The 57671-nt window shown below is 57.3% G+C and carries 46 protein-coding genes and 2 tRNA genes (2 of these 48 cut by a window edge); 28 read left to right on the top strand and 20 right to left on the bottom strand.

The annotated features are described in order from the left end of the window. Window positions 1–141: the start of a sodium/proton antiporter NhaB gene (gene nhaB, locus QKW35_RS07690; RefSeq protein ID WP_282352046.1), read on the bottom strand. Its footprint begins 1368 nt before the window's first position; 141 of the gene's 1509 nt are visible here — the first part of the coding sequence; it begins with the start codon at window positions 139–141; its stop codon lies beyond the left edge, outside the window. 258 nt (window positions 142–399) lie between these two features. Between nhaB and nadE the strand changes: the two genes are divergently transcribed. Then, a complete protein-coding gene (gene nadE, locus QKW35_RS07685) occupies window positions 400–1185 on the top strand; it encodes an NAD(+) synthase (RefSeq protein WP_282352044.1) in 786 nt (261 codons plus the stop codon). Between the two features lie 34 nt (window positions 1186–1219). On the opposite strand, the gene QKW35_RS07680 is transcribed toward nadE, so the two are convergent. Both QKW35_RS07680 and QKW35_RS07675 read right to left on the bottom strand, forming a co-directional pair. Next, window positions 1220–2164, bottom strand: a complete 945-nt coding sequence (locus QKW35_RS07680) for a DMT family transporter (RefSeq protein ID WP_282352042.1) — start codon at window positions 2162–2164, stop codon at window positions 1220–1222. 92 nt (window positions 2165–2256) lie between these two features. Beyond that, the gene (locus tag QKW35_RS07675) at window positions 2257–3186 is read right to left on the bottom strand and encodes a LysR substrate-binding domain-containing protein (RefSeq protein ID WP_282352040.1); all 930 of its coding nucleotides are present in this window, start codon (window positions 3184–3186) and stop codon (window positions 2257–2259) included. A gap of 162 nt (window positions 3187–3348) precedes the next feature. On the opposite strand from QKW35_RS07675, the gene QKW35_RS07670 reads away from it, so the two are divergent. From QKW35_RS07670 to QKW35_RS07645, 6 genes are all read left to right on the top strand, one after another. Next, on the top strand, window positions 3349–3696 hold the full coding sequence (locus QKW35_RS07670; RefSeq protein ID WP_282352038.1) for a RidA family protein: 348 nt from the start codon (window positions 3349–3351) through the stop codon (window positions 3694–3696). A gap of 104 nt (window positions 3697–3800) precedes the next feature. After that, complete coding sequence (locus QKW35_RS07665; RefSeq protein ID WP_282352035.1) at window positions 3801–4784, top strand: TRAP transporter substrate-binding protein; 984 nt, start codon at window positions 3801–3803, stop codon at window positions 4782–4784. 145 nt (window positions 4785–4929) lie between these two features. Beyond that, entirely contained in the window at window positions 4930–5499 is a 570-nt protein-coding gene (locus tag QKW35_RS07660) for a TRAP transporter small permease (protein WP_282352032.1), read from the top strand. Beyond that, entirely contained in the window at window positions 5499–6809 is a 1311-nt protein-coding gene (locus tag QKW35_RS07655; RefSeq protein ID WP_282352031.1) for a TRAP transporter large permease, read from the top strand. The genes QKW35_RS07660 and QKW35_RS07655 overlap by 1 nt, the downstream gene beginning before the upstream one ends. A 149-nt stretch (window positions 6810–6958) precedes the next feature. Continuing rightward, window positions 6959–8242 (top strand): NAD(P)/FAD-dependent oxidoreductase, encoded by a 1284-nt coding sequence (locus QKW35_RS07650; protein WP_282352030.1) that lies wholly within the window; start codon window positions 6959–6961, stop codon window positions 8240–8242. 177 nt (window positions 8243–8419) lie between these two features. Further along, complete coding sequence (locus QKW35_RS07645; RefSeq protein ID WP_282352028.1) at window positions 8420–10093, top strand: sensor domain-containing diguanylate cyclase; 1674 nt, start codon at window positions 8420–8422, stop codon at window positions 10091–10093. A gap of 76 nt (window positions 10094–10169) precedes the next feature. Here QKW35_RS07645 and QKW35_RS07640 read toward each other — a convergent pair whose 3' ends face one another. The 5 genes from QKW35_RS07640 to QKW35_RS07620 all read right to left on the bottom strand — a co-directional run bounded on the left by QKW35_RS07640 (window position 10170) and on the right by QKW35_RS07620 (window position 15459). Next, window positions 10170–10796, bottom strand: a complete 627-nt coding sequence (locus QKW35_RS07640) for a response regulator transcription factor (protein ID WP_282352027.1) — start codon at window positions 10794–10796, stop codon at window positions 10170–10172. Window positions 10797–10858: 62 nt separating this feature from the next. Continuing rightward, the gene (locus tag QKW35_RS07635) at window positions 10859–12418 is read right to left on the bottom strand and encodes a PAS domain S-box protein (RefSeq protein ID WP_282352026.1); all 1560 of its coding nucleotides are present in this window, start codon (window positions 12416–12418) and stop codon (window positions 10859–10861) included. A 123-nt stretch (window positions 12419–12541) separates the two neighbouring features. Further along, a complete protein-coding gene (locus tag QKW35_RS07630; RefSeq protein ID WP_282352025.1) occupies window positions 12542–14203 on the bottom strand; it encodes an acyl-CoA synthetase in 1662 nt (553 codons plus the stop codon). 258 nt (window positions 14204–14461) lie between these two features. After that, complete coding sequence (locus QKW35_RS07625; RefSeq protein WP_282352023.1) at window positions 14462–15007, bottom strand: hydrolase; 546 nt, start codon at window positions 15005–15007, stop codon at window positions 14462–14464. Window positions 15008–15024: 17 nt separating this feature from the next. Then, window positions 15025–15459: a MaoC family dehydratase gene (locus QKW35_RS07620; protein WP_282352021.1), complete on the bottom strand. Its 435-nt coding sequence runs from the start codon at window positions 15457–15459 to the stop codon at window positions 15025–15027. A gap of 254 nt (window positions 15460–15713) precedes the next feature. Here QKW35_RS07620 and QKW35_RS07615 point away from each other — a divergent pair, with 254 nt between their 5' ends. The 4 genes from QKW35_RS07615 to QKW35_RS07600 all read left to right on the top strand — a co-directional run bounded on the left by QKW35_RS07615 (window position 15714) and on the right by QKW35_RS07600 (window position 20767). Then, the gene (locus tag QKW35_RS07615; RefSeq protein WP_282352019.1) at window positions 15714–17093 is read left to right on the top strand and encodes a malonyl-CoA decarboxylase; all 1380 of its coding nucleotides are present in this window, start codon (window positions 15714–15716) and stop codon (window positions 17091–17093) included. 40 nt (window positions 17094–17133) lie between these two features. After that, window positions 17134–17877, top strand: a complete 744-nt coding sequence (gene phbB, locus QKW35_RS07610; RefSeq protein ID WP_282352017.1) for an acetoacetyl-CoA reductase — start codon at window positions 17134–17136, stop codon at window positions 17875–17877. A gap of 232 nt (window positions 17878–18109) precedes the next feature. Next, window positions 18110–19354 carry a sodium:proton antiporter NhaD gene (gene nhaD / locus QKW35_RS07605; RefSeq protein WP_282352015.1) on the top strand — a complete coding sequence of 415 codons (1245 nt, stop codon included), beginning with the start codon at window positions 18110–18112 and terminating at the stop codon, window positions 19352–19354. Window positions 19355–19381: 27 nt separating this feature from the next. Beyond that, window positions 19382–20767, top strand: a complete 1386-nt coding sequence (locus tag QKW35_RS07600; protein ID WP_282352011.1) for an HD-GYP domain-containing protein — start codon at window positions 19382–19384, stop codon at window positions 20765–20767. On the opposite strand, the gene cuyB is transcribed toward QKW35_RS07600, so the two are convergent. Continuing rightward, complete coding sequence (cuyB, locus tag QKW35_RS07595) at window positions 20708–21499, bottom strand: cysteate racemase (RefSeq protein ID WP_282352009.1); 792 nt, start codon at window positions 21497–21499, stop codon at window positions 20708–20710. The two genes, QKW35_RS07600 and cuyB, sit on opposite strands and share 60 nt — an antisense overlap. A 290-nt stretch (window positions 21500–21789) precedes the next feature. On the opposite strand from cuyB, the gene QKW35_RS07590 reads away from it, so the two are divergent. The 8 genes from QKW35_RS07590 to QKW35_RS07555 all read left to right on the top strand — a co-directional run bounded on the left by QKW35_RS07590 (window position 21790) and on the right by QKW35_RS07555 (window position 33477). Continuing rightward, window positions 21790–22701 carry a LysR substrate-binding domain-containing protein gene (locus QKW35_RS07590; protein ID WP_282352007.1) on the top strand — a complete coding sequence of 304 codons (912 nt, stop codon included), beginning with the start codon at window positions 21790–21792 and terminating at the stop codon, window positions 22699–22701. After that, a complete protein-coding gene (locus QKW35_RS07585) occupies window positions 22701–24383 on the top strand; it encodes a transporter substrate-binding domain-containing protein (RefSeq protein ID WP_282352003.1) in 1683 nt (560 codons plus the stop codon). Before QKW35_RS07590 ends, QKW35_RS07585 begins: the two co-directional genes overlap by 1 nt. Further along, window positions 24380–25789, top strand: coding sequence for a sigma-54-dependent transcriptional regulator (locus QKW35_RS07580; RefSeq protein WP_282352002.1), 1410 nt, complete (start codon window positions 24380–24382; stop codon window positions 25787–25789). The genes QKW35_RS07585 and QKW35_RS07580 overlap by 4 nt, the downstream gene beginning before the upstream one ends. A 374-nt stretch (window positions 25790–26163) precedes the next feature. Further along, window positions 26164–27561, top strand: coding sequence for an aspartate ammonia-lyase (locus QKW35_RS07575; protein WP_282352000.1), 1398 nt, complete (start codon window positions 26164–26166; stop codon window positions 27559–27561). A 60-nt stretch (window positions 27562–27621) separates the two neighbouring features. Then, on the top strand, window positions 27622–28902 hold the full coding sequence (locus QKW35_RS07570) for a dicarboxylate/amino acid:cation symporter (RefSeq protein WP_282351998.1): 1281 nt from the start codon (window positions 27622–27624) through the stop codon (window positions 28900–28902). 138 nt (window positions 28903–29040) lie between these two features. Next, entirely contained in the window at window positions 29041–30387 is a 1347-nt protein-coding gene (locus QKW35_RS07565; RefSeq protein ID WP_282351996.1) for a DEAD/DEAH box helicase, read from the top strand. 400 nt (window positions 30388–30787) lie between these two features. Next, entirely contained in the window at window positions 30788–33079 is a 2292-nt protein-coding gene (locus QKW35_RS07560; protein ID WP_282351994.1) for an ABC transporter substrate-binding protein, read from the top strand. Between the two features lie 50 nt (window positions 33080–33129). Then, a complete protein-coding gene (locus QKW35_RS07555) occupies window positions 33130–33477 on the top strand; it encodes a VanZ family protein (RefSeq protein ID WP_282351992.1) in 348 nt (115 codons plus the stop codon). 433 nt (window positions 33478–33910) lie between these two features. On the opposite strand, the gene QKW35_RS07550 is transcribed toward QKW35_RS07555, so the two are convergent. From QKW35_RS07550 to znuA, 4 genes are all read right to left on the bottom strand, one after another. Continuing rightward, window positions 33911–34822 (bottom strand): DUF3179 domain-containing protein, encoded by a 912-nt coding sequence (locus QKW35_RS07550; protein WP_282351991.1) that lies wholly within the window; start codon window positions 34820–34822, stop codon window positions 33911–33913. A 121-nt stretch (window positions 34823–34943) separates the two neighbouring features. Further along, a tRNA-Leu gene (locus QKW35_RS07545) sits at window positions 34944–35030 on the bottom strand. Between the two features lie 90 nt (window positions 35031–35120). Next, window positions 35121–35207: transfer RNA gene (locus QKW35_RS07540), tRNA-Leu, on the bottom strand. 133 nt (window positions 35208–35340) lie between these two features. Continuing rightward, on the bottom strand, window positions 35341–36363 hold the full coding sequence (gene znuA, locus QKW35_RS07535; protein ID WP_282351989.1) for a zinc ABC transporter substrate-binding protein ZnuA: 1023 nt from the start codon (window positions 36361–36363) through the stop codon (window positions 35341–35343). Between the two features lie 64 nt (window positions 36364–36427). On the opposite strand from znuA, the gene QKW35_RS07530 reads away from it, so the two are divergent. Genes QKW35_RS07530 through znuB form a run of 3 tightly spaced genes read left to right on the top strand, consistent with a single transcriptional unit; the run spans window position 36428 to window position 38467 of the window. Beyond that, window positions 36428–36919, top strand: a complete 492-nt coding sequence (locus QKW35_RS07530) for a Fur family transcriptional regulator (RefSeq protein ID WP_282351986.1) — start codon at window positions 36428–36430, stop codon at window positions 36917–36919. Beyond that, entirely contained in the window at window positions 36916–37683 is a 768-nt protein-coding gene (gene znuC / locus QKW35_RS07525) for a zinc ABC transporter ATP-binding protein ZnuC (protein ID WP_282351984.1), read from the top strand. Before QKW35_RS07530 ends, znuC begins: the two co-directional genes overlap by 4 nt. Continuing rightward, entirely contained in the window at window positions 37676–38467 is a 792-nt protein-coding gene (gene znuB / locus QKW35_RS07520; RefSeq protein WP_282351983.1) for a zinc ABC transporter permease subunit ZnuB, read from the top strand. The genes znuC and znuB overlap by 8 nt, the downstream gene beginning before the upstream one ends. A 57-nt stretch (window positions 38468–38524) precedes the next feature. On the opposite strand, the gene QKW35_RS07515 is transcribed toward znuB, so the two are convergent. After that, window positions 38525–39400, bottom strand: a complete 876-nt coding sequence (locus QKW35_RS07515) for a DMT family transporter (RefSeq protein ID WP_282351981.1) — start codon at window positions 39398–39400, stop codon at window positions 38525–38527. 120 nt (window positions 39401–39520) lie between these two features. On the opposite strand from QKW35_RS07515, the gene QKW35_RS07510 reads away from it, so the two are divergent. Further along, window positions 39521–40639, top strand: a complete 1119-nt coding sequence (locus QKW35_RS07510) for a PQQ-dependent sugar dehydrogenase (RefSeq protein WP_282351980.1) — start codon at window positions 39521–39523, stop codon at window positions 40637–40639. A gap of 14 nt (window positions 40640–40653) precedes the next feature. On the opposite strand, the gene QKW35_RS07505 is transcribed toward QKW35_RS07510, so the two are convergent. The 3 genes from QKW35_RS07505 to prlC form a co-directional block, all read right to left on the bottom strand. Beyond that, entirely contained in the window at window positions 40654–43398 is a 2745-nt protein-coding gene (locus QKW35_RS07505) for a cation-transporting P-type ATPase (RefSeq protein ID WP_282351978.1), read from the bottom strand. A gap of 422 nt (window positions 43399–43820) precedes the next feature. Further along, window positions 43821–44084, bottom strand: a complete 264-nt coding sequence (locus QKW35_RS07500) for a YheV family putative zinc ribbon protein (RefSeq protein ID WP_282351976.1) — start codon at window positions 44082–44084, stop codon at window positions 43821–43823. 2 nt (window positions 44085–44086) lie between these two features. Continuing rightward, complete coding sequence (prlC, locus tag QKW35_RS07495) at window positions 44087–46132, bottom strand: oligopeptidase A (RefSeq protein ID WP_282351974.1); 2046 nt, start codon at window positions 46130–46132, stop codon at window positions 44087–44089. Window positions 46133–46496: 364 nt separating this feature from the next. On the opposite strand from prlC, the gene QKW35_RS07490 reads away from it, so the two are divergent. The 5 genes from QKW35_RS07490 to QKW35_RS07470 all read left to right on the top strand — a co-directional run bounded on the left by QKW35_RS07490 (window position 46497) and on the right by QKW35_RS07470 (window position 52266). Beyond that, entirely contained in the window at window positions 46497–47048 is a 552-nt protein-coding gene (locus QKW35_RS07490; RefSeq protein WP_282351973.1) for a gamma carbonic anhydrase family protein, read from the top strand. 198 nt (window positions 47049–47246) lie between these two features. Beyond that, entirely contained in the window at window positions 47247–48542 is a 1296-nt protein-coding gene (locus QKW35_RS07485) for an imelysin family protein (RefSeq protein WP_282351972.1), read from the top strand. Between the two features lie 100 nt (window positions 48543–48642). Further along, window positions 48643–50088 (top strand): di-heme oxidoreductase family protein, encoded by a 1446-nt coding sequence (locus QKW35_RS07480; protein WP_282351970.1) that lies wholly within the window; start codon window positions 48643–48645, stop codon window positions 50086–50088. Then, window positions 50088–51164, top strand: coding sequence for an imelysin family protein (locus QKW35_RS07475; RefSeq protein WP_282351968.1), 1077 nt, complete (start codon window positions 50088–50090; stop codon window positions 51162–51164). Before QKW35_RS07480 ends, QKW35_RS07475 begins: the two co-directional genes overlap by 1 nt. Further along, the gene (locus QKW35_RS07470; protein WP_282351966.1) at window positions 51151–52266 is read left to right on the top strand and encodes a DUF1513 domain-containing protein; all 1116 of its coding nucleotides are present in this window, start codon (window positions 51151–51153) and stop codon (window positions 52264–52266) included. The genes QKW35_RS07475 and QKW35_RS07470 overlap by 14 nt, the downstream gene beginning before the upstream one ends. A 66-nt stretch (window positions 52267–52332) precedes the next feature. Here QKW35_RS07470 and QKW35_RS07465 read toward each other — a convergent pair whose 3' ends face one another. The 3 genes from QKW35_RS07465 to aroE form a co-directional block, all read right to left on the bottom strand. Beyond that, the gene (locus QKW35_RS07465; RefSeq protein ID WP_282351965.1) at window positions 52333–54537 is read right to left on the bottom strand and encodes a putative bifunctional diguanylate cyclase/phosphodiesterase; all 2205 of its coding nucleotides are present in this window, start codon (window positions 54535–54537) and stop codon (window positions 52333–52335) included. A gap of 13 nt (window positions 54538–54550) precedes the next feature. Further along, on the bottom strand, window positions 54551–56920 hold the full coding sequence (locus tag QKW35_RS07460) for a Lon protease family protein (protein WP_282351964.1): 2370 nt from the start codon (window positions 56918–56920) through the stop codon (window positions 54551–54553). A 126-nt stretch (window positions 56921–57046) separates the two neighbouring features. After that, window positions 57047–57671 carry the 3' portion of a shikimate dehydrogenase gene (gene aroE / locus QKW35_RS07455; RefSeq protein WP_282351963.1) on the bottom strand. Its footprint extends 203 nt past the window's final position, so 625 of the gene's 828 nt are visible here — the last part of the coding sequence; the start codon falls outside the window, past its right edge; the stop codon is at window positions 57047–57049.

The raw sequence follows: 57671 nt of genomic DNA, 5'->3' as shown, positions 1-57671 counted from the left end.
GCCGGTCAGGATCGGACCAAACTGCAGTAAGACGACGGGATTCAGCACCAGGAAGAATATGATGGTCAGTTTGTACCATCCGGGGGAATTACCGAGGAAGCGGGTTAATGCCGCATTGGCGTAAGTGTTCGAACGTCTCATACGTTAATCCTTGAAAAACAGCATATCCACTCTGAGATGAGGTTACGCGCTATCTTTAAGCGTAGCAGCCCGTCAGACTCAACGCTGACCCACTGTGGAAGCTTCGAAAGGCGACTCGCTCTGAGTGGGAATCTGTGCCCGATGATTGACTCAACCGGTTTTCACGTTAGTCTGTAATGCACTCCCATCTGTATCGGCTACAAGCCGCGCAGCTGCACCGTTTTAATGCATCTGTGTTATGAAAATAAGGAACCTGCAATGAATACCGACGCCGTCATTGAACATATCACCCAGTGGTTAAAATCCTACATCGACAACTCGCCGTGCCAAGGGTTTGTTGTAGGTGTATCCGGTGGTATCGACTCGGCGGTTTCCTCCACCCTGGCAGCACGCACCGGTTACCCTCTGGTTTGTGTTGAGATGCCAATTCATCAGTGTGAATCTCAGGTTTCCCGCGCCCGCAAGCACATTAATTTCCTTGAAGCGACCTACCCGAACGTGAGCAGCGTTGAGGTGGAGCTGACCGACACATTTGAAACCCTGCGCCAGGCATTGCCGCCCTTGAAAGAGGGCCAGGATGGGCAGATGGCGCTGGTGAATACCCGCGCCCGTGTCCGCATGACCACCCTGTATTATTTTGCGGCATTGCACAATGCGCTGGTTGTAGGGACCGGCAACAAGGTTGAGGACTTTGGCGTGGGCTTCTTCACCAAGTACGGTGACGGCGGTGTCGACCTGAGCCCGATCGCCGATCTGGTGAAAACCGAGGTGTTTACCCTGGGTGCAGCACTGGGTGTTAACGATGCAATCCTGCAGGCGGCGCCAACCGACGGTTTGTGGGGCGATGACCGCACCGATGAAGACCAGATCGGCGCATCTTACCCAGAGCTGGAGTGGGCGATGGAGTTCGCAGGGGATGAGAGCGGCCTGAGCGAGCGTCAGACCGAAGTGCTGGCGATCTACCGCCGTCTCAACAGCGCCAACCAGCACAAGATGGAACCGATCCCGGTGTGCATGATCCCGTCAGAGGTGCGCGGCGCCTAAGCTACGCACCTGTCTCGCGAAGTGACTCCCTGGGTCACTTCGCCACTGCGTTCGAATCTTCCAGGCCCCCTGACGTTTCCGAATGCGAAACCTCCTGGCGGGCACCCAACGCCATCACCATCCCCAGCGTCACGACCACGATCCCGATCCACTGGAACAGACTCACCGGCTGCTGCAACACCAGCCATCCGGCAATCGCCGCACCGCCTGGAGCAAGGGCACTGAACAACGCCGCCTTCTGCGCCCCCAGTGCCGCCCCGGCACGACTCACCGCATAGATCGCCACGCCCGCCACCAGCAACCCCTGGTAAAACGCCTGGAACATCCATTCACCCAGCGAGATGGCAAAAAATTGTGGTGGCCAGAGCCACAACCAGAACAACACAAAGGGCAACGACCCCACGCTGGTAATCGCCACCGCCAGCAAGGACGGTACCTGCCAGCGGGTGGTAAACACACCAAACACCGCCCAGAGCAGGGCACAGGTGAGCAGGAGCAGGTCACCGATCCAGCTGTTGGCACCGCCTTGGGAAAAGGCTCCGGAGCCAAACAGCGCCAGCCCCACCAGCATCAGTGCAACACTGAACACCGCCTGTTTGCTCAGCGCTTGCTGGAAAATCACACGGGATAACAGCATGGCAAACAGCGGTACCAGCCCCAACGCAATCACTCCGGCGTGGGAAACCGGTGCAAACTGCAGGGCGGCGCTGTTGATCAGACCAAAAGGCACACCCACACAGCACACCATCATCAGGCAGCGCCAGAATCCCAGCCGCTGCACAAGACGCCAGCGCTTCAGCAGATAGTGCCAGAGCAGGGCGCCGGCCACCAATGCCCGCAGACCGGTAATATCGGTGGGTGTCAGGCCCGCCTGCAGACCCAGGGTGGTTGCAGTGCTGTGGCCGCTCCAGATCAGCGCGGCCAGCAAGCCATAGAACAATCCCCGCAGCAGATCCTGCGAGTAAAATAGAGTACGCACATTACTTCTCCAGTATGGATTCAGGAGAAGCCACAGAAATTGAGATGTCGGATGTCGAAGAAGAGAAGGCGATAGTAACCGAGCCGACCGGCTCAGACTACCCCCACCTCGTCCGGCTCAATCGGGGTGAGTGGAAAATTGTAGGCGGCATAGGCCTCAAAACTGTCGATAAACTCCTGCGCCAAGCCGGATACCGGGCGGTTTACCGGGGTGATAAAACCAAAATAGAGCGGCACTGACGGTTCAAACGGGCGCACAATCAGGTTGTCATCGGCAAAGGTATGAGCAGTGAACGCATCCACGATCGATACGCCCAACCCCTCTTTCACCATCGAGGCCGCCGTGGAGAGCAGCAGGGTTTCCATACGCTCATCGGGGCGGGCCAAATTTTCCCGCAGAGCGGAATCGATTAGAAAACGTGTCACCGTATTCTGCTGGCCAATCGCCACAAACGGTTCGCGGTGCAGGTCGGACGCATGCACCTTTTCCTGGTCAGCAAAACGGTGACCTTTGGGTGCAATGCAGACACAGTCGATCTTGTAGCAGGGTCCATACGCAATCTCTTTGCTTTCCACTGGCAACATCACAACCCCCAGATCAAACTGCTGCGCGCCGACACGGTTCGCCAGTTCAACCGACAGGTGCGGCGCGAACACGGCGGACACATCCCCATGGCTGCGCAGAAAGCGACTGACAATTGTAGGCATCACGCTGAACGCCAGTGCCGGCATCGCCCCGATGCGCAAACGCCCGCTGCGCATCATGCGAATCTGGTCCGCCGCCTGGGAAAGGTTATCCATGCCGATAAAGTGCCGCTCCACCTCCCGGTAGAAGGCATGCGCCGCCTGGGTCGGATAGAGACGGCTGTTACGGCGGTCAAACAAAGTGAATCCCAGCGACTCCTCCAGATCCTTGATCAGGCGTGACACCGCCGGCTGCGATACATAGAGCATGCGCGACGCATCACTCATCGAGCCCGCCAACATCACCGCTCGGAACGCTGCTAACTGTTTGGAATTCATAATATTTCACCCTACCCATAACATTACTGCATAGATTATTGAAATAATTGTATTGGAACTTATAACCCAGAGCCAATAATAATATTTCTCGTCGAGAAGCACAGAAATTGATGCGCAGGGACCGGTCCGGGTTCCGCGCGAACTGGATGGAGAGAACACTCAATGTCTATCGAACGTCATGACAGTGGCCAGCGTATGAGCCGCGCCGTGATCCATAACAACGTGGCTTACCTCTGTGGTCAGGTTCCAGCCGATGAAAACGTAGGTATTCGCGAACAGACAGCGTCTACGCTGAACAAGATCGAGAACCTGCTGGCCGAGATCGGCAGCGACAAGAGCAAGCTGCTCTCCGTTACCGTCTATGTCCGCGACATGAAAGATTTCGCAGAGATGAACGAAGTGTGGGACGCCTGGGTTGAAGAGGGTCAGGCCCCTGCACGTGCGTGTGTGGAAGCGCGTATGGCACGTCCATCCCTGCTGGTGGAGATGTCCTGCATCGCTGCCATCTGACATCCCGTTGTCGATGTCTTTAGGGCTACTTGAATCGCTTATGGCTACTTGAATAACCCTACACCCGGTAGAACAATAAATAGATCAAACAGGTGAAACGAAACATGGCTATGAAACTGAATAAACTGATCAAGCACATCGCCGCGGCAACGCTGGCCGTATCCAGCACCTTTGCAATGGCGGGCGAGAAGTGGGATATGCCGATGGCATACACCGACTCCAACTTCCACACCCAGAACGCTAAAGCGTTTGCGGAAGCGGTGAAGATCGCCACCGGCGGCGAACTGGAGATCAAGGTCCACGGCGGTGGCTCCCTGTTCAAGGGTAACGAGATCAAGCGTGCGGTACAGACCGGTCAGGCTCAGATCGGTGAACGTATCCTGTCGGCTCACGCCAACGAAGATGCGCTGTTCGCCTTCGACTCCGTACCTTTCCTGGCGACCTCTTTCGAAGAGTCCGACGCGCTGATGAAAGCCGCCCGTCCGGAGCTGGAAAAGCTGCTGGATAAGCACAACCTGGTGCTGCTGTACTCCGTGCCATGGCCTCCGGGTGGTTTCTACGCGAAGAAAGAACTGAACGGCACTGCTGATCTGCAGGGTGTGAAATTCCGCTCCTACAACAGCGCCACTGCACGTATGGCCGAGCTGGCCGGTGCGGTACCGGTACAGGTTGAAGCCGCCGAGCTGAGCCAGGCGCTGGCAACTGGTGTGGCTGAGTCCTTCATCTCCTCCGGTGCGACCGGTTACGACCGCAAGGTGTGGGAGCACCTGACCCACTGGTACGACGTAAAAGTATGGCTGCCACGCAACTACGTGTTCGTAAACAAGCAGGCTTGGAACAGCCTGGATGAGAACACCCAGAACATCGTGAAGGGTCTGGCACTGATGGCGGAAAAAGCCGGTGCGGCACGCTCCGAGCAGCTGGCTGGCTGGTACATCGAGCAGCTGCAGAAAAACGGTATGACCGCTCAACCAGCAGGCGAGAAACTGGCAGCGGACTTCAAACAGATCGGCGACACTATGACGGCCGAGTGGCTGAAACACGCCGGTGACAGTGGTCAGGCGATTCTGGACGCGTACAACAAGTAACATCTCACCGTTATCCGAACTCTTGATCGGATAACGGATACCTCCCTTGCACGGCGACCCGCTGCTTCGGGTGAGCCGTGCCTTTTCCTGTGCTGACAGGGACGCAGCGCGCGAGCACGACTAATATAAATAGAACGAAATCACCATGACTACCGAAACCATGACCCGGGAAAATACCCGTACAGCAGGCACATCATTGCTGCGCAAAGGTCTGGATACCCTGTATCTGGCTTCCGGTGCGGTAGCAGCGCTGTTCCTGCTCGCCATCTTGGGCATCATTGTCGCCCAGATGGTCTGCCGCTGGACTGGCATTCAGTTCCCCGGCTCGACCGATTACGCCGGATACTGTATGGCCGCTTCCTCCTTCTTTGCGCTGGCTTACACCCTTAACCGCAACGCCCACATCCGTGTCAGCCTAATCCTGAACATAGCCAAGGGCAAAGTACGCCGGGCATTGGATATCTGGTGCCTGAGCATCGCCACTCTGCTGGCCGGTTACCTGGCGTATTACTCCATCCGTAACGTGCAGCTCTCCCATATGATTCACGATATATCCCAGGGCCAGGACGCGACCCCACTGTGGATTCCACAGATGGCCATCGCTATCGGTTCGGTGATCTTCACCATCGCCCTGCTGGACCACCTGGTGCGTACCCTGATGGGTCACGACGACACCTTTGCCGAAGAGCATCACGTTGAAGGGGAGGAGTTCTGATGGATGAGCTGACACTCACGGGGATTTTCCTGTTTACACTGTTTTTCCTGCTCGGCAGCGGCGTCTGGATCGGACTGGCACTGCTGGGTGTTGCGTTCGTGGGTATGGAGCTGTTCACCAGCCGTCCGACCGGCGACGCGATGTTTACTGCGATCTGGTCCGGCTCGGCGAGCTGGACACTGACCGCACTGCCTCTGTTTATCTGGATGGGTGAGATTCTGTTCCGTACCCGTCTGTCGGAAGATATGTTTAAGGGGCTGTCCCCCTGGATGGCGGGTTTGCCGGGCCAGCTGCTGCACACCAACGTGGTGGGCTGTACTGTATTTGCCGCCGTATCCGGTTCCTCCGCGGCAACCCTGACCACCGTGGGTAAGATGTCTATTCCGGAGCTGCGCCGCCGTGGTTACCCAGACTACATGACTCTGGGCACCCTGGTAGGGGCATCCACCCTGGGCCTGATGATTCCGCCGTCCCTGACCCTGATCGTCTACGGTGTGACCATCAACGAGTCGATCTCCAAGCTGTTCATGGCGGGAGTCTTCCCTGGCCTGGTGCTGGCCGGTCTGTTTATGGGATACATCGCGGTCTGGTCCTTTGTGCGCCGCCACGAAGTGCCCCCCCCAGAGGCCCGCATGACTTTCACCGAGAAGCTGTACAACTCGCGCTTCCTGATCCCGGTGATCCTGCTGATCGGTCTGGTCATCGGCACCATCTACACCGGTGTAGCAACAGCGACTGAATCCGCAGCCTTTGGTGTGATCGGCGCATTGACGCTGGCGGCGCTGCAGGGCTCACTGACCAAGGACACCTTTATCGAGAGTCTGATGGGCGCCACCCGCACCTCCTGCATGATCGCGCTGATCCTGGCAGGCGCGGCCTTCCTGGCGCTGGCGATGGGCTTCACCGGTCTGCCGGCGACTGTGGCTGAGTACATTGGCTCGCTGGAACTGTCACCGCTGACGCTGATTTTCGCCCTGATGTGTTTCTACATTGTGGTGGGCATGTTCCTCGACGGCATCTCCTCGGTGGTGCTGACCATGGCAGTGGTTGAACCGATGATCCGCCAGGCGGGTATCGACCTGTTGTGGTTCGGTATCTTCATCGTGGTGGTGGTCGAGATGGCACAGATCACACCGCCAATCGGCTTCAACCTGTTCGTCATGCAGGGTATGACCAAGAAACCGATTGGTTACATCGCCAAAACCGCCTTCCCGATGTTCCTGTTGATGGTTGTCATGGTGGGCATCCTGGTCATGTTCCCGGAACTGGCCACCTACCTACCGGAAAACATGAAGCAAACACCGGGCTGATCGCCTGACTCTTCCGGGGTGGCCTCCACCCCGGCGTTCTTTTCTCTCGAAGCATTGTAACCACCAATTATGTCGTCTGCGGATGGCAGGGCAGAGCTTTGCCCGAATACCGCCAAAACTGCCGCAAACGACCGGAGAACATGCCAATTATGGCTACGCTAGACCATTCTCAGCCAAACACGTGTACCGAAGCGGGCACACCCGATGTGACTGTGATCGGCGCCGGTATTATCGGTATCTCCTGTGCCGTACAGCTGCAGGCAAAGGGCCTGAAGGTAGCGGTAATCGACAAGCTGCCACCGGCAGACGCAACTTCGCACGGAAATGCGGGCATCTTCGCAGAATGTGGCTGCATCCCAGTGGCAACGCCCGGCTTTATCTGGACGCTGCCACAGCTGCTGCTGGACCCGCATGGCCCCCTGTCGTTGCCGTTGGGCTACCTGCCCAAGCTCTCCGGCTGGGGAACCTCCTTTGCCCTGAACACCCGTATGCAGCGTTTCCAACATATCAGCCGGTCGCTGGCAGCACTGCTGAAGGATGCCACCCGCCTGCACCTGGAGCAGGCCACCATGACCGGCGCCGAAGCCTACGCCAAGGCCGCGCCATACTACTACCTGTATAAGGATCGTGCGGCGTTTGAGGCGGACAAACTGGCGTGGGACACCCGCAGCAAGTTCGGCAACACCTACGACCTGTTGGAAGGGGACGAGGTGCATAGCCGCGAAGAGGCGGTGTCAGCGGAGTTCAACTTTGCGGTGTCACTGCACAACCACGGTTTCTCGCCGAATCCGGGCATGCTGGTAAAAACCATGGCCAAGCACTTTGTAGAGCAGGGCGGTGAACTGATTACCGGTGAAGTTCGGGAACTGCGCCGCGCCAACGGCCAGGTGAATAGCATCGTGACTGACCGCGGTATCTACCCCGTCAACCGCCTGGTGATCGCCGGCGGCGCCTGGTCTGCCAAACTGGCCGAGCAGCTGGGTCACAGGGTGCCGCTGGAATCTGAACGGGGTTACCACGTTCAGATCCAGAATCCGGGTATCGAACTGCATGCGCCGATCATGTTCTCGGCGGGCAAACTGGTCGCCACACCGATGGAAGGCGGTATCCGCTTTGCCGGTCTGGTGGAGTTTGGAGGCCTGAAAGCCGACCCGAACTACGACTTCTGTGACCGCCTGTTGCACCATGCAAAGACCCTGTTCCCTGAGATCAACACCGCGGATCACGTGAAGTGGATGGGACACCGTCCGTCCATTACCGACAGCCTGCCGGTGATCGGCGAATGTCCGAACTACGACAACGTGCTGTACGCCTTTGGCCATCAACATATGGGGCTTGTACTGGGTCCCCGTACCGGCCGTATTATCACCGAGCTGGTGACCACCGGGTCCAGCGAGATCAACCTGGATCCGTACCGGATCGACCGTTTCTAAGAACGGGCAGGCTGCGACAAATCCCTCACAGCCTGCACCTATACTCCTTCGCGTTCGCTTCTTTTTCCTACACCAGTCAATACCCGGTGCGGTTTTCGTAATTCATCGGCTGGTTCTGTAGCCATCATTCACCCAAGACTATTAAAATGTATAGATCTTCATGGGTTGCTGTCTGCTATGTTCACGCAAGAACCATCCAAACGTTCAACGTTCCTGGCCATCTCACTGGTCATCCTGCTGGCTGACAGTCTCTTTGTACTGGTCAACTACTGGCAGGACCGTGAAAACCTTCAAGCCAGCCTCCTCCAGGAGGGCAAGCGCCTCCAGACAGCCTTTAACATAGCCTTGGACATGACCTATACCAACATGTCCCAGCTGGCGACCTTTGTCGCAACCGATCCCAATGTCCGCGATCTGTTTGCGCGCTCGGTAGAAGCCGTCGCGGAAGAGGGAGGCGGAGCTGGTGGTCCGCAGGCCGCCGCTTTGCGCCAGCGTCTCTATAATGCGGTAGCGCCCAGCTGGCGTAAGATGACGGAGCAATACTCCGTACGTCAGCTGCATTTTCACCTGGGCCCGGGGTCCACCAGCTTCCTGCGCGTACATAAACCGGAAAAATACGGCGACAACATGGACCAGTTGCGCCACATGGTGGTGGATGTGAACCAGCAGCAGGTTCCCAAAACAGGCTTGGAACTGGGTCGGGTTTACTCTGGCTTGCGCGGGATTGTACCGGTATACGACAACAGCACCCCACCGCAACATATAGGTGCGCTGGAGGCCGGTACCTCCTACAGAGACATCATTCAGTTGCTGAGCAAAACCATCGATGCGGACGTGGCGGTACTGTTCAGAGAGGACCGGGTCGAAGCCGCCACCTGGCAACGCCCCGATGAGATCCTGCGGTCAAACTGCGGCTGTTTTGTCGAAGCGACCTCCAGCATGACACTGGTTGATATTCTCGCCCGGCTGCAGCTTTCCGACTACCGCACCGGACCCGAAGCATTTTCGGTCCACAGTGAACTGATTAACACCGGTAATCACACCTTTGCACTGACACACTTCGGTATACAGGATTACATAGGCACCCGTGACACCGCCGTTGTCCCGGTGGGTCGCGTATTGATCTGGCATGACGCAGCCCCTCTGGTGGCAACCCTAAACCACAACACTCAAGCCAATATTATTCTCGCCATTGCGGGATTCATTCTGGTGGAGTTACTGCTCTACTTCGGCATTAACCTGACCCATCGCCGCTTGCGTCAACAGATTCGCAAACGCACCACCGAGATTCGAGCGTTAAACGAGCAACTGACGCTTCAGGCAAACAGCGACGTACTCACCGGTCTTGCCAACCGCCGTGCCATGATGGACAAACTGGATCAGGAATTTGCGCACGCAGCACGCGAGCAACGCCCCCTGTGCGTATTGATGATCGACCTCGATCACTTCAAGCAGATCAACGACACCTTCGGCCACGCCACCGGCGATAAAGTCTTGGCAGCCACCGGGCGGTATCTGCAAAACAGCTGCCGTAACTACGACCTGGCCGCTCGTTATGGCGGGGAAGAGTTCTGCATTATATTGCCTGATACCACACAGCAGGGAGCCCGAACGGTGGCAGACAAGATTCTTCAGGAACTCCCCAAAGCAGCCGGATTCACCACCCCCGACGGTGACAACCGCGCTGTCACCTGCAGTATCGGCATATGCGAAAATCGATACAGCAAAAATTCGCAACGCTTGCTGAGCCTGGCTGACGCTGCCTTATATGCGGCCAAACAGCAGGGTCGCAACCGGGCGGTTGTCTATGAGAAAAAAGCGGAAGCCGCACACAGGGTCCAGCCAAGCTAACCCAGGACCGGACCGGTGCGAGCGATGAGGCCTTTACGGTGTTTATCCCCTCCCCGGGACACTGGCACGCAAGCTTCTATTCCGGGGACACCAGCCCAACCACCACCGCCATCTGGATCAGCTCTGCCAGGGACTCCGCCGCCATTTTGTTCATCATGTTGGCGCGGTGGCCCTCGATGGTTTTGCGGTTGATCGCCAGGTCATCGGCCATCTCCTGGTTGGACATCCCTTGTACCACCCGCTCAAACACCTGCTTTTCCCGTTTGGTCAGGTTGTCGTAACGGGCCTGGAAACTGTGTTTGCGGTTCAGCCGCGCGCGCTGGGCCAGGTCGTCGGTCAGCGCACGCTGTACCTGGTCGATCAGAGTCTGGTCGTTGAACGGTTTTTCGATAAAGGTCTGCGCGCCCTGAGTCATGGCGGTCACCGCCATATCCACATTACCGTGGGCAGAGATCATGATCAGCGGAATATCGATCTGGTATTCGGGCAGTTTTTTCTGGGCGCTGATACCACTCAGGCCCGGCATACGCACATCCATCAGGATGCAGCCGCCCTGACCGGCACGATAGCCATCGAGAAACGCCTGCGCAGAGTCGAAGCTCTCCACGTTCAGATCCACCGATTCCAGCAACCACTGCAGGGAATCACGCACATCTTCATCGTCATCCACCACATATACAATCTGATCCGGGTTACTACTCATCGGAATCCTCTATCTGCCTGACTGCGATTTTTTTAAGCAATTCCGCGCATTTTACCGCAGGTTCAGACCTTTTCCAGACTGAAACTGAATACCGCGCCACCCTCGGCAGCGTTTTCAGCCCACAGGTGGCCGCCATGGGCTTCTACCAGGGAGCGGCTGATCGCCAATCCCATACCCAGTCCGTCCTGCTTGGTGGTAAAGAACTGCTCAAAGAGCAGCTCCGGTTCAGCCTGCGGCAAACCGCTACCCTGATCGGACACGCGGATCACGACCTGGCCGGTTTCGACATCAGATGCTTCCACCCACACCTGCTTGGGTTCGCATTCTTCATCGCCTTCTTCATCGCTATGGCAGGCCTCAATGCCGTTGAGCAACAGGTTCAGCAGGATCTGCTCCAGCTGGATACGATCAGCCAGCACCTTCATCTGCGTATCTGCAATCCGGTTCCCCAACTGCACGTTACTGCGACCGGCACTACTGGCACAAAACTGCAGTACCTCATCCACCAATGCCGCCAGCGGAATTGCTTCGCGTTGTGGTTGCCCCTTGCGGGCAAAGTCCATCATGCGGCGGATTATCTCACCGGCTCGCAGAGCGGTGGCGCTGATCCGCTGCAGCGGTTTTCTCAGTTGGGCAGACGCAACCGTCTCACTGCGTTCCACCCGACGCTCGATGCCACTGACGTAGTTCACAATGGCGGTCAGCGGCTGGTTGAGTTCGTGGGCCAGACCCGAGGCCATCTCCCCCATGGTCATCAGGCGACTGGCACGACTCACTTCCGCCTGGTACTGCTGGCGCTCCGCCTCCATCGCTTTCTGAGCACTCAGATCACGCGCCTGCAGGGAGAAATATTCGATCCGTCCATCAAAAGCCTTATGGGCCAGCAGCTCCAGCATCACGGGGATAACTTCACCGGTTTGTGCACACATCTCCACTTCGCCGCGCCACTGTCCTTCCTGCTGGGCTGTGGGTAACGCGTCATCCTGCAATTGTTGATAACTTGGCGCCATCAATAGGTCACTGAGGATAAGTGGTGCCTCCGGGTTATCCACAGCCAGCCGTTCGCGTGCGGCTTCGTTGAGGTCGCTGATGCGGTTATCCAGATCGACAAACGCCACCAGATCACTGCTGCTCTCCAGCACCCGTGCCAGGCGGCGATTGGTCTGTTCCGCCTCAATTCGCCGGCTGGCATCGCGCGACACCACCAATATCTCTTCCAGTGCACCGCTATCCGGGTTACGGATCGAACGGCTGGTACTTTCCAGCCAGGTGTAGTGACCATCCTTGCAGCGGAAGCGGTAGGTGTGGGTATAGAGTCCACGCTCGTAACTGACGCTCGGCGAGCGGCGCTTGAAGTCTTCCACATCGTCCGGGTGGTAAAGCTCGTAGGCGGACATGCCGATGATTTCATCCACCGTGTAACCCAGCAGGTTTCCCACAGCCGGGGAGGCGTAGATAAACCGCCAGTCACCCGGCGTGTGGCGGGAGATCATATCGGTGGATTGCTCGGCCATCTCCGCCAGCAAGCGGTTACGTTCGGCGTCGTCGGTAAGTGCGGAAAGCCCCTCTTGCGGGCTGGACCTCTCCATGGGCGGGTACTCGCTCGGGTAACTCAAGAACATCTGATCGGACCTCCGATGGTACCAGAAAAGGACGGCCGGGCGGGCCGGAAAAAGAAAGAGCCGAGGGCCAGCAGCCTGTCAGGCTGCTTAATTCGCCACACCGGCTCAGGGAGGGACTCGGTTTTAGTGGTCCTGTTCAAGCATGTCCGAAGGCAGGTCTTTGAGCATTGCCCGCAGGGCAAACTTCTGAACCTTGCCGGTGGAGGTTTTCGGCAACGGCGCGAACACCACCTGTTTCGGACACTTGAAATGGGCCATGTTGTCGCGAGTAAAGTCGATGATCTCCTCGGCGCTCACCTCCGCTCCCTCTTTCAGGGTGATAAAGGCGCAGGGCACTTCACCCCAGTGTTCGTGGGACTTGGCGACCACTGCCGCTTCCAGCACCGCCGGATGGCGGTAAAGGGTGTCCTCCACCTCGATGGTGGAGATGTTCTCGCCGCCGGAGATGATCACGTCCTTGGAGCGGTCCTTCACCTCAATGTAGCCGTCCGCATGCCATACTGCCAGATCGCCGGTATGGAACCAGCCTCCGGCAAAGGCTTCTTCCGTGGCCGTTGGGTTCTTCAGGTAGCCCTTCATGACGTTGTTGCCGCGCATGAACACTTCGCCCATGCTCGAACTGTCACGGGGTACCGGTTCGAGCGAAACCGGATCAGCCACCATCAACTCTTCCAGTGCCGGGGCACGCACGCCCTGACGAGCCATCTTCGCTGCTTTCTGCTCCAGCACCAACGCGTCCCACTCATCCTGATGGGCGCAGAACACACTTGGGCCGTACGATTCAGTCAGACCGTAGGCGTGTACAACCTGGATGCCAATCGCTTCCATGCCTTCGATGATCGCGGCCGGTGGCGCCGCACCACCGGTCGTGACGGTCACCGTATGGTCCACCAGCGCCTTGGATTCTTCCGGTGCGTTGAGCAGCATATTCAGTACCACCGGCGCACCGCAGAAGTGGGTCACACCACAGGCCTGGATCAGTTCGAACACAGTCTCCGGCTGCAGATGACGCAGGCATACGTGAGTACCGGCCACGGCGGTCACCGACCAGGGATAACACCAACCGTTGCAGTGGAACATCGGCAGGGTCCATAAATAGACTGCGTGGGGCGGCAGGTTCTGGCCGATGATGTTGCTGATCGCATTCAGGTGCGCGCCGCGGTGGTGATACACCACACCCTTGGGATTACCGGTGGTACCGGAGGTGTAGTTGAGGGTGATCGGCTGCCACTCGTCGGCAGGCGGTTGCCAGACAAAATCGGGATCCCCGTCGGCCAGCAACTGCTCGTAGGTGAGGGTACCGATGAGGTCGCCGCCTGCAAACTGCGGGTCGTCTACATCCACCACCAGTGGTTCTACGCTGGCCATGCGCAGCGCACGGTGCATCACATCGGAGAATTCCCGGTCGGTGATCACCACCCGGGCTTCACCGTGGTCGAGCATAAAGGCGATGGTTTCAGCATCGAGGCGGGTATTCTGAGTATTGAGCACCGCACCGGTCATCGGCACGGCAAAATGCAGCTCCAGCATCTCAGGGATGTTGGGCAGCATCACGGCAACGGTATCACCTTCACCGATGCCGTGTTGCTGAAGGGCCGAGGCCAGTTGGCAACAACGTTGGTAGGTTTCGCTCCAGCTGCGACGCAGATCACCGTGAATAACGGCAGTGTGGTGCGGGTACACGCTCGCGGCGCGTTCGATAAATGACAGCGGGGTCAGGGCAGCGTAGTTGGCTGCATTCTTATCCAGGCCCAGGCTGTACGGATTGTTATTCTTATTTTCCATACGTCTACCTATGGTTCTGATCTTAAAGAGGAAATTGGGACTAGCCCAGATGCCTTAACAACAGAACTACAGGCATCCGGGCCTGGCGCAAGGAGGCTGTTGGTCTTGACCGATCGTCACGAGGGAACGGCGATTTGAGGCAGATTTTTCGGTCTTTCGAGGCGAATAGCCCGCTATTTAACGAGAAAGAGCGTGAAAATATGACCAAATTCGACGTTTCCGTAGTAGATCAGTGTTAAGTCCAACAGGCTCCTCCACTCAGCGCAGGAACTTCATGCTGAAGTCCTTGAACTGTGGGGCGTCAGAGCGGCCGATCCACTCAAAACCCACCATCTCGCGGGTCACCATCTTCACGCCTTCTTCACGCATACGTTCGATCGCCGCGGCGGTATCGATAGGATTGCGGGCGGAGATCGCATCGCTCACGACATACACCTGCTTACCCTGCTCCAGCAGGCGCAGGGCGGTCTGCATGACACAGACGTGGGCTTCCATACCGCAGATCACAATCTGTTCGCGGTCCAACGCATCGATACGGGCGCTGCACTCCGGAGCATCAGCGCAGGAGAATTGGGTTTTACCGACAAAATCGTCTTCGCTCAGCATGTCGCGCAGGGTCGATACGGTCGGGCCCACACCCTGTGGGTACTGTTCGGAACCCAGGACCGGGATCTCCATCAGCTGGGCCACACCCATCAGCCACTGACAGCTCGCCACCAGCTTTTCGTTCTCGAACACACCCGGCAGTAGTTTTTCCTGCACGTCGATGACCAGCAGGGCGGACTTGTTTGCTTCGATCAACATTGTTTCTCTCCAGCTGCTTATTCAGTCGGGCGGCGGTCAACCATGTTGGTTGCCACACCTTCAGCGACAACCTTGTCACCTACCTTACAGATCGTTTCCAGCTTCACGCGGCGGCGTTTTTCGTCGATCTCCAGCACCTTGGCGGAGGCCACCACGGTATCACCGATATGTACCGGCGCCTTGAACTTCAACTGCTGATCGATGTAGATCGCTCCCGGTCCTGGCATGCGGGTACCCAGTACGGCTGAGATCAGGCCGGCGCTAAACATGCCGTGCACAATACGCTGCTCGAACATGGTCTGCGCTGCGTATTCGGCGTTGATATGCACCGGGTTGTCGTCACCCGTGATACCGGCAAACAGCACCACGTCCGCTTCGGTAATGGTTTTTGCATAGCTGGCGGTCTGACCGATCTCCAGATCTTCCAGGTAGTATCCGTGCAATTCCTGCATCAGGGTGTCCTCTCAAAAGTCTCGATGATTTCATCCCCTGTATCCGGGGCTTTTATAAAGTCTGTTTAAGGTCGCCATAGGCTCCTGGAGCCGTTACGCTGACGACAAAGTAACCACACCTTAGACGTTCCAAAAACAAAAACCAAGTACATACCCTTGGTTTTTTAATTTTTATTTGCTAGCTTTCCCTGACACACGTACTGCTCACCAAACTGCCAGTTGGATAGATGTCAGGTGTACCTTAGGAGATAACCATGCCCAGCCAGATCACAGCCAGTTTTCTTGATCGCACCGTGAGCCACCTGAAAAAGGTGTGGCATGACCTTTCCGTTGATCGGTTCAAAGAGACTCTCGAGCTATCTCCGGACCTGGATGACAAAGACTTGGCGCTGCTGCAGCAGTGGATGGACAGCTGCCTGAGCAATACCGGGGGTGAGGTCGCTGCCCGCCGCCGTGCCGCGCAGTTGGGGGAGAACTACCTGGCGCTTAGTCCAATCGGCCGTCGCAAATTCCTGCAACTGCTGTGCGATAGCTACGATGTGGACGATGGTGCGGTGGAAACAGCCATCGACCAGTGGCGCGAGGCGGGTCCGGAGAACCGCGCCGCCGCACGCCTTAAGTTGCGGGATACCCTTGATCCGCCGCGCATGAAACTGCTCACCCAGTTCACCGAACTGCCGGAGGGGATGAAGTTTCTGGTGGATATGCGTGCCGAACTGCTCAGCCTGAAAAAAGAGGTGCCGGAACTGGCCCCCCTGGAAGCTGACCTAAAACGCCAACTGGTGAACTGGTTCGATATCGGTCTGCTGCAACTGGAGCAGATCAGCTGGCAATCCAGCGCCCAACTGCTGGAAAAGTTGATCGCCTATGAGGCGGTCCACGCCATCCAGAGCTGGGACGACCTGAAAAACCGCCTGGAGTCCGATCGCCGCTGTTTTGCGTTTTTTCACCCCAACATGCCGGACGAACCGCTGATTTTTGTCGAAGTAGCCCTGGTAAAAGGCCTCGCCGACAGTGTCCAGAAACTGCTGGATGAAGACGCGCCAATCCTGGATCTCAACGAGGCCGATACCGCGATCTTCTACTCCATTTCCAACGCTCAGCGTGGTCTGGCCGGCATCAGCTTCGGGAACTTCCTGATCAAGCGGGTGGTGGCGGAGTTGCAGCACGACTTCCACGACCTGAAGCAGTTCTCCACCCTGTCGCCAATCCCGGGCTTCATACGTTGGCTCAACAAGCAGGAAGACAACACCCTACAGCAGCTACCGGGTGGTAAGGCCTGGGTACAGCTGCCTCAGCCACGCCTGCCGGATGACTGGTATCTGGACGGGACACTGGCCGAGCAACGCCGTGAGCCGTTGTTGCAGCTCTGTGCCCACTATCTGACCCAGGAGAAACGTCCGGGCCGTATCACCCCGCTGGATAATGTGACCCACTTCCACCTCAGCAACGGGGCGGAAGTGGCCCAGCTCAACTGGCTGGCGGACAGTTCCGCCAACGGAATCAAGCAGTCGGCAGGCATGATGGTGAACTATCTCTACGACCTGCCGCATATCGAAAGCCGCAGTCAGGATTACAGCGCACAGGGCAGCATCGCCCAGTCCGCCAAGATCAGGGCTTTGTGTAAAACCTAGTAACTGAATCAATCGGAAAAATAACAATAAGGAGAAGAGGATGACGCAACGTGTTGCCGTCGTGACCGGTGCCCAGGGAGGCCTGGGTGAAAGTATGTGTAAGGCCCTGTGTGATCAGAATCGCCGGGTGGTGGGCAGCTACCTGCCATCGCAGGACGCTGAAGCCCTGGCATGGCAGGCGGAGATGAAAGAGGCCGGTTACGAGATCGCCATCTACCCGCTGGATGTCACCGACTACGACCACTGCTGCAGCTTTATCGCCAAGGTGGAGGAAGAGGTGGGCGCCATCGATATCCTGGTGAACAACGCCGGTATCACCCGTGACGGACCACTCAAGCGTCTGCAGCCGGAGCAGTGGCAGGCGGTGCTGCGCACCAACCTCGACTCCATGTACAACATGTGCCAGCCGGTATTTGAGGCGATGTGTAACCGCGGCTTCGGCCGTATCGTCAACATCTCGTCCCTTAACGGCGAGAAGGGCCAGTTTGGCCAGGCCAACTACTCCGCCGCCAAAGCCGGTATCTACGGTTTCACCAAGGCGATCGCCCAGGAGGGTGCGCGTAAGGGCGTGACTGTAAATGCAGTGTCCCCGGGTTACATCGACACACCAATGGTCCGCCAGGTCCCGGAGAAAGTGCTGGATGCCATTGTGGAGGGTATTCCGGTGGGTCGTCTGGGGCAGCCGGAAGAGATCGCCCGTGCGGTGACCTTCCTGACCGCGGAAGACGCAGGGTTTATTACCGGTACCAACCTGTCGGTCAACGGCGGCCAGTACATGAGCTGAACGCTCCGCAAATAGTATCGACAGGCATATACCTTCGTAGCCCGACGGGCGTCCTATGAGTGGCGTTTAAAGCCCTGTCCCCTGTTGGTGACAGGGCTTTTTATTGTTCCCAACCGCATATTGAAATACATACCACCGCAAAACCAATTACGAGATGCATAAAAACTGGACTACAATCAAGCCTCTATAACTTATTGGTATCCGGTCGCCTGGCCGGATGGAGTCTAACCCTATGACTATTTTGCTTTTGGCATTGATCGTTTTCGCGTTTGTGATGATCGTGATCGAGGACGTGGTCCACGTGAACAAAGCGAAATCAACGCTGTTTATCGGCACCCTGGTATGGATACTCGCCTTTATCTTCCCCGAGCAGATCATCCACGAAGGTAGCGTTCAGGAAAAATTGAACGAAAACCTCTTGGAGATTGCCACACTTTGGCTCTTTCTGATGGCCGCAATGACTTATGTTGCGTACCTCAACCAGAAAGGGTTGATCACCCAGCTGGTTTACCGGGTTCTGCCTGACCAGATAACTCAGCGTAAGCTGATGTTGCTGATGGCTATGCTGGCGCTGTTTTTCTCCTCGCTGGCAGACAACATCACCGCCTCATTGATCATGCTGTCGCTGCTGGCGTCGCTGAACTTGGAGAAGAAAGACCTATTAAAGTTCGCTACTTTGCTGGTATTCGCGGTGAACTCCGGCGGCGTAGCGTTGATCACTGGCGACGTAACCACCCTGATGATCTTCCTGGCCGACAAGGTGGAGATCCTCGATCTGTTCCTGCTGATCCCACCCGCCATCATTGGTGTTGCCGTGTTGGCACTCTGTCTGATGTCAGGCTCCAACCAGGAGTTTCAGTTGCCACGATTCCGTCGTCCGATCTCGGGACGAGACAAGGTGATCGGAGCGCTGTTTCTGTTAACCATCCTGACCACGCTGAGCTTCAGCACGCTGTATCAGATCCCACCGTTGCTGACCTTCCTGTTTGGCCTGTCGGTGATGTTCCTGGTGCACCAGATCCTGCATAAAAAGGACGATGACCGCCCGAACATCCTGGAATACATCCGCGATATCGAGTTCGATACGCTGCTGTTCTTCCTGGGCGTTCTGCTGCTGGTAGGCATGCTAAAAGAGCTGTCGGTGCTGGATCACCTGCCGGAACTGTACAACGTGTTGCCAATCGCCATGGCCAACTACATTGTAGGCCTGCTCTCGGCTCTGGTGGATAACGTGCCGCTTACCGCCGCGATACTGAAATCCGGTGTTGCGATGAACAAGGCACAGTGGCTGGGCCTGACCTACGCGACCGGCGTGGGCGGTTCGATCCTGATCATCGGCTCCGCCGCCGGTGTGATTGCGATGAGTAAAATGAAAGAGTTGACCTTCCTCAGTTACATGCGCTTTATCCACTGGTTGCTGGTTGCCTATACCAGCGGTTACGTGTGCGTCTTACTGGCCGGTTCTCTGCTAAGCTGATTGGACCGTCAGCAAAGGAGATTGATGATGCGACGATTCAGACAGAATCCAGTTGCCGGGCTACACCTTTCGGAACTGATCAGCGCGCTATCGCACGCTCTGGACATGACCGAAGGTCAGCCGCCGGGACACTGTATACGTTGCTGCTGGATCGGCATGCATCTGGGCGAGCAGCTTGGGCTGGATGAGGAGAGCCGCTGGGAGTTGTATTACACCCTCCTGCTAAAGGATCTGGGCTGCAGCAGCAATGCTGCCCGGATCTGTCAGCTTTACGGTGCCGACGACCTGAGCTTCAAACACGACTTCAAACGTGTCGATGGCAGTCTCGCCCAGGTCGCCAGCTTTCTTATCAGTCATACCGGCCGGGATGCGGGTATCACAGAGAAAATCCGCAAACTGGCGACCATTGTGAGTCACGGGGACGAGATCGCCACTGAGCTCATTACCACACGCTGCGAACGCGGTTCGGAAATTGCCCGTAATCTCGGCTTCAGTACCACCGTTGCAGAAGGGATCTACAGCCTCGACGAACATTGGAACGGAGCAGGTAAGCCGGATGGCTTGCAGGGTGAGCAGATTCCGTTGTTTTCGCGCATCGCACTGTTGGCCCAAGTCGTCGATGTTTTCCACACGGCCGCTGGAGCCGACGCGGCACTCGCGGAAGCGCGCGAGCGCGAGGGTCGCTGGTTCGACCCTCAACTTGTCGACGCATTGGCGCAAGTCGCTGCCTCCCCCGGTTTCTGGGACAGCCTGCGGAGCGAAACACTGTCCCGGCAGGTGCTGTCACTGCCGCCGGCCTCCCACGAGATAGCGGTAGACGAGGACTTTCTGGATCGCATATCGGCCGCTTTCGGCCAAGTGGTCGATGCGAAAAGCCCTTACACGGCGGGCCACAGTGAGCGGGTTGCGCTCTACACCGACCTGATCGCCGAGCGCATTGGTCTCGAACCCACTCGCCGCCGTTGGCTGAAGCGTGCCGCCCTGCTGCACGATATCGGCAAGCTGGGCGTGAGCAACAGTATTCTCGATAAACCGGGAAAGCTGGACGACGAGGAGTGGCGCCTGGTACAGGATCATGCACGCTATACCGAGGAGATTCTCTCGCATATCGGTGCCTTTTCGGAACTGGCCCTGGTGGCTGGCGCCCATCATGAGCGCCTGGACGGAAAAGGCTATCCCCGTGGCATTGACGGCGATCAGATCAGCCTGGAAACCCGCATCATCACAACCGCCGACATCTTTGATGCCATCACGGCAGAGCGCCCCTACCGAGGTGCCATTCCTGTGCCGCAAGCGCTGGAGATGATGGAAGAAAATCTGCACTCCGCACTGGACCCAGTATGCTTCCAGGCGTTAAAGGACGCCCTGGCAGACATCCCGCTCACCGCCGACAACCTGGCTGCGGTGTGTTAACCGTTCCAGACCATCTCCGTTGGTATCCAGCTTCAACGCGGTTTGCACCCGATACCAGCGCAGGCATGCGTCGGCCAGTGCCTCAGTTGCGTCCACACCGGCGGCGAGACAGGCAGAACCTATGTGCGCCAACGCCAGTGGAATCTCGGTGCAGCCCAGAATAACCCGCTCTACACCAGACTCAAGCAGCGCCTGTACACAGCGCTCCAGCACGTATGCCCCCTCGGCAATTGCACCGGACTTGACCGAGTAGATCCCCTCCATGACCCGTCGCTGCAACGCCGGTTCGGGCAATACCAGTTCGATCCCGTGAACAGCCAACACCTGCGGATAAAAACCGGCCTTGAGGGTCCCATCGGTTGCCAGCAGTCCCACACGCTCTACCCCGTCCTTGCGCAGGTTATGGCCACAGGCCTCGGCGATATGCAGCACCGGTACCGGGCTGATTGCGGTCAGGTCCGGATGCCAAAAGTGCGCTGTATTACAGGGTATGGCAATACAACCGACACCGGCATTGGCCAGCGTCCTCACACCTTGCGCCAGCGCGTTTAGCGGAGATGACTGGTTATCCATTAGGCAAGCCGTGCGATCAGGAATCTGGGGGACCGAATGCACCAGCAAAGGCAGATGGTCCTGGTCCTTTTCCGCCGGTGTCTGGCGGATAATCTTCTCGACAAAATCAACGGTGGCAAGCGGCCCCATGCCACCCAGAACTCCGATCAGCGTGCTCATCAGGGAATCTCCAGGGAATTTGCCAATACCCTAGGTTGATCGGGATTCCACGGCCAATGCCGTCTTGGTAGACCCCATACCGTTGCGGCATAAACACCATTAACCTCTTACATATCAGGGAGATAGAAACCAAATGCCAGACTGGTATCGGCTAGGTCATATTGTTATAAAGAGCGGCCACTCAAGAAACTTAGCCCACGCGGTAGTACACTGAATAAGGCATTCGCTTTAGCATACTGGCCTGTTTCGGCGTATATATGCCATCAATATCGGGTGAAGGGTTTTCCGTCATGAACATCGAAACGAAGTGGTTAGAGGATTTTCTGTCGCTGGCGAAAACCCAGAGTTTCTCCCGTTCCGCCGAGGCACGGCATATGACCCAACCCGCCTTCAGCCGCCGCATTCGCGCATTGGAAGAGGCGGTAGGCTGTGAACTGGTCGACCGCAGCAACGTACCGATTCAACTGACCCCGGCCGGTCATCTGTTTCAGATCACCGCGCAAAACCTGGTCAACCAGTTGGATGACTGTGTCGCCCATCTGCAGTCGCTGCAGCAACGAGGATCGGAAGTGATCGATTTTGCCGTGTCCCACACACTTTCGCTGTCACTGTTTCCCCGCTTTCTGCAATCGCTGCAGGATGAACTGGGTAAGAACCGCACCCGCCAGTTGGTCGCCAATGTGGACGACAGCGTGCAGGCGCTGAAAAACGGCATCTGTGATTTCCTGCTCGCCTTTGAAAACCACAGCCTGACCACCGACCAGTTTCAGGCGCTGTCGCTGGGTGCAGAGCAACTGATCCCGGTCTGTCGGGCCAACGACGAGGGCAAACCGCTGTTTGATCTTGACGATCCCGACCAACAAACCATCCCCTATCTGGCCTACCCGCAGGAGATCTATCTGGGCCGCTGTGTTGAACAACTGCTCCGGCAGCCACCCCGTATGATCGAACTGCAGCAAGCGTTCGAATCCCCGCTGGCCGACAGTCTTAAGGTGATGGCGTTGCAGGGCATGGGGATCGCCTGGGTACCCAGCTTTGCCATCCAGAATGAGCTGAAGCAGGGCTTTTTAGTCCCTTGCGGCAGTGAATCGTGGCAACATCCGCTGAAGATCTACGTGTACCGCTGCAATCGGCCACTGTCAGCCAGCGCCGAAGCGCTGTGGCAGGTACTGCAGCAACGTTACGGAAATGGGGAAAGCTAATGCGCATCCATCACTGCCTGCAATCGCTGCTCCTCTGTTGCCTCGGTCTGATCATGGCCAGCACCAGCGCCGCCGCACCGGATGATCTGATTCGCATCGGCGGCGACCATAACTACCCGCCTTACGAATTCATCAATGAGGATGGCCAACCGGACGGCTACAACACCGAGCTGACCCGCGCCATCGCCGAAGTGATGGGGATGAACATCGAGATCCGGCTGGACCAGTGGGATAGCATGCGTAACAACCTGGAGACCGGCCAGGTGGATGCCCTGCAAGGTATGGTGCTGTCCGAGGACCGCACCCGCACCTACGCGTTCTCTCCCCCTCACGCAATTATTAACCAGTCGATCTTTGCCCGCCGGGGCGAGGCGCGGGTCGCTGATCTCGCCGAACTGCGCGGCAAAGAGGTCATCGTGCAGAACGGCGGCATCCTGCACGACTACCTGCTTCAGAACCGGGTCGGCGCCAATCTGATACTGGTTGATACCCACGCCGATGCGCTGCGCCTGCTCGCTTCAGGTCAGCACGACTACGCACTGGTAGCGAACCTGCCAGGCCTCTATCTGGAACGGGAACTGGAGCTGTCCAACATCACGCCGGTGGGCCAGCCTTTTGGTGCCCAGCATTACGGTTACTCGGTGCTGAAGGGCAACGAAGACCTGCTGGCAAGGTTCAGTGAAGGCCTGGCGATCCTGAAAAACACCGGGCGCCAGCAGGAGATCTACGATAAGTGGCTCGGCCCGTTGGAGCAACCTGGCTGGCCATGGGCGAAGATCGGCCAGATCACCGCCTGGATCTCCGCCATCCTGCTGGTTGTTCTGGGTGGTATCGTGGTCTGGAACCGGATGCTCACCCGTCAGGTCAGCCGCCGAACCGAAGAGCTGAAACTGCAGCAACAACAGCTGATCCAGGCCGACAAGATGACCTCGCTGGGCATCCTGGTGTCCGGCGTCGCCCACGAGATCAACAACCCCAGCAGCCTGCTGCTGCTCAACCTGCCGGTGGTGAAGGACGCCTACCAGGATCTGGAAACCATCCTCGAGGAGTATTACGAGAAACACGGTGATTTTGATATGGGAGGACTGGCCTACAGCCGTATGCGGGACGAGGTACCCCGCATGCTCGACGACATGCTCGCCGGTACCCACCGCATCCGCCGGATCGTTGATGACCTGCGCGACTTTGCCCGCCAGGGCCCGGCTGACCTGGATGAGATGGTCGACCTGAACGATGTGGTTGCCACCGCAATCCGCCTGGTGGACAACACCATCCGCCATGCCACCGACCACTTTGAAGCGAACTACGGCGACAACCTGCCTGCCTTTCAGGGTAACGCGCAACGGATCGAACAGGTCGTGATCAACCTGATCGTCAACGCCTGCCAGGCGCTGGAGTCCAGCGATAGGAGCATCCGGGTACGCACCCTGCTCACGCCCGACCGCAAACTGCGCCTGGAAGTACGCGATCAGGGTCGGGGAATCGAAGCCGACGACCTGTCACGCCTGAGCGACCCGTTTTTCACCACCCGTCGCGAGCAGGGCGGGACCGGTCTCGGTCTCTCCGTCTCTGCCAGCATCGTGCAGGAGCACAACGGCAACCTGACTTACCGTTCGCAGCCCGGCAAGGGCACCGTCGCTATTCTTACATTACCGCTAAGCCAAGGAACTCCCACAGCATGAGCAGCAACCGCTACCCCAATTTCGGCATCCTACTGGTCGACGACGAGGCACCGTTCCTGCGCAGCCTCAGTATCGCGCTGGAACGTCGCGGCGGCTTCAACCATATATACCAGTGTGACGATAGCCGCGAAGCGATGGGCATCATCGCCCGCGAACCGATCGGCCTGGTACTGCTCGACCTGACCATGCCGCACCTGTCCGGTGAGGCGCTGCTGCTGCAGATCGTGGAGGAATATCCAGAGGTGGGGGTGATCATCATCAGTGGTCTCAACCAGTTGGAAACGGCGGTCAACTGTATCCGACTGGGTGCCTACGACTACTTCGTTAAAACCACCGAGGAGGATCGCCTGATCGAAGGCATTCGCCGCGCGGTGCGCATGCAGGAGATGCGCCTGGAAAACCAGGAGATGCGCCGCCGGTTCCTCACCGACACCCTGGAACACCCGGAGGTGTTTAGCGCCATCGTCACCCAGGACAAGGGGATGCGTTCGGTGTTCCAGTACCTGGAATCGGTCGCCGCCAGCAATCAGCCGGTACTGGTTACCGGCGAGAGTGGGGTGGGTAAGGAGCTGATCGCCCAGGCGGTACATACCCTGAGCAACCGTGCCGGACCGCTGGTGTCGGTCAATGTAGCGGGGCTTGATGACAACGTCTTTGCTGACACCCTGTTTGGCCACAGTCGCGGCGCCTTTACCGGCGCTGACAAGGCCCGCGCCGGGATGATCGAGCAGGCCGCCAACGGCACCCTGTTTCTCGACGAGATCGGCGACCTGAGCCAGGCTTCACAGGTCAAGCTGCTGCGTCTGCTGCAGGAGGGGGAGTATTATCCGTTGGGCAGCGACCGGCCGAAACGGATCCGCGCCCGGGTGGTGGTCGCCACCCATCAGGACCTGGAGAACAAACAACAGCGCGGCGAATTCCGTAAAGACCTCTACTACCGCCTGCGTATCCACCAGATCGAGATCCCGCCGCTGCGCAAACGTAAGGGTGATATCGCCCTGCTACTGGAGCATTTCCTGGCGGTCGCGGCCGAGGAGATGGGAAAAACCAAACCCACCATCCCCAAAGAGCTGCCGGTATTACTGGCCAACTACAGTTTCCCGGGCAACGTGCGTGAACTGCGTGCGCTGGCCTACGACGCCATGAGCCAGCACCGCGCCAAGATGCTCTCCATGGAGGTGTTCCGCCGCGCTCTGGGACAGGACACACCGGTTCAGGGCGAAGCCGGCGATGAACCGGTCTCCCTGTTCCCGGCTGATCAGCCGCTGCCAACCCTGCAGGAAGTGGGCGACCTGCTGGTCAACGAGGCGATGCAACGCGCCCAGGGCAACCAGTCGCTGGCGTCCAAACTGCTGGGCATCTCCCAGCCGGCGCTGAGCAAACGTCTGAAAAAACTCTCCTCTTAAGTCTCGTCTCAGGCCCCACCCTGTCTCCGGCAGGGGAGGGCGATTGCACCTTTCCAAACCCCTATAACCAGGGTTTGGGTTATAACCAACGGAATCCAATTTAACCCGTTGATTTAATGGGCCAATTCCAAAAAACGCGTGCGCAGCCCATTCCATTGGTTATACCCCTTTGCATCTCTAAGCCCTTCCGGGCAACCCAATATTTCCCCAACAAAACAAACGCTTACCAAGCAAATATAAGTTTGGCACCCGCCTTGCAAAGTCCTCTGTATCCAGGCCGTGGATCTGTCGCGCCACCGGCCACACAACAAGAAGAGACACCAAGAGGACCACACCCAATGGGAAACACTGTTCAGCCACTCCGAGAGCCATCCATGCGGCGAGAAAAGGACCTGCTCGGCGAGGCGAGAGTACCCTACGATGCCTACTTTGGCGTCCAGACCCAGCGTGCCCGCGATAACTTCGACCTGAGCGGCGTACCGCTGAGCCACTTTCCCCAGCTGGTCAACGCGCTGGCGCTGGTCAAGCTGGCCTGCGCCAAGGCCAACCAGACCCTGGGCCTGCTGGATGACGGCAAAGCCGAAGCGATCGAGCAGGCAGTCCAGCTGATCCTCGATGGCCAGTACCACGCAGAGTTCGTGGTCGATATGATCCAGGGCGGCGCCGGTACCTCCACCAACATGAACGCCAACGAAGTGATCGCCAATATCGGCCTGGAACAGCTGGGCTACGCCAAGGGCGAATACAACCACCTACACCCGAACAACCACGTCAACATGTCGCAGTCCACCAACGATGCCTACCCGACGGCGGTGCGTCTGGCGATCCTGCTGAAGCACGGTGAACTGGTGCAGGCCCTGGCCTCACTACGCGATGCCTTCGCCGCCAAAGGCGAGGAGTTCGCCGAGGTCCTGAAGATGGGCCGCACCCAGCTGCAGGACGCGGTACCGATGACCCTGGGCCAAGAGTTCCAGTCCTACGCTACCACTCTGGGTGAGGATATCGACCGCATCGCCGGCCTGTCCGAGCTGCTGAAGGAGATCAACCTGGGCGGTACCGCCATCGGCACCGGTATCAACACCGATCCGGAGTACGCCAAGCTGGCGGTGAGCTATCTGTCCGAGCTGAGCGGCTTTGAGTTCAAACGTGCCTCCGACCTGGTGGAAGCCAGCTCCGATATGGGCGCCTTTGTGCTGTTCTCCGGCATGCTGAAACGTCTGGCCGTGAAACTCTCCAAGATTTCCAACGACCTGCGCATGCTTAGCATGGGCCCGCGCTGTGGCCTCAACGAGATCAATCTGCCACCGCAACAGCCGGGCAGCTCCATCATGCCGGGCAAGATCAATCCGGTGATCCCGGAAGCGGTCAATCAAGTGGCGTACCAGGTGATCGGCAACGACCTGGCCGTGACCATGGCGGCCGAAGCGGGCCAGTTGCAGCTGAACGCCATGGAACCGCTTATCGCCTACAACGTACTGGAATCGATCCGCATGCTGACCCAGGCGATGCACATGCTGAAGAACCGCTGTGTGCGCGGCATCACCGCCAACACCGAACGCTGCCAGGAACTGGTCGACCAGAGTATTGGCATCATCACCGCTGTGGTGCCCTACATCGGGTACGAGAACTCCAGCCGTATCGCCAAAACCGCCCTGGAAACCGGACGCGGTGTGCTGGAGCTGATCCGCGAAGAGCAGCTCATGAGCGAAGAGGCCCTGAGCGAGATCCTGCAACCGTCCAACATGATCCGCCCCCAGCGCCGACGCGGCTGAGGGCCTAAATCCTGCTGCCTGCGTGCAGGCAGAAAACAACGATAAGAAAGGTAAATTGTGATGCAAGAGACAACTCTCACACCGAGCCGCAGCGGCTTTTGGAGCGACCTGGCGCTCTGGAAAAAAATCCTGGTAGGTATGATCCTGGGTGTTCTCGTCGGCGCCGTGATGGGCCCGGATGCCGAGATGCTGAAGCCGATCGGAACCCTGTTCATCAATGCGATCAAGATGCTGATCGTACCCCTGGTGTTCTGTTCCCTGGTGGTGGGCGTCACCTCCATGCAGGACACCCGTAAGATGGGCCGCATCGGCCTGAAGTCCGTGGTGCTGTACCTGGGTACCACTGCGGTGGCAATCACCATCGGTCTGGGCCTGGCGACCATCCTGACGCCGGGTGCAGGCCTGAACATGAGCCCGGCGGAAACCGCGGCGGTGGCAAAAGAAGCGCCAACCCTGGTGCAGACACTGCTGAACATGATCCCGAAAAACCCGATCAACGCGCTGGCAGCGGGCAACATCCTGCAGATCATCGTCTTTGCCCTGGGGCTGGGTATCGCCCTGACCCTGTGCGGTGAAAAAGCGGAACCGGCGATCAAGGTCTTCGAAAGCCTAGCGGAAGGCATGTACAAGCTGACCGAACTGGTGATGAAGCTCGCCCCTTATGGGGTATTTGGCCTGATGGCCTGGGTTGCCGGTAAGTACGGCCTGGAAATCCTGCTGCCACTGGCCAAGGTAATTGCAGCGGCCTACATCGGCTGTCTGATCCACGTTGTGGTGTTCTACAGTGGCCTGATCAGCACCGTGGGTCGCCTCAGCCCGGTACGTTACCTGAAAGGCCTGGTAAACCCGGCAGCGGTTGCCTTCACCACCACCAGCAGCTCCGGCACTCTGCCTGCAACCATCAAGGCGGCCCGTGAAGAGATGGGTGTATCCAAAGGGATCTCCAGCTTCGTGCTGCCACTGGGTGCCACCATCAACATGGACGGCACCGCACTGTACCAGGGTGTCTGCGCCCTGTTTATCGCCCAGGCATTTGGTATCGACCTGAGCATGGCGGACTACCTGCTGATTATCATGACCTCCACTCTGGCATCCATCGGTACTGCCGGTGTTCCGGGTGCGGGTCTGATCATGCTGTCCCTGGTACTGACCACTGTCGGCCTGCCGCTGGAAGGCCTGGCAATCGTCGCCGGTATCGACCGTATCCTGGACATGGCACGCACCAGCGTGAACGTGTGTGGCGACCTGATGGTATCCGTGCTGGTGGGTAAGAGCGAAAACGAGCTGGACGAAGATATCTACAACGGCATCGAGCCTGCTCCGGCAAAAGAGCTGGCATAAACACCGTGTTCTCCCCGCCATTGTGGCGCCCCTTCTGGGGTGCTGCAATGGCCCTCTTCCTGCATCCCGAAGTCGCACCCATTCCCGCTTTCCGGTAAGCTGCACGCTGTTTTTCACAGTCAGTTTGATCGGGTTTCTATGTCCAATTTCTCCTCCCTCGGTTTATCGGATGCTCTGTTGCAGGCGCTGGACGCGCTGAACTACCAACAACCTACACCGATCCAGACCCAGGCCGTGCCACAGGTACTGGCGGGGAAGGATCTGATGGCCGAAGCCCAGACCGGTACCGGTAAAACCGCCGCCTTTGCGTTGCCGATCCTGGAGAAACTGGCGCAACAGCCGGTCGAGGAATCCGTACGCCCGGTACGTTCCCTTGTGCTGGTACCCACCCGCGAACTGGCGGTACAGGTGACCGACAGTTTTTACGCTTACGGCGAACAGCTGGGGATCCGCATTATCCCGATCTACGGTGGCGTGCGCGCCGAGAACCAGATCAAACGCCTGAAGCGCGGCGCAGATATTCTGGTGGCCACACCAGGCCGTTTGCTGGACCTGCTGGGCCGCGAGGAGATCAGCCTGGAGAGCTTGCAGACTTTGGTGCTGGACGAAGCCGACCGCATGCTGGACCTGGGTTTCAGCCGCGAGATCGACAAGCTGATGGCGCAGATGCCGAAAGAGCGTCAGACGCTGCTGTTCTCAGCCACCTTTGCCGACACTATCACCGAACTTTCCCGGAAGATCCTCAGCAATCCCGCCAAGATCAGCGTGGCCAAGCGCAACTCCACCGCCAAAACCGTGCAGCAGCTGGCCTACCGGGTGGACAACCAGGACAAGGCCGATACCCTCAGCTACATGATCCACGGCGGTCAGTGGGCCCAGGTACTGGTGTTTACCCGTACCAAGAAACGTGCCGACATCCTCACCGCCCATCTGCTGGAGGAAGGGATCAGCGCCGCTGCGATTCACGGCGACAAGAGCCAGCGTGACCGCTCGCGGGCCCTGGATGCCTTCAAGCAAAACCAGGTGCGGATTCTGGTCGCCACGGACGTGGCCGCCCGCGGCCTGGATATCGACGCACTGCCCCGGGTGGTGAACTTCGACCTGCCCAACGTGCCGGAGGCCTACGTGCACCGTATCGGCCGTACCGGCCGTGCCGGCAGCAGCGGTCAAGCCATCTCACTGGTCGCACCGGATGAGAAAGGGTACCTGAAGGAGATCGAAAGCCTGATCAAACAGCCGCTGAAGCTAAAGCCCGTGCCGTATTATGAAGAGGGCAGCACCGAGCCAGTCGACGCAGAGGAAACAACACATAAGCCTAAGCGTGCGAAGCAACCGGCCAAAGCCGCCGCTAAGCCCAAAAAGAAGCTGACACCCCAGCAGCAGGCGCGTAAGAAAGCAGAAGAGGAAGCGGATCGCAAAGCGGATGCTAAACCCACCCTGCGCCCTTCGTTTATGTCCCTATCGAGCGGCAAAAAGCGTAAATAAAACGCCAATTGCAGCACACACAACTAAAAAGGCTATCCCCGGGGATGGCCTTTTTAGTTCTTAGTTACCACGCTTGATCAAAAGCGTATCAGCCGAATACTGGAGTAATTAGAGAGCACATCCTGCTTTTCCTCATCGATCACAACGGCACCACCGTTGCTGAAGGTTTCTGCTGCCACACCGAGCAAGCGTCTCTAACACTACTGAATAGTGAGTTTTCATTAAAAAACTTGATCTTATCCACCCCTTAGAACCTCTTCTGCCACAATTTCGGTCTACTCTGAATACAAAGACTCTAGCTTTCTGTAGTTAAGATGATGATTCAAAGGACCATGAGCAGCATCTGCTCCAGCCCCCTGATACCTAAAACATCCGACCACCCAGGAGTGCATGACCTCCCATGAAGTGGTTTCTGGTATTGCTTATAGCGATTCACAGCACCATTGCCTTTGCCTTGCCCACAAAAACAGCGCAGGGCAAGCAGGCGGTATCCCTGCAGCTGCTGTGGAAAAACCAGTTCCAGTTTGCCGGCTATTACATTGCCAAAGAGAAGGGCTTCTACAATGAAGCGGGTCTGGAGGTTGATATACGCGAGTTTAGTCACCAGGTGGACTTGGTGGGTGACGTACTGGAGGGAAAGTCAGATTTCGCTGTAGGCCGCTCTTCGTTACTGATTGAGAAAGCCAATGGGAAGGATATCGTGGCCCTGTTCGCCGCCTACCAACAGTCACCGTTGATGCTACTGTCAAAAGCAAGTTCCGGTATCAAAAAACCCATGGACCTGAAAGGCAAGCGGATCATGATCACCCATGACGCTGAGCAAGTAGCCGAGGTGATGGCGATGCTGCTGCAGGCAGGCCTGCGTCGCACTGACTACGAACACCAGCATCACAGCTTTAACTTGCAGGATATGATCGAGGATAAAACCGATGCGATGGGCTCCTATATCTCCAACGAGCCGTTCCAGATGGAACAATTAGGGATACCCTACACCATCCTGCACCCTGCCGACTTCGGCTTCGATATGTACGCCGATATCCTGTTTACATCACGCAAGTTGCTGGATGAACAGCCCGATCTTACCCTGCAATTTTACGAGGCCTCATTGAAGGGGTGGCACTATGCCTTTGACCATATCGAGGAAACCGCGCAGCTGATTTACTCGCACTACAACTCGCAGAAGCGTAGCCTCGACGCCCTGATTTACGAGGGCAATGCGTTGAAAAAACTCGCCTTCGATGAAAAGGGTTACTTCGGCACACTCTCCCCTGAGAAATTCGAAAGCATGGCCAAACTGTACCTGATCATTGGGGCCCTGAGCCCCAACTACGATTTCAAGGGTTTCATCTACAAACCCGAAGTAGTCATGTTCACCGAGCGGGAGCGAGCCTACCTCAGCCACAAAGGCGATATAACTTTGTGCGCCAGCCGTGACTGGATGCCTTACCAGGGCATCAAGGAAAACAACTATCAAGGCCTGGTATCCGACTATATGAGCCTGTTGCTCGATAAACTGGACCTGACCATCACCGTGATGCCGAGCGATTCCTGGCCGCAAACACTCAATATGATCCGTTCCGGTCTGTGCGATATCGCACCTGGCGCCATGGCGACCCCCAAACGCGGGCAGCATCTGGCATTTTCACGGCCTTACCTCAGCATGCCAGCCGTGGTTGCCGTCCATAACCGTTCCCAATTTAGCGATACGGCGGAACAGTTGGCGGACAAACGCCTCGCCGTGCGGTCCGATTCTGCATTCTACGAAATCCTGGTCAATCGCTATCCCAACGCCACGATTGTGCCGGTTGCATCGGTCAGCGACGGTCTACGCCGCCTGGAAACCGGCGATGTCTTTGGCTTCATAGATGCACCGGCCAGCATCAGCTACACCATGCAGGCAGAGCATCTTATGGATATCACCCTGTACAACTCCCTTAACGATCAGTGGGACCTGAGTGTGGCCGTGCGGCGGGACAACCAGATCCTGTTGGATATCATCAACCGTGTAATCGGCACGCTGAGCCCTCAAGAGCACAATGCTATCGCCAACCATTGGCTCAATATCCGTTACGCCTACAAAGTCGACTACTCCCGCGTCTGGTTGGTGGGCGCGCTCTTCCTGCTGATCCTGATGCTGGTGGCCTACCGCTACAAAGTCGTGGCGGGCTATAACCGACAGCTAAAGTTTATGGCGCAACACGATGCCCTGACCGGCATATCCAACCGCAACAAGCTGTATGAGTACCTTACCAACAGCCTTGAAATTTACCGCCGCTATGAGCGCCCATCAGCCGTGATCTTCTTTGATGTGGACGACTTCAAACAGGTAAATGACCAACACGGGCACAATGAAGGTGACCGGATACTGATCACGCTTGCCGATGTCGTCAAAACCGCTATCCGTAAAACGGACCAGATCGGCCGTTGGGGAGGTGAGGAATTTCTGATTATCCTGCCTGAATCTGATCTCGAGATGGCGGCGACATTAGCGGAAAAACTGCGCGCGACGATCGCGCAGCATGACTTTGGCTTAGGTAAACACACGATCACCTGCAGCTTCGGTATCGCCCAGGTTCAACAGGCCGATACCATTGCCAGCCTGATCCATCGGGCGGATAACGCACTCTATCAGGCTAAAAATGGTGGCAAAAACTGCGTCCGCGCTGCTGAATCTGCAGCAGAGTCTGCGTAAACTGCATCTGACTTAGCTATCGACGAACATTGCCTTCTCAAGGATCTCCCATGCTGCAGTTTCAACTACGCCAAGTACCGTTCTATTGTTTACTTTTATTGGTGACCTATTTAAGTGTCCTGCCGACGGTTGAAACACCCGACTTTGATCACTCAGATAAGGTACTGCACTTCGCTGCATACCTGGGTGTGGTGGCCTGGGCATATATAGGCTTTCCCAAGGCCAGCGTTAAGCTACTCATATGTATTGTGTTATGGAGTGTTGGAATCGAGCTTGTTCAGTGGCAAATGCCATCGCGCTCCTTTGACCTACTGGATATTCTGGCCAACACTCTTGGCAGCCTCGCCGGCTGGCAGATAATAAAAGTCATGCAACGCATCTGCCCAAAGCTCGCCTGACAGGGTTGTGGGACCTCCCACAACCCGCATGCCAAAAATGTCATGAAGCACACCAACCGCATGACATAAATGTCTTCAGCATCGATACTCACGCCTCTGCACCCATCCGCCAAAAACAAAAAATAATCAAACATTTCAGTTACTTAAAAAAACAAAGCTCAGACTGGCACTGCCGTTGCTATATACAAGACAAAGGCTTAAGACTGTATGAGGAATCAAGCTATGTCTCATGACGAACAAGGTGTTGAAATTATTGGTGTAGTGCCTTCCATCCTGATGGTTTTGGTGGGCTTGATCATCGCTATCTTCCCGATGCTGGTGCAGGTCGGTCTGCTGCTGTAATCCGGATAGGCTCCAAACAGATTTCCATTTCTTCCCGTTCTATCACCCTGCCCAATCAGGGTTCTTCGCCGGAGCGAATTGCTCCGGCTTTTTATTGCCCACTATACACGGCAGTATCAGGATGGAATGTGTACCAGGCAAACCAGAACAGGTTCACAGCAGACAGCTCTGCACCTTCCGAGGTAAAGATCCGACCGGTACGCTTAGCCGCATCAAAACGGATCTCCACAGTTTCTCCGGCAAATTCGTCCCATACCCACTGCACGTTCTCTTTGGCTAACTCGGCGAAGGGATAGGCCTTAAACTGACCGTTGATCTTTACCCCCAACACCCGTTCTTTGGGATGGTAGCGGCGGCTCCTGAACGCCACTGGGAACATCACACCCTTGTCCCGTGCATACTGGTAATAGGGGTTGCGATGGTAGTCCCGCTCAAACCCTGTATCCCGGCTCAATACTTCACCCTGTGGATAACGCTTACGCCAGTCTGACCAGCGTTCGAGACTTACAGGAATCAGTGACAACCTTTCTCCTTTCAAAGGGCCAGAGACCGCTTGGGACCGGACCTGTGACCAGAGCGACTTGGTTTCCTGGTCATACAGCAACAGATTGCTGTTGTAGAGCAATCCGGACACACCAAAGGTCAGGTTACGCCCGGCAACATTGGGCGAGAAGGCCATACCGCTGCCACACAACGGGCAGTAGGTAATCAGGATTGGCTGGCCACTGACATGGTCGTTCACCACTTCATGCCAGTTGAGGATGGAAAGAGGGTAGGCGCGCACTGCACCGTGCCAGGAAAGTGCTAAGACCAACGCATCCGGTTTCAGCCACTGAACCTGATCGGCTTTTTCGAAGTGAGGATGGGTAATCGCAGGGATACCGTCTTTATCCGGGCCACCTGCATGAATTTCATCTGCGGGAATTAGAGCATTGGAAATGTCGAAGCCGTTGTAAGCGTGCACATGGGAGAGAATGACCCAGACAATCAGCAACGCAAACATAACGACCAACCAGAATCGGGAAGTTCGGAATAGCGCCATAGCAAACACTCAGAACGGTAATATCTGAAGTTTTTGATCAATTACTATGGGAAAAATTCAATCTAGGAGGGAGGTCACCGGTTGGTGCAGATGGGGAGACTCGAACTCCCACGCCCGTGAAGGCACTAGCACCTGAAGCTAGCGTGTCTACCAATTCCACCACATCTGCGTCGGTTGCGTGTTTTTTACCCGGTTACGCGGTCCGGCAAGTTGTAACTTTCTTTGCACCAGATCCTGCTTGCCGTGAGGCATTTAGGATTGGTGCAGATGGGGAGACTCGAACTCCCACGCCCGTGAAGGCACTAGCACCTGAAGCTAGCGTGTCTACCAATTCCACCACATCTGCGTCGAAAGTGGGGCGTATTGTATAGAGGTGTTTTCCGTTTGTGAACACCTTTTTTCAATTTTTTTTATCTTTTTTCTCAACAAGTTGCTAAGGGGTTTTCGACCCAGATACGCCCCGCTAAAACAGCCCTACATTATCGAGCCGTCAGACAATCAATAAACTGATCGGCCACACTGCGGATATAAGCAGTATAGCTATTCTGTTTCACCTCCGTGTCGGTCGCCAGCGGATCGATCGCCCCCTGACGCACATCCAAACCATTGGTGACTGCATGGATAATCGACGGTTTGAACTGTGGCTCACTGAAGACACACACGGCCTTCTCATGTTCCAGTTGTTCGCGGATCTCTGTCAGGTGACGTGCACCCGGTTTACGCCCCGGATCAACAGTGAAGTAACCCAACTGGTTCAGGCCATAGTGGTTCACAAAGTGGCCCCAGGCATCGTGGAATACAAAAAAGCCATGAGACTGCAGCGGCTTAAAGCTCTCTTTCAACTGCGCATCCAGCGACAGGATGTTCTGTTCCAGACGTTTGTAGTTGCCTGCGAAGGTCTCGGCATGGGCCGGGTAACGACGCGCCAGCTGTTCCTGCAGTTCTTTACCAAATGCCAGCGATACCATTGGATCCAGCCACAGGTGTGGATCTCCGGCATGTTCATGATCGTGATGGGCATCCGCTACTGCTTCTTCATCGTGGTGCTCATCATGTTCATCTTCATGTTTGGTGTGGTCATCGTGCGCTGCATGATCGTCATGGCCTTTGTGATCATCATGCTCGTCGTGATCATCATGCTCCTCATGGCCGTGTCCTTCGTGCTGATCATGATTTTCATGACCCTCTTCAGCATCTGCCATCTGCAGCACCAACGCATCGGAACCACGCAGTGATTTTTCCAGGAAGGTTTCCAGATCAGGCCCCACCCATGCCACAACATGTGCACTGTCCAGCTTCCGGCGATCGGATGGTTTCATCGCATAGTGGTGCGGGGAGGCCCCCGGTTTAATCAGTAACTCTACGTCTCCGGTGTCTCCGACAATATCGGCCGCCAGCAGCTGCAGAGGTTTAATACTGGCCAGTACTTTCACGTCTTCAGACGCCTGGGAAAACTGGCTGAAGAGCACACTGAGAAATACAATGGTCGCTTTTAGTCGCATAGTGTCGGTTCATCTCGGCAAATGTTCCGTTATACTATAACAAATCAAAAAGGTATTTCTCTATATGGCTTCGGGTACGATCGCATTTGAGTCACACCACGACCACAACCAGTGCATAGAGCAGGCTATGGATGAAGCCCGTTCCCTGTGCAAAGCGCGTAATCAGCGCCTGACCCCCATTCGTGAGCTGGTTCTGAAACTGGTGTGGCAAAGCCACAAACCTCTGGGTGCCTATGAGATCCTGCCTGCACTGGCCGAAGCGGGTTTCAACTCTGCACCCCCGACGGTTTACCGGGCGCTGGACTTCCTGCAGGAACAGGGGCTGGTGCACCGGATCGCGCTGTTGAATGCCTTTATTGGCTGTCCACACCCGGGTAAGTCCCATCATGGCTGTTTCCTGATCTGCCGCCACTGCAATACCGCAGTGGAAGCGGATAGCCGTGATGCCGAAGCTTTGATCTCCCAGCAAGCATCCAAGCTGGGATTCACCACCGAGCAGCAATCCATTGAGGTGCTGGGTTGCTGCCCGAATTGTCGGGAGCATGCCGAAGAATGAAGTCACACCATGATCTGGTCCGTCTGGAACAGGTTAACCTGCACTTTGGCCGTAACCACGTGCTGCAGAACATCGATATGGCCTTGCACAAAGGCTGCATCACCACACTGATCGGCCCAAACGGCGCGGGTAAGACCACCCTGGTTAAGGTGGTGCTTGGCCTGACAAAACCTTCCAGTGGCAATGTTTGGCGCGAAAAGGGATTGCGGATCGGTTATATGCCACAGAAACTGCATGTGGATAAAACTTTTCCATTGACCGTGCAACGTTTCCTGCAAACCACCCAGTGTAAGGATAAGTCGCTGATGTTGGAGGCATTATCCGATGTAGGCGCAGAAACATTGCTTAAGGAATCTATACATAACCTGTCCGGTGGTGAGATGCAGCGAGTGCTGCTGGCGCGTGCATTGCTGCGCGACCCAAACCTGCTGGTGCTAGACGAGCCGGTACAAGGTGTGGATATCAACGGCCAACTCGAACTGTACGCGCTGATCGCCCGTATCCGCGATCAGCGTAATTGCGGCGTGTTGATGATCAGCCACGACCTGCACCTTGTGATGTCGTCCACCGACCATGTAATCTGCATGAACCACCATATCTGCTGTTCAGGTCATCCGGAGCAGGTCAGTGCCGATCCATCCTTTGTGGATCTGTTTGGCGCCAAGGGCGCAGAACAGATCGCCCTTTACAGTCATCATCACAATCACAAGCACAACGCCCACGGCGATGTGATCGAAGAGTGTTGCGAGCATAACCATGGCTGATTTCCTGATTCTTGCCCTGCTGGGCGGCCTGGGTGTCGCAGCGATTGCCGGCCCACTGGGTTCATTTGTAGTCTGGCGCCGCATGGCGTACTTCGGTGATACCCTGGCACACTCGGCCCTGCTGGGGGTTTCCCTCGGATTCCTGTTTGATATCAATCTCAACCTGGCGGTGATCGCTTGCTGTGTCTTGCTGGCGTTGACACTGGTCAGCCTGCAACGGCAACACCTGGTGGCTACCGATACTCTGCTGGGCATCATGGCTCACAGCAGCCTGTCGCTGGGCCTGGTAGCAATTGCCCTGATCGATGATATCCGTGTTGATCTGATGGCTTACCTGTTCGGTGACCTGCTAGCGGTCACCCCGGAAGATCTGTATTGGATCTACGGCGGCGGCATTCTGGTAGCGGTGTTGCTGCATAAACTATGGGAACCGCTGCTGGCAATCACCATCAACGAAGAGTTGGCCCAGGTGGAGGGGGTCCCGGTAACCGCCGTACGCCTGTCGTTGATGCTGCTGATCGCCGTGATTATTGCGGTGGCGATGAAGATCGTTGGTATCCTGCTGATCACCTCCCTGTTGATTATCCCCGCTGCGGCGGCACGTCGCCTGTCCAAAACACCGGAGCAGATGGCCATCGGCGCCGGTGTTTTAGGTTGCACTGCCATCGCCCTGGGTCTGGCGCTCTCCTATCAATGGGATACTCCAGCCGGCCCCTCTGTGGTAGTCGTAGCGATGCTGGAATTCCTGCTGATCTACAGCTGGCCACAGCGTCAGGCCGCGTAAGTGACACAAAAAACCCGGCATCCGCCGGGTTCTTTTTAATTGGTTAAACGGAGCCGCTTACCGCCTCCATAACACATTGATCAGGGCCCCGGCGATGATCAGGCCACCGCCCACCAGCGTCCAGAGCGTTGGAATTTCGCTGAAAAACGCCCAACCCAGCACCAGCGAAAAGATCACCTGCACGTAGGAGTAGGCCATCGCTTTTCCGGCTTTTTCGTACTGCATCGCCTTGGTCAGCCCCACTTGGCCCACCTGGGTAAAGATCCCCACCAAAATCAACAATACAAACGCTTCCAGGTTCGGCATCACAAACCCATCACCCAGCAACAGCACCGATACCGGCAGGGCGATCAGTGGGAAGTAAAAAATAATCACTGAGCTGTCTTCGCTGCTGCTGAGCTGCCGTACGATCACGTAGGCAATGGCACTGCCCAGGGCACCGGCCAGCGCTGCCGCCACACTCAACCAAGGCAGGTTAGCACTGTAGCCGGAGAACAGGTCCGGTTTCACCATCACCACCAGCCCCACTATGGACAGCAGGATACAAAGGATCGTCGAGCGCTGGACCTTCTCCGACAGGAACAGCAAAGCCAGCACCGCAGTGAACACCGGGTTGGTGTACTGCAGGATGGTGGCTTCTGCCAGGGGTAGGGTAGTGACCGAGTAGTACACGCAGATCAGCGCCACGGCGCCAACCGCCCCCCGCGCAAACAGCAGCACCTTATTGTGCCCCCAGACCGAGATCCGCTTGCGCTTCACATCCAGATAACTGATCAACAGGGACACGATCGCCCTGGCCGCAACGATCTCCAGCACCGGAATATCGTAGGCGCTGACCGCTTTAACACAGGCGGCCATGAGGGCAAAACCCAGCGCTGAAAACAGCATGTAGCGTACGCCCAGCGGGAAAATATCTTTCAGATCAGTCAGCATTTTTCAGTTTCTGGTGAGGTTAAGACAGCCCGCAGTAATCGGGGCTGCTATTCTGGCTCACCGCCGTGCCAGAGGCTATGGTTAACGGTGACTTTTTTCGGCAACAGTGTGGGACAAGCGATGAACAATACACGGCTGATCTATGGTCTGACGTCTCTGTTTCTTGCAACCAGCCTGCAGGCGCGAGACCTTCCTCTCGACCGACTACAACTGCCTGCTGGATTCCAGATCGACCAGGTGGCTGCGGTCGAGAACGCGCGCCAGATGGCCCGGATGGATGCACCAGACGGGCAGGGGATACTGTTTGTGGGTTCGCGCCGTGCGGGCAAGGTGGTGGCCCTGCGCGACAAAAACGGCGACGGTTATTACGAGCAGCAGTACCTGATTGCCCGCGGTCTGGACCTACCCACGGGTGTTGCCGTGCGTGGCAATGACCTTTATGTAGCCGAGGTCGACAAGATCTGGCGCTACCCTGATCTGGCTAAGCGACTGGAAAACCCGCCCGCACCGCAGCTGGTCACCGACCAGTTGCCGGATGAAAGCCACCACGGCTGGAAATACCTGAAGTTCGGCCCCGACGGCTGGCTCTATTTCAACATTGGTGCCCCCTGCAACATCTGCCTCTCCGACGACCGCCGCTTTGCCTCGATCCTGCGCTTGAATGTGGATAACGGCGAGCAACAGATCGTGGCGGAAGGGGTGCGTAACAGTGTCGGCTTCACCTGGCACCCTGTGGATAAATCGCTCTGGTTTACCGACAACGGCCGCGACCATATGGGCGACGATCTGCCCGACGATGAACTCAACCGGACAACCCAAACGAGCCTGCACTTTGGCTACCCCTATGTCCACGCTGATGGCGTAACCGATCCGCGTTTTGGCGGTCTCGCCAGCGGCAACTACCAGCCCCCCAAACTGGGCCTGGGCGCCCATGTCGCCCCGCTGGGCTTAACCTTCTACCGGGGTCAGCAGTTTCCCAAGGCTACCGAGAACACCCTGTTTATCGCCGAACACGGCTCCTGGAACCGCAGCCTGAAGGTGGGCTACCAGGTCACCCGGGTAGAGACCCGCGATGGCGAGGTGATCGGTCATGAGCCGTTCATTACGGGCTGGCTGCAAGGACAGCGCCATTGGGGCCGGCCGGTGGATGTGCTTACCGACCATGACGGCAGCTTGCTGATCTCCGACGACTACGCCGGTGCGATCTACCGGGTGACGTATAAACAAGCCACCCGGTAACACCCACATCAGAGTTAGGCGTGGGGGGACTGGACCCGGGGCGGTGCCTGTGGCGGCTGTGAATTGCCGAAAGGCCGCATCAGCTTTTTCTCCAGCTCCACCAACAGAAACACCATCAACGCCACCATGATGATGCGCAACCAGGAACCACCGTCGATCGCTTCCACATTAAAAAACAGCTGCATCAACGGCGTGTAGGTGAAGATCAGCTGGAAGAAGACCACCAAGCCAATCGCCATCAACACATAACGGTTACCCAGCAATCCCTCTCGGTTGAGCACGGACTCATACAGGTAGCGGCTGTTGATCAGGTACACCACCTCCAGCATCACCAGCGTATTCACCGCCACAGTGCGGGAGTATTCGATGCTGGAGCCGGCATCTATCTCCCAGAGGAACAGGCCAAAGGTGCCCGCCACCATCAGTAATGACACAAACACGATCCGCCAGGTCATGAAGCGGGACAGGATCGGTGCCCGGGTATCCCTTGGCATACGTCGCATTACCCCGGTCTCGGTTGGCTCAAAGGTGAGCGACAGCGCCAGGGTGACAGCGGTGATCATATTCACCCAGAGGATCTGGGCGGCGGTCACCGGCAGCATGGTACCCAGTGCGATCGCCGCCAATACGGTCAGCGCCTCACCACCGTTGGTTGGCAAGATAAAGAGGATGGATTTGCGGATGTTGTCGAACACTGTCCGACCCTCTTCAACCGCATGGGCGATGGAGGCAAAGTTGTCATCCGCCAGCACCATCTCGGCCGCTTCCTTGGCCGCTTCGGTGCCCTTAATGCCCATCGCCACGCCGACGTCGGCACGTTTTAGGGCGGGGGCATCGTTCACTCCATCACCGGTCATTGCCACGACCCTGTCTTGCGCCTGCAGGGCGGTGACGATACGCAGTTTGTGTTCTGGGCTGGCGCGGGCAAACACGTCGTAGGTCTGTACCGCCTGCTGCAACTCGTCATCGCTCATCTGCTCCAGTTCAGAGCCGGTGAGCGCGTCGTGACTGCTGGTAATGCCCATCTGGCTGGCGATAGCTGCCGCCGTTTCAGCATGGTCACCGGTGATCATTTTGACATTGATACCGGCTTCGTGGCACTGGGCTACAGCCTCGATCGCTTCCTGGCGGGGAGGGTCGATAATACCCACCACACCCAACAGAATCAGGCCGGACTCCACCTCATCAAAGCAGAGGGTCCGTTGGCCGCTGGCCACCGGCAGACAGGCAATCGCCAGGGTGCGTTGACCGCGGCGGGCGATGGTCCGTTGCTGGGCCAGCCAGAAGTCCCGATCCACCCGAGTATCCCGGTCATACATACGCTGTGTCTGACAGCGCGGCAAAATCGCCTCGATTGCCCCTTTGATGTACACCACGCCCTGGCCGTTGTGGTCGTGGTGCAGAGTGGCCATAAAGCGGTGCTGGGATTCGAATGGAATCAGGTCGTCGCGGGGCATCTCCCGACGGGTCTCCGCCACATCGTAACCCGCCTTCACCCCTAATACAGTGAGCGCGCCTTCGGTCGGATCACCGCTGATCAGCCACTCACCCTCTTTTTCCGCCAGGGTGGAATCGTTGCACAACACGCTGGCCAGACAGAGCTGGCGCAGTACCGGGTGGTCCGCCAGGTCGATATCCTGATTACCCAACACAAAGGCCCCGTGTGGGTTGTAACCCACCCCGGTCACATCGATGTTCAGGTCGGCGGTAACCACATGGGTAACGGTCATCTCGTTGCGGGTGAGCGTACCGGTTTTATCGGAGCAGATTACGGATACAGAACCCAGGGTTTCCACCGTGGGCAGGCGGCGGATGATCGCGTGACGGTTCGCCATGCGCTGGACGCCGATGGCCAGTGCAATGGTGATGACCGCCGGTAGGCCCTCCGGGATCGCCGCCACGGCAAGCCCAACGGATGCCATGAACATCTCTTCCCAGGTGTAGCCGTGCACGGAAACACCAAACACCACGGTCAGCGCCGCGATGGCCAGGATGACACCGGTCAGCCAGCGGGCAAACAGATCCAGCTGGCGGGTGAGCGGGGTGGTGAGCTGGGTTACTTTGGCCAGCATGGTGCTGATACGGCCAATCTCGGTGTTGGCGCCGGTTTCCACCACCACGCCCAGTCCCTGGCCATAGGTCACCAGCGTTCCGGAGAAGGCGATATTGCGACGGTCGCCCAACGCGGCATCTGCGCTGACCGGCTGGGTATCTTTATCCACCGGTACGGATTCACCGGTCAGCACCGCTTCCTCGATCTGCAGATCCTTTGTCCAGAACAGGTGCAGGTCAGCCGGCACCCGGTCACCAGACTGTACAAACACCACATCACCCGGCACCAGTTCCTCAGCGTCAGTCTGGAAACGGTGGCCTTCGCGGGTCACGGTGGCCTGACGGGAGAGCATCTTGCGTACGGCATCGATCGCTTTTTCCGCTTTCCCCTCCTGAATAAACCCCACCAGCGCATTGACCACCACAACAGCAGCAATCACACCCGCATCCACCATATGATCAAGCAGGGCGGTAACAATCCCGGCTACGACCAGTACGTAAATCAGTACGTTGTGAAACTGAGCCATCAAGCGCATCAGCGCACTGCGGCGCGGCGGTTCGGGAATACGGTTGGCTCCGTATGTCTGCCGGCGGATCACCGCTTCCTCTTTTGCCAGTCCATCCGTTGAGGTCTCCAGCGCAATAAAAGTCTCCTGCGGCTCACGTGTATGCCACCGGGTGACCTGATCTTCCTTTTCTAATTCCATGATGCATCTCCAAGAGGGTTTGGCACGGCCGTCATATCAACCAGCCCAGTGTGACTGTACAGCACACACCCTGCCCCTGCGCACAATTAATACAGGACTCACCGCCCTGGCGCGGGTTGATCGGAATCCCATCCACCTTGAGTAAATACGAATCATTCGTATTGATTTTATATAGCAGCCCATTGATAATAGTTTTCGTTTATTACCAAGTCATTTACAGGTTATCGGATGATAGAGACCAAAGTCCGCACGTTTGATCCCGGCTTCCCTTTTATTGCACTGACAGGTGGTGTGATGCTGTGCCTGCTGATGGTGCTTTAATCCGGCGGCAGATGACGTAAAAAGCAGGTACGATTCGAGAGAGGTGTCGGAAAGAGCCGTAGATGCAGTGTTATGCACCTACGGCGAAACGAAAGGCATACTCAGTGGTCGCGACGCTTGGCACCGGGATTAGGCACGAACAGCAGCGGCTGAGAATCTTCCGGAACTGGGTCAGCAGTGCGGTTGACGCGGGTTTCCAGCTCTTCGGCTGGCTCCGGCTCTCCATCCAGACGCATGGCGTCTTCAAAATCACACTCCACGCACTCCCGATACTCTTTTTCACCGTCCCGGTACATGCGTAGCGTGTCCATTTCGCCACAGCGGGGGCAGGTCGCCCCGGCAATAAAACGTTTTACAACACTCATAGTTAAGACTCTGTTAGGGTGATGCCGCTGTGACGCAGCAACGCATCCACCTCAGGCTTACGGCCGCGGAACTCCACAAACAGATCCATCGCTTCGCGTGATCCACCCTGCTCCAAAATGGCATGCAGGAAGTCCGCACCGGTCTGTTCGTTGAAGATCCCGTCCTCCTCGAAGCGGGAGAAGGCATCCGCCGACAGCACTTCGGCCCATTTATAGCTGTAGTAACCGGCCGCATATCCACCGGCAAAAATATGGCTGAAGCTGTGCTGGAATCGGTTGAACGCCGGAGGAGCCACCACCGCCACTTCATCACGAATCCGGTTCAGCACCGCCTGGATATCGGTTGTATCCGGCTCGAACTCGCAGTGCAGCTGGAAATCAAACAGCGAGAATTCCAACTGACGCACCATCATCATACCGGACTGGAAATTTTTCGCTGCCAGCATTTTGTCGAGTAGTTCCTGCGGCAGGGTCTCGCCGGTCTGGTAGTGACCGGAGATCAGCGCCAGGGCATCCGGCTCCCAGCACCAGTTCTCCATAAACTGACTTGGCAGCTCCACCGCGTCCCAGGCCACACCGTTGATACCACTGACGTCCGCGGTCTCGATTCGGGTCAGCATATGGTGGATACCATGCCCAAATTCGTGGAACAGGGTAGTCACTTCGTTGTGGGTCAGCAGGGCCGGATCGTCACCCACCGGTGGGTTGAAGTTGCACACCAGGTACGCCACCGGCAGCTGCAGGCTGCCATCGTCCAGGCGACGGCGCACGCGGCAGTCGTCCATCCAGGCGCCGCCCCGCTTTTTCTCGCGGGCAAACGGGTCCAGGTAGAAACGGGCGATCAGCTGTTCGTTACGGCGCAGTTCGAAGTGACGTGCGTCCTTGTGCCAGCTGTTGAAGTCCTTCACTTCGCAGATCTCGATGCCAAACAGGCGCTGGGCCACGGCAAACATGCCATCCAGTACTTTTGGCAGCGGGAAGTAGGGGCGCAACATCTCCTGGGAGATCTCGTAGCGGGCGTGTTTCAGCTTTTCGCCGTAGTAGGTTACATCCCAGGCTTCCAGCTGCTCCATGCCATGCTCGTCACGGGCAAAATCACACAGTTCCTGGAATTCACGTTCCGCTTCCGGACGGCTCTTCGCGGCCAGATCGTGCAGGAAACCCAGCACCTGGTCGGTATCCTCCGCCATCTTGGTGGCCAGGGAGTATTCCGCGTAGTTGTTGAAGCCCAGCAGTTTGGCTTTCTCCAGACGCAGGGTGAGGATCTCCTGCATGATCCCGGAGTTATCCCACTGACCGGCATGTGGTCCCTGATCGGAGGCGCGGGTTGCAAAGGCGGTATACACCTCTTCGCGCAGCTCGCGGTTGTCGGCGTAGGTCATCACCGGGATGTAGGATGGGAAGTCCAGGGTCAACATCCAACCCTCTTCACCCTTGGCTTCAGCCACCTGCTTCGCCGCGGCAATCGCCATCTCCGGCAGGCCAGCCAGCTCGGCTTCGTCGGTGATTAGCTTACTCCAGGCGTTGGTCGCATCCAGCACATTCTCGGAGAACTTGGTGGTCAACTCGGACAGACGCTGCTGCAGCTCGCTGAAGCGCTGCTGGTCCGCCTCACCCAGGGCGATACCGGACAGTTTAAAGTCACGCAGGGTGTGCTCAATCGCGGTTTTCTGCTCAGTGTTCAGGCCATCGAATTCATCGCTGCCGACAAACGTGTTGTACAACTCGTACAGTCCTTGGTTCTGGCCCAGCTCGGTCCAGAACTGCGACAGCTTCGGCAGGCAGGCGTTGTAGGCTTCACGCAACTCGTCGCTGTTTACCACCGAGTTCATATGGGAAACCGGCGACCAGGCCTTGGCCAGGGTATCGTTCATCTGCTCCAGCGGTGCCACAAGGTTATCCCAAGTCGGCTCCGCCACCTCCTGTACCAGCCTTTCAACCAACGCACGGCCCTCGGCCAGCAACTTATCCACAGCCGGTTCAACGTGGGCCGGCGTAATCTGATCAAACGGGGGCAGGGTATGGGCGTGTAACAGGGGGTTCGTCATCGACTTATGTCTCCATGAACTGGGTACTGAGGCGCTCTAAAGCGGCACCGAACAGGGCCTTTTAATACTGGTAACGTTATACTGCTGGAGATTATTTTTTGGCTAACCAGGCAGAAGGTTTGAAATGTAGCACTCTACATTCATGCCTGATAACGCCGTTAGACGGAAAAATAGTTCCAGCCCATAGGGTTGTCCCTGAAAAAGAGCTACTCTGCGTTGCGTGTTGCTCATTTGGAATAACCAAACCACACAACACACGCCTTGATTAACCCTTTTTCAGGGGCAACAGTCATAACTTTACCAGTGTTAACAGGCCCTCATATACAATGGGGGACCAACCGCAAGATTTCAACGGGACCCGACTATGCATATCCGAACCTATCAGGGCATGACGCCTAAACTGGGCGCACGTACCTTTGTTGATCCAAGCGCAGTCGTACTGGGCGATGTGGAGCTGGGCGAGGACAGCTCCGTCTGGCCGCTGACGGTGATTCGCGGCGATATGCACCGTATCCGCATCGGTAACCGCACCAGCGTACAGGACGGCTCCGTGCTGCATATCACCCACGCTGGTCCGTTTAATCCCGACGGCTTTCCTCTGATTATTGGCGATGATGTCACAATCGGCCATCAGGCAATGCTGCACGGCTGCACCATCGGCAGTCGCGTGCTGATCGGCATGGGGGCGATGGTGATGGACGGCGCGGTGGTAGAAGATGAGGTGATCATCGGTGCTGGCAGCCTGGTACCACCGGGTAAAACCCTGCAGAGCGGTTACCTGTATGTGGGTCGACCGGCCAAGCAGCAACGTCCGCTGACCGACAAGGAACGTGAGTTCTTCACCTACACCGCAGGCAACTACGTCAAACTGAAAGACCAACACCTGCAACAGGACTACGCGTCCTCCGCTGAATAACCGCAGCGTCCCGGGTGTATCAGCCAACCCCGATACACCCGTTTTCCCTCACTAGACCCATTAATACCCCCTGATACTGCCAGGAATTTGCGCCTAATTTAGCCAATTTAATCATATCGGTATGGAGAACCATTTTCATTTGCATTAACATGCGCTTTATTAAATGAATTAAACAGACACTCAGAGACGAGATCACCCATGAAATTTCGCGCAACAGTACTCAGTCTGGCAATCGGCTCAGCGCTGCTGACCGGCTGTGCAGACCAGATGCAGAAAGAACCAGCAGCAGCTCCCACCGCAGACGCCGTACTGGGCACCTATGCGGATATCGCACTGGCCACCTACGAAGACTCTCTGACCACGGCTAAAGCGCTGCAGGCATCTGTTAATACCCTACTGGCAAATCCAACCGAAGCCAATCTGGCAGCCGCAAAGGCAGCATGGAAAGCGGCACGTGTGCCGTATCAGCAGTCCGAAGCGTACCGTTTCGGTAACGCCATCGTTGATGACTGGGAGGGCCGTGTGAACGCATGGCCACTGGATGAAGGCCTGATCGACTATGTGGATTCCGGCTACGGCAGCGAGTCTGACGAGAACCCGTTCTACACAGCCAACATCGTTGCCAACAAAACCGTTAAGGTGGGTGGCATCACGGTTGACGCAAGCACCATCAACAAGAAACTGCTGGCAGAAACCCTGCACGAAATCGACGACGTTGAAGCTAATGTGGCCACCGGTTACCACGCGATTGAATTCCTTCTGTGGGGCCAGGACCTGAACGGCACCAACCCGGGTGCAGGCAACCGTCCGGTCACCGACTTCGATCTTAACAACTGTACTGGCGGCAACTGCGACCGTCGTCGTGACTACCTGTCCGCTGCAACCGACCTGCTGGTTGATGACCTGGAAGAGATGGTCGGCAACTGGGCTGTGGACGGCGCTGCGCGTGCTGATTTGATGGCAAAAGGCCCGCAGGGCGGTCTGTCCACCATCCTGACTGGCATGGGCAGCCTGTCTTACGGCGAGCTGGCGGGTGAGCGCACCAAGCTGGGTCTGATGCTGCACGATCCGGAAGAGGAGCACGACTGCTTCTCCGACAACACCCACTGGTCCCACTACTACGACGCTAAAGGTATCCAGAACGTATACCTGGGTCAGTACACCCGTGTGGACGGCAGCGTTGTGAAAGGTGCGAGCCTGTCGCAGCTGGTAAGCGCGGCAGCACCGGCACTGGATGAAGAACTGCGTGCCAAACTGGACAACACCGAAAAGGCGATGAAGGTGATGGCGGATACCGCAGAAGCGGGCAACCCATTCGACGTGCTGATCGGTGCCAACAACCCGGAAGGCAACCAGATCGTTCAGCACGCCGTGGATGCCCTGACTGACCAGACCGAATCCATCGAACAGGCGATCGCCGTCCTGAACCTGGACGGTATCGAGCTGGAGGGGTCCGACAGCCTGGATAATCCAACCTCTGTTCTGGCCGAGTAAGCTGTCACGTGCTTAATGCACCAGGGGTAGCCGTCGGGCTACCCCATGTCTCTTCACACCACTAAATTCCCGAGTGAGCATGCTAAGTCGTGTTTCGATAATGGCTCTAGCGCTGCTGATCGGCAGCCAGGAAGCAGTATTCGCCCAGCCAGCCGCACCCGAATTCACCCAGAGTGAAGCAGGCGAGCGTTACGCCGGTGGCCGGGGTACCCATCTCAAGCGTGTCGACAAGCGCGCCTTTATGCACCCCACCAGCAACCTGCCATTCAAGCAGCAGCTGGATTTCCGTGTGGGGCAGGGCATCTTCAAAAAGCTCTGGGTCACCGCACCTACCGCCACCACCGCCAGCGATGGTTTGGGCCCGCTGTACAACGCCCGCGCCTGCCGTCAGTGCCATATTGGCAATGGCCGTGGCCACCCACCCAAGACCAACTGGCCGGATGACAATGCGGTCTCCATGTTTCTGCGTCTGAGTATTCCACCGCAAAACGAAGAACAGAAAAGATTGCTGGCAGAACGTAAAATCGGTGTAATTCCCGAGCCGATCTACGGCGGTCAGCTGCAGGACTTCGCTGTACCCGGCCTGCCGGGTGAAGGCCGCATGACCATCAGCTACCGGGAAACTCCGGTTACCCTGGCGGACGGAACAACCGTCTCCCTGCGCAAACCAACTTACAGCATTACCGAGCCGGCCTACGGTCCGCTGCACCCGCAGCTGATGATCTCTCCCCGCGTGGCCCCCCCGATGATCGGCCTGGGCCTGCTGGAGGCGATCGATTCAAAAGCCATCCTGGCCCGCGAAGACCGCGATGACCGCAACAACGACGGGATCTCCGGCCGCGCCAACCGCGTCTGGAACGGCGACAAGCAACAGGTGGATATCGGCCGCTACGGCTGGAAGGCGGGGCACGCCACCCTCAACCAGCAAAACAACAGCGCCCTGAACGGCGATATCGGCATCTCCAATCCGGCTTTCCAGAATCCCTACGGTGACTGCACCGAACAGCAGTCCGACTGCCTGCAGATGCCCAACGGCAACACCGACCGCCACGACAACTTGGAAGCCTCCCGCCAGATGACCGATGCGATGCTGCTGTATACCCGCAACCTGGCGGTCCCGGCACGACGCAACGTGGACGATCCGCAAGTGCTGGCAGGCAAAAAGGTCTTCTATGACAGCGGCTGCGAGAGCTGCCACCGGGCAAAATTTGTCATTGCCGACGACCCGTCCGAGCCACAGAACAGGGCACCGCAACTGATCTGGCCGTACAGCGACCTACTGCTGCACGATATGGGCGAAGGCCTGGCTGACGGTCGACCGGAGTATGCTGCCAATGGCCACGAATGGCGCACGCCTCCCCTTTGGGGAATCGGCCTGACGGAAACCGTCAGCGGTCACACCTACTTCCTGCACGATGGCCGTGCCCGCAACCTGCTGGAGGCGATCCTGTGGCACGGCGGCGAAGCCCAGACTGCCCGCAATGCGGTGGTGCAACTGCCAACGGCGCAACGAAATAACCTGATCAGATTCCTGGAGTCACTCTGATGTTTTCACGCTACAGCCTGCTGCCGGTCCTGATTCCGGTGGCCACCCTGTTCCTTGCTGGTGGTGTAGCCCACGCATCGCCAAGCGATGCACAGTGGCAGGCGATCAACGTACAACTGACCCGCGATCATATCCTGCCTCGCTACCAGACACTGGCAAGCAGCAGCGCAGAACTGGCCAACGCCACTGACGTGCTGTGCCAGCAACCAGAGCAACTGACCGCCGCGCAAACTGCATTCCACAAGACCATGGATGCCTGGCAGGGAATCCAGCACGTACAGTTTGGCCCGATTGAATTTCTAATGCGTAACTTCAGCATGCAGTTCTGGCCGGACAAGAAAAACCTGACCAGTAAGCAACTGAACGAATTGCTTAGCCAGAAAGATACTGCCAGCCTGACACCGGAGTACTTCCGCGGTGCCAGCATCGCCGTGAAAGGTCTGCCGGCGCTGGAACGGCTGTTGTTCAGCGACAAAGCCCAGACCCCGTATGGTTGTCAGCTGACCGCGGCGATCGCCGGCAACGTGGCTACCATGAGCCGCGAGATTGCCCAGGAGTGGGAATCACAGCAGCTGCCACGTATCGACGCGGCACCGGGCGGCGAGGACTACTACGAAGACAGCACCGAAGCGGCCACCGAGCTGATGAAAGCCCTGGTCGAGCCGGTCGAGGTGGTACGTGACCTGAAACTGTTGCGTCCGCTGCATAAAGGCGCCAACAAGGCAAAACCACGCCGCGCCGAATCCTGGCGCAGTGAACGCTCCCTGCGCAACATCCAGCTCAACCTGGCAGCGCTCGCCGAACTGTACCGTGGCAACAGCACCACCAGTGTCAAAGCATTGCTGATCGCCGAAGGGGAAAGCGAACTGGCCAACCAGATCGACACCCACTTCCAGCAGCTGGACCGCACGCTTAGCAGCATCGACAAAACGCTGTACCAGGCGGTGAAAAACCCGGCCGATCACGCCACCCTGAAACAGGTGAGTGGCCAGATGAAGGCCCTGCACAGCCAGCTGGAAGAAGCGATGCAAAAACTGAATATCCAACTGGGGTTCAATAGCCGTGACGGGGATTAATCGACGCCAGTTCAGCCTGTTACTGGCGGGCTCATGGGTGACTCCAACGCTGCTGGCGCAAACCGGCAGCACGGGACGATCACCGCTGTTTGCATCCGCGGCAACGGGTCGAGATGGATTGCACCACCTGCAGATGGTAGCGCAGGACGGTTCCGTCATGCTGGACCATACGCTGCCGCAGCGTGCCCACCACGTGGCTCTGCACCCGACACAACCCTGGCTGGCCGCCGTGGCCCGCCGTCCGGGTCGCTTCATCGACGTAGTGGACTACAACACCGGTACGCTGATCCGGCAGGTTGAACCGGATACGGAACGCCACTTTTACGGCCATGCGATCTTCTCGCCGGACGGGCAGTACCTGATCAGCTGCGAGAATAACGTCGCCGATGGGCAGGGGCGGATCACCGTGCGTGATATCCAACTGGGTTTCAGCAAGGTCGCCGATCACCCCTCCTACGGCATCGGCCCACACGAATTGGCACTGATGGCGGATACAAAAACGCTGGTCGTTGCCAACGGTGGCATCCTGACCCACCCGGACAAGGGCCGTGACAAGCTCAACCTGGACAGCATGCAACCGTCGCTGGCCTACATCGATCTGCACAGCGGCGAGCTGCTGGAACAGGTCCAGCCGCCTGCGCCCTTGCATCAGTTGTCGATTCGCCATCTGGATGTGAACGCTGCCGGTAAGGTCGTAATCGCGTTGCAGTATCAGGGTGCGAAATACGACGATGTGCCTCTGGTGGCGATGCACCAGCGTGGCGAGCCGTTACAGCTGTTACATGCACCCGACCATGTAAACCGTGCGATGAAGCAGTACTGCGGCAGCGCACGGTTTGATGCCAGCGGACGTTACGCGGCGATCTCCTCACCACGGGGAGACCTGGTGACTTTCTGGGATAGCCGGGATAACCAGTATCTGGGCCAGTGTAAAACACGTGACGGTTGCGGCCTGGCAGCCACTTTGCTGCCGGGCGAGTTCCTGATCAGCACCGGTAGCGGGCATCTGTATCATTTTGATATGGCCAGCCAGAAACGACAGCGCATCAAGCTGGATGCCAACCTGTCGGTGGCCTGGGATAACCATATGACGCTGGTTTAAGCCTGGGCTGAACCACCACGAAAAAAGGGACCTTTAGGTCCCTTTTTTGCGTTTTTAAAGCCGCGCTTAATCGTGCTTTTTCAGCTGATAGCTGGCGTTAGCGATGTGTTCCGCCAGCCGCTCGCCCTTCATCGGTTCGGCGTAGAGGAAGCCCTGGATCAGCTCGCAGCCCTCGCCACGCAGGAAATCGAGTTGGCCGTGGGTTTCGATCCCCTCGGCAATCACCTTCAGCTGCAGGCTGTTGGCCATGGAGATGATCGCCCGCACAATCGCCTCGTCACTGCTCTCCTGGGCAATACCCTGTACAAAGCTCTTATCGATCTTCAGCATATCAATCGGCAGCTCACGCAAGCGGGAGAGGGACGAGTAGCCGGTGCCGAAATCGTCGATCGAGATCTGCAAACCTTCCTTACGCAATCGCTCCAGCACCTCGGCCAGGTCATCCAGGGAGTGCATCAGCAGAGTTTCGGTGACCTCAAACTCCACCCGACGTGGATCGATACCAAAACTGCGCAGGGAATCGATGATCAGGTTACAACAACCGTTGGTGATCAGCTCGATACCGGCGATGTTGATCGCCACCTTCGGAATCTCCACACCCTGTTTATCCATCAGGGTAATAAAGCGGCATACCTGCAGGAACACCACCTTAAACAGCGGATAGGCCAGACCGCTGCTCATCGCCACCGGCAGGAATTCACACGGCGGCAGGACGCCACGCTCAGGGTGAGGCCAGCGCACCAGCGCCTCCACCCCCACCAGCGCGGTGCCGTCGATATTCAGCTGCGGCTGGTAATACACCTCAAGCTGCTCCTCCTCCAGGGCCACCCGCAGCTCCCGCTCCAACACGTAACGACGCACCACCTCGTCCGACAATTTGGTTTCGTAGAAGTGATACTGGTTTTTACCGTTCTCTTTGGCCCGGTACATCGCCATGTCGGCATTGCGGATCAGCTGGTCACCATCGCCCGCATTCTCCGGATACAGGGCGATACCGATACTGGCACCGATCTCAATCCGGCCACTGGCCTGCCCATCCTGGTGCTGCAGCACATACAGGATCTTGTTGGCAATTTTCGCCAGCTGATCGGGGGTTTCATAGCCGTTCACCAACAGCACAAATTCGTCGCCGCCCATCCGGGCCAGAAGATCGTCAGCTCGCAGCTGAGACTTGAGGCAGGTGGCCACCGACTGCAGCAAACGGTCCCCTACATGGTGTCCCAGACTGTCATTCACCAGTTTGAAACCGTCCAGATCGATGAACAACAACGCCAGCAGCTGACCGCTGCGCTGAGCATGAGCCATCAACCGCTCCAGGTTCTCCATAAACATGCGGCGGTTGGGCAGGCCCGTGAGCGGGTCATGCATCGCCAGATGCTCGACCTGGGCGTGAGCCCGCTTCAAAGAGGTGATATCCGACAGAATGCCGATGTAGCGGTGGGGTTTGCCCTGAGCATCCGGCAGGGCTGAGATGGAGAGCCATTCCGGGTAGAGTTCACCATTCTTGCGGCGGTTCCAGACTTCACCCTGCCACTGCCCGTTTACCTGCAACTGCTGCCACATGCGGGAGTAGAACTCCTCGTCATGGCGACCGGATTTCAGAATCGCCGGGCTCTTACCCAGACATTCACGCAGGCTGTAGCCGGTGATATTGGTAAAGGCCGGGTTCACACTGAGAATCTGGCCACGCTCGTCGGTCACCATGATGCCCTCGGACGCCTTGTCAAAGACGGCTGTCGCCAGCTGATGATCGAGCATCCGTTTTTCATTGCCCATCGCGGTGCTAAGCAGCTCTGCCGCCACCTTCAGCACGTCCTGGGTCATCGACGACCAGTTTTGCTGATCACGGTCGGCAAACAGCATTAATCCCTGACAACACTCACTACCCGGACTGAGCGGGATCATCAGCAGGGATTCCAACTCGTGGACCTGTCCACTTAGCAGAGCACTCAGTTGTGCCCGGCCGAGACGGACGCTGTTGCCTTGATTGAGCAGATCCAGCCAATCTTTTGCCGCATCGCCGCTGAAATCAAACTCTACGTTGCCGACTCCGTCGGATTCATCAAACCAACAACCACGCAGCGCCATCCGGCATGTGCCCTGAGCGTCATGAGCGCAGTCATACAGCGAGGTATGGCTCACCCCAAGGGTTTCCCCCAGGGAGGCCAGTGTGCGCCCGATGACCTGTTCAAAGTCGTCATAAGAAAAACAGTCGGCCGCCATGCCCGCCAGGACGGCGAGCATGTCCGAGTGTTGTACTTCCTGTTTCATTAGATTCCCTGTCTTACGCCTTCGCTTTAGCAAGCTCCCGCAGGCGCAACACAACTTTGTGGTTCACACTGCGCTGGGTGAAACTGCCGTCTTCCTTACGGCTGCCTGCTTTCCTTCCCATTAAAATCTCAAGACACTGGTCAACACTGGATACGGCGTGCACGTGGAACAGTCCCTCTGCCACGGCATCCACTACTTCCTTCTTGAGCATCAGATTACGTACGTTCGCGCGTGGAATAACAACGCCCTGTTCTCCCGTCAGTCCACGCCACTGACACAGCTGGAAGAAGCCTTCAATCTTTTCGTTTACCCCGCCAATCGCCTGCACCTCACCGTACTGGTTGATCGAGCCGGTGATGGCAAACTGCTGATTGATCGGAATATGAGTCAGGGCAGAGATCAGTGTACAGATCTCTGCCATCGAGGCGCTGTCACCGTCCACATACCCGTAGGACTGCTCCAGGGCGATGCTGGCTGACAGCGTCAGCGGGAAATCCTGCGCGTACTGGTGCCCCAGATAACCGGAGAGGATCAGTACCCCCTTGGAGTGGATCGGCTGCCCCAGCGTCACTTCGCGCTCGATATCCACAATCCCACGGTTACCCGGATGAACCGTCGCGGTGATGCGCGCAGGGGTACCAAAGGAAACATCCCCCACCTGCAGCACCGTCAGGCCGTTGGATTTACCCACCGCCTGACCCGTGGTATCGATCAGCACGGTTTCATTCAGAATACTGTCGCGTATCTTCTCCGACAGACGAGAGGTGCGGCGCTCTTTGGCATCCAGCGCCATCTCCACGTGCTTGGCTTCGATAGCTTTATCACCGGTCTTGGCGCGCTTGAAGTCAGCCTCGCAGAGCAGGTCGACCAACTCGCCAATATGCGCAGAGAGCAACTCCTGGTCCTGTGACAGGCGCGAGCTGTGTTCCACCAACCGTGCCACGGCATTGCGGGTCAGGGGAGCCAGGTGCTCTTCATTCGCCAATGTCTTCATCAGGCGGGCATAGTTGCGGATCGATTGCGGGGAACGGCCTACATCTTCGTCGAAATCCACGACAACACGAAACATCTTTTCAAAGTCGTGATCCAGTTCCTGCAGCAGGTAGTAGATATCACGGCTGCCGATCAGGACCACTTTCACGTGCAACGGAATCGCCTTAGGATTCAGGGTAATGGTGCTGATGCCGGTCAGTTCACTGGCCGGGCTTTCGATACGTATCTCGTGGGATTTCAGGGCGCGTTTCAGTGCAGAGTAAACAAACGGTTGCTCCAGCAGCTTTTCCGCTTCCAGCACCAGGTAACCACCATTGGCCTGGTGCAGGGCTCCGGGACGGATCAGTTGATAGTTGGTGATCAGTGCCCCCATATCGGAGCTGTATTCCACGCGACCGAACAGGTTCTCGTAGGTGGGGTGGGACTCGTGCACCACCGGTGCACCTTTGATTTTCCCGTTATCCACCAGCATATTCACACCGTAGGTCTCTTCCATATAGCTACGGCGACTGGCATCACTGCGCGGTTCGAGCTTGTCATCACCCACCAGATCAGCGCTGTTTTTAACCAGCGAATTTTCCAGCTGATCCAGATAGTAGGATACACCGTGGATGTTGCTGTATTTCTCTTTCAACGGCTGAATCAGGGGGGCTACTGCAGCTCGGGCGGTATCACGGTCCAGATATTTCATCTTGTCGGCCGCTTCCCGGCGCCATTGCGGCAACTCGGTCAGGCAATCATTGAGATACTCCTCCAACTCCGAGATGGCGCGGGTAAAGGCGTCACGAACCTCTTCAGGCAGTTGGGAGAAGGCCGCTTCATCCATCGCCTGCCCCTCGGCGACCGGTGTAAATCCGATCGTACCGGCATCGCGATAGATCGCGATACTGTGCTCACGGGCACGACGGTCAACGGTTTCGATGGCCTGGTCGTACAGGCGGTTAAAGCCTCGCTCGATGGTGGCTTTTTTACGTTGATAAGCAGGATTCTCAAATGCGGCAGGTAGCTCCGCCATGATCGCTTCGAGCAGGTTTTTGATATCGCGTTCGAACCGCTGCGCCTTACCTGCGGGAAACTGCTGTGCAATCGGGTGACGACGATCCTCGAGGTTGTTGAGGTAAATCCAGTCGGTGGGCTTGCGCTCTTTCTTGGCAACCGTTTTCAGGCTGTCCATGGCAAAGGAGAAACGGCCGGTATGGGGGTTGCCCATCACAAAGAGGTTGTAGCCGGGTCGGTGCATACCGACACCAAACTCCATCGCCTCTATGGCGCGTTCCTGACCAAAGAATCCGCTGAAGGGCTCCAGCGTTTCGGTGGTCTTAAAAGGCAGAAGGTCGGGGTCGCAAATGCGGTACAGATCGGTCGGGTTAAGCTTAGTATCCAGTTCCATGTGACATCCCCACAATCAGCTAAGCGGGCCCACCGCAATGGCAGGAGTGTACAACTAGTTATACGCCGCAACGTGCATATTCGCAAGCTGGACCTGAATACTAAACTTTGGTTTGAAGCCTTTAAATCAAGGGGTTAGCGCAGCACGCAGGGTGGCGATCACGGTGGCCGTCTCAGGGCGAACACCACGCCAGATGTAGAACGATTCTGCGGCCTGTTCCACCAGCATACCCAGGCCGTCGATCGCCTGTTCCGCACCGTGTTCGGTCGCCCACTGGCAGAATGCGGTGACGTCGGCACCGTACATCATGTCGTAGCACCAGGCACCGCTTTTCAGCAGGTCATCCGGCAGGGGAGGGACTTCACCCTGCAGGCTGGCTGCCGTGCCGTTGATCACCAGGTCAAACTGCTTGCCGGACAGGGCATCAAAACCACAACCGACCACGTCACCCAGGTCCGCCACCACCGCAGCCAGGTCTTCCGCCTTGGACGCGGTACGGTTGGCGATGACCACACGACGCGGTTTCTGCTCCAGCACCGGCTGCAGTACACCACGCACAGCGCCTCCGGCGCCCAGAATCAGTACATCGGCACCGGTAATGGTGCCGCCGTTGTTCTCCACAATGTCGCGCACCATGCCCACGCCGTCGGTGTTGTCACCACAAAGCTGGCCTTCGGCGTTACGGTACAAGGTATTCACCGCACCGGCCAGCTCTGCACGGGCGGAGCGCTGCTCGGCCATCTGCCAGGCT

The organism is Pontibacterium granulatum (assembly GCF_029961155.1).
Taxonomy (GTDB): Bacteria; Pseudomonadota; Gammaproteobacteria; order Pseudomonadales; family Balneatricaceae; genus Pontibacterium; species Pontibacterium granulatum.
The sequence above is the reverse complement of the archived record's forward strand: the minus strand, read 5'-3'. Positions and strand labels throughout refer to the sequence as shown.

Bases quoted from the DNA above. Each gene is read 5' to 3' on its own strand.
- QKW35_RS07640 (WP_282352027.1), bottom strand. From the start codon at position 10,796: ATGAGTAGTAACCCGGATCAGATTGTATATGTGGTGGATGACGATGAA.
- QKW35_RS07670 (WP_282352038.1), top strand. From the start codon at position 3,349: ATGTCTATCGAACGTCATGACAGTGGCCAGCGTATGAGCCGCGCCGTG.
- QKW35_RS07485 (WP_282351972.1), top strand. From the start codon at position 47,247: ATGAAATTTCGCGCAACAGTACTCAGTCTGGCAATCGGCTCAGCGCTG.
- QKW35_RS07490 (WP_282351973.1), top strand. From the start codon at position 46,497: ATGCATATCCGAACCTATCAGGGCATGACGCCTAAACTGGGCGCACGT.
- QKW35_RS07650 (WP_282352030.1), top strand. From the start codon at position 6,959: ATGGCTACGCTAGACCATTCTCAGCCAAACACGTGTACCGAAGCGGGC.
- QKW35_RS07620 (WP_282352021.1), bottom strand. From the start codon at position 15,459: ATGCAGGAATTGCACGGATACTACCTGGAAGATCTGGAGATCGGTCAG.
- QKW35_RS07580 (WP_282352002.1), top strand. From the start codon at position 24,380: ATGAGCAGCAACCGCTACCCCAATTTCGGCATCCTACTGGTCGACGAC.
- QKW35_RS07575 (WP_282352000.1), top strand. From the start codon at position 26,164: ATGCGGCGAGAAAAGGACCTGCTCGGCGAGGCGAGAGTACCCTACGAT.
- nadE (WP_282352044.1), top strand. From the start codon at position 400: ATGAATACCGACGCCGTCATTGAACATATCACCCAGTGGTTAAAATCC.
- QKW35_RS07600 (WP_282352011.1), top strand. From the start codon at position 19,382: ATGCGACGATTCAGACAGAATCCAGTTGCCGGGCTACACCTTTCGGAA.
- QKW35_RS07560 (WP_282351994.1), top strand. From the start codon at position 30,788: ATGAAGTGGTTTCTGGTATTGCTTATAGCGATTCACAGCACCATTGCC.
- QKW35_RS07625 (WP_282352023.1), bottom strand. From the start codon at position 15,007: ATGTTGATCGAAGCAAACAAGTCCGCCCTGCTGGTCATCGACGTGCAG.
- QKW35_RS07665 (WP_282352035.1), top strand. From the start codon at position 3,801: ATGGCTATGAAACTGAATAAACTGATCAAGCACATCGCCGCGGCAACG.
- QKW35_RS07655 (WP_282352031.1), top strand. From the start codon at position 5,499: ATGGATGAGCTGACACTCACGGGGATTTTCCTGTTTACACTGTTTTTC.
- QKW35_RS07500 (WP_282351976.1), bottom strand. From the start codon at position 44,084: ATGAGTGTTGTAAAACGTTTTATTGCCGGGGCGACCTGCCCCCGCTGT.
- znuA (WP_282351989.1), bottom strand. From the start codon at position 36,363: ATGCGACTAAAAGCGACCATTGTATTTCTCAGTGTGCTCTTCAGCCAG.
- QKW35_RS07555 (WP_282351992.1), top strand. From the start codon at position 33,130: ATGCTGCAGTTTCAACTACGCCAAGTACCGTTCTATTGTTTACTTTTA.
- QKW35_RS07475 (WP_282351968.1), top strand. From the start codon at position 50,088: ATGTTTTCACGCTACAGCCTGCTGCCGGTCCTGATTCCGGTGGCCACC.
- QKW35_RS07635 (WP_282352026.1), bottom strand. From the start codon at position 12,418: ATGTTCTTGAGTTACCCGAGCGAGTACCCGCCCATGGAGAGGTCCAGC.
- QKW35_RS07510 (WP_282351980.1), top strand. From the start codon at position 39,521: ATGAACAATACACGGCTGATCTATGGTCTGACGTCTCTGTTTCTTGCA.
- phbB (WP_282352017.1), top strand. From the start codon at position 17,134: ATGACGCAACGTGTTGCCGTCGTGACCGGTGCCCAGGGAGGCCTGGGT.
- QKW35_RS07530 (WP_282351986.1), top strand. From the start codon at position 36,428: ATGGCTTCGGGTACGATCGCATTTGAGTCACACCACGACCACAACCAG.
- QKW35_RS07630 (WP_282352025.1), bottom strand. From the start codon at position 14,203: ATGGAAAATAAGAATAACAATCCGTACAGCCTGGGCCTGGATAAGAAT.
- QKW35_RS07550 (WP_282351991.1), bottom strand. From the start codon at position 34,822: ATGTTTGCGTTGCTGATTGTCTGGGTCATTCTCTCCCATGTGCACGCT.
- QKW35_RS07585 (WP_282352003.1), top strand. From the start codon at position 22,701: ATGCGCATCCATCACTGCCTGCAATCGCTGCTCCTCTGTTGCCTCGGT.
- QKW35_RS07615 (WP_282352019.1), top strand. From the start codon at position 15,714: ATGCCCAGCCAGATCACAGCCAGTTTTCTTGATCGCACCGTGAGCCAC.
- QKW35_RS07660 (WP_282352032.1), top strand. From the start codon at position 4,930: ATGACTACCGAAACCATGACCCGGGAAAATACCCGTACAGCAGGCACA.
- znuC (WP_282351984.1), top strand. From the start codon at position 36,916: ATGAAGTCACACCATGATCTGGTCCGTCTGGAACAGGTTAACCTGCAC.
- nhaD (WP_282352015.1), top strand. From the start codon at position 18,110: ATGACTATTTTGCTTTTGGCATTGATCGTTTTCGCGTTTGTGATGATC.
- QKW35_RS07480 (WP_282351970.1), top strand. From the start codon at position 48,643: ATGGCTCTAGCGCTGCTGATCGGCAGCCAGGAAGCAGTATTCGCCCAG.
- QKW35_RS07645 (WP_282352028.1), top strand. From the start codon at position 8,420: ATGTTCACGCAAGAACCATCCAAACGTTCAACGTTCCTGGCCATCTCA.
- QKW35_RS07460 (WP_282351964.1), bottom strand. From the start codon at position 56,920: ATGGAACTGGATACTAAGCTTAACCCGACCGATCTGTACCGCATTTGC.
- QKW35_RS07465 (WP_282351965.1), bottom strand. From the start codon at position 54,537: ATGAAACAGGAAGTACAACACTCGGACATGCTCGCCGTCCTGGCGGGC.
- QKW35_RS07675 (WP_282352040.1), bottom strand. From the start codon at position 3,186: ATGAATTCCAAACAGTTAGCAGCGTTCCGAGCGGTGATGTTGGCGGGC.
- QKW35_RS07515 (WP_282351981.1), bottom strand. From the start codon at position 39,400: ATGCTGACTGATCTGAAAGATATTTTCCCGCTGGGCGTACGCTACATG.
- QKW35_RS07505 (WP_282351978.1), bottom strand. From the start codon at position 43,398: ATGGAATTAGAAAAGGAAGATCAGGTCACCCGGTGGCATACACGTGAG.
- znuB (WP_282351983.1), top strand. From the start codon at position 37,676: ATGGCTGATTTCCTGATTCTTGCCCTGCTGGGCGGCCTGGGTGTCGCA.
- QKW35_RS07565 (WP_282351996.1), top strand. From the start codon at position 29,041: ATGTCCAATTTCTCCTCCCTCGGTTTATCGGATGCTCTGTTGCAGGCG.
- QKW35_RS07570 (WP_282351998.1), top strand. From the start codon at position 27,622: ATGCAAGAGACAACTCTCACACCGAGCCGCAGCGGCTTTTGGAGCGAC.
- prlC (WP_282351974.1), bottom strand. From the start codon at position 46,132: ATGACGAACCCCCTGTTACACGCCCATACCCTGCCCCCGTTTGATCAG.
- cuyB (WP_282352009.1), bottom strand. From the start codon at position 21,499: ATGAGCACGCTGATCGGAGTTCTGGGTGGCATGGGGCCGCTTGCCACC.
- QKW35_RS07590 (WP_282352007.1), top strand. From the start codon at position 21,790: ATGAACATCGAAACGAAGTGGTTAGAGGATTTTCTGTCGCTGGCGAAA.